Annotated in this window: 38 protein-coding genes (1 of these 38 running past the window's edge); 19 read left to right on the top strand and 19 right to left on the bottom strand. The window is 57.2% G+C overall.

Annotated features, from left to right (window positions below; translation table 11 throughout):
* Positions 1 to 2,021, top strand: the 3' portion of a protein-coding gene (locus tag RSSM_RS03545; protein WP_008674557.1) for a M3 family metallopeptidase. 178 nt of this gene lie to the left of the window's left edge; the window shows 2,021 of its 2,199 coding nt (coding positions 179–2,199); its start codon lies beyond the left edge, outside the window; it ends in the stop codon at positions 2,019 to 2,021.
* A gap of 138 nt (positions 2,022 to 2,159) precedes the next feature.
* Here RSSM_RS03545 and RSSM_RS03540 read toward each other — a convergent pair whose 3' ends face one another.
* The 5 genes from RSSM_RS03540 to RSSM_RS03515 form a co-directional block, all read right to left on the bottom strand.
* Positions 2,160 to 4,016: a phospho-sugar mutase gene (locus RSSM_RS03540; protein WP_008674555.1), complete on the bottom strand. Its 1,857-nt coding sequence runs from the start codon at positions 4,014 to 4,016 to the stop codon at positions 2,160 to 2,162.
* Between the two features lie 267 nt (positions 4,017 to 4,283).
* The gene (locus RSSM_RS03535; RefSeq protein WP_008674553.1) at positions 4,284 to 5,210 is read right to left on the bottom strand and encodes an ABC transporter ATP-binding protein; all 927 of its coding nucleotides are present in this window, start codon (positions 5,208 to 5,210) and stop codon (positions 4,284 to 4,286) included.
* A gap of 173 nt (positions 5,211 to 5,383) precedes the next feature.
* Positions 5,384 to 8,032: a hypothetical protein gene (locus tag RSSM_RS03530; RefSeq protein ID WP_236620912.1), complete on the bottom strand. Its 2,649-nt coding sequence runs from the start codon at positions 8,030 to 8,032 to the stop codon at positions 5,384 to 5,386.
* A 167-nt stretch (positions 8,033 to 8,199) separates the two neighbouring features.
* Positions 8,200 to 8,526: a DUF6793 family protein gene (locus RSSM_RS03525; RefSeq protein WP_008674551.1), complete on the bottom strand. Its 327-nt coding sequence runs from the start codon at positions 8,524 to 8,526 to the stop codon at positions 8,200 to 8,202.
* 417 nt (positions 8,527 to 8,943) lie between these two features.
* On the bottom strand, positions 8,944 to 10,632 hold the full coding sequence (locus tag RSSM_RS03515) for a sigma-70 family RNA polymerase sigma factor (RefSeq protein WP_044300884.1): 1,689 nt from the start codon (positions 10,630 to 10,632) through the stop codon (positions 8,944 to 8,946).
* Positions 10,633 to 11,233: 601 nt separating this feature from the next.
* Here RSSM_RS03515 and RSSM_RS03505 point away from each other — a divergent pair.
* Positions 11,234 to 14,464, top strand: coding sequence for a [protein-PII] uridylyltransferase family protein (locus RSSM_RS03505; protein ID WP_008674544.1), 3,231 nt, complete (start codon positions 11,234 to 11,236; stop codon positions 14,462 to 14,464).
* A gap of 38 nt (positions 14,465 to 14,502) precedes the next feature.
* Positions 14,503 to 15,618, top strand: coding sequence for an ABC transporter ATP-binding protein (locus RSSM_RS03500; protein ID WP_044300907.1), 1,116 nt, complete (start codon positions 14,503 to 14,505; stop codon positions 15,616 to 15,618).
* 336 nt (positions 15,619 to 15,954) lie between these two features.
* Here RSSM_RS03500 and RSSM_RS03495 read toward each other — a convergent pair whose 3' ends face one another.
* The 5 genes from RSSM_RS03495 to RSSM_RS03475 form a co-directional block, all read right to left on the bottom strand.
* Positions 15,955 to 17,244, bottom strand: a complete 1,290-nt coding sequence (locus RSSM_RS03495; RefSeq protein WP_008674540.1) for a beta-ketoacyl-[acyl-carrier-protein] synthase family protein — start codon at positions 17,242 to 17,244, stop codon at positions 15,955 to 15,957.
* A 6-nt stretch (positions 17,245 to 17,250) separates the two neighbouring features.
* Positions 17,251 to 17,757, bottom strand: coding sequence for a 3-hydroxyacyl-ACP dehydratase FabZ family protein (locus RSSM_RS03490; protein ID WP_008674538.1), 507 nt, complete (start codon positions 17,755 to 17,757; stop codon positions 17,251 to 17,253).
* Between the two features lie 4 nt (positions 17,758 to 17,761).
* Positions 17,762 to 18,151, bottom strand: a complete 390-nt coding sequence (locus RSSM_RS03485) for an acyl carrier protein (RefSeq protein ID WP_008674536.1) — start codon at positions 18,149 to 18,151, stop codon at positions 17,762 to 17,764.
* Between the two features lie 34 nt (positions 18,152 to 18,185).
* Positions 18,186 to 18,710, bottom strand: coding sequence for a 3-hydroxyacyl-ACP dehydratase FabZ family protein (locus RSSM_RS03480; RefSeq protein WP_008674533.1), 525 nt, complete (start codon positions 18,708 to 18,710; stop codon positions 18,186 to 18,188).
* Between the two features lie 95 nt (positions 18,711 to 18,805).
* Positions 18,806 to 20,257: an aminotransferase class III-fold pyridoxal phosphate-dependent enzyme gene (locus tag RSSM_RS03475; RefSeq protein WP_008674531.1), complete on the bottom strand. Its 1,452-nt coding sequence runs from the start codon at positions 20,255 to 20,257 to the stop codon at positions 18,806 to 18,808.
* Between the two features lie 381 nt (positions 20,258 to 20,638).
* Between RSSM_RS03475 and RSSM_RS34475 the strand changes: the two genes are divergently transcribed.
* From RSSM_RS34475 to RSSM_RS03455, 3 genes are all read left to right on the top strand, one after another.
* The gene (locus RSSM_RS34475) at positions 20,639 to 21,553 is read left to right on the top strand and encodes a hypothetical protein (RefSeq protein WP_236620911.1); all 915 of its coding nucleotides are present in this window, start codon (positions 20,639 to 20,641) and stop codon (positions 21,551 to 21,553) included.
* Between the two features lie 18 nt (positions 21,554 to 21,571).
* Positions 21,572 to 22,978 (top strand): MBOAT family O-acyltransferase, encoded by a 1,407-nt coding sequence (locus RSSM_RS03460; RefSeq protein ID WP_008674528.1) that lies wholly within the window; start codon positions 21,572 to 21,574, stop codon positions 22,976 to 22,978.
* Positions 22,979 to 23,069: 91 nt separating this feature from the next.
* Positions 23,070 to 24,677, top strand: a complete 1,608-nt coding sequence (locus RSSM_RS03455; RefSeq protein WP_044300897.1) for a sugar porter family MFS transporter — start codon at positions 23,070 to 23,072, stop codon at positions 24,675 to 24,677.
* Between the two features lie 15 nt (positions 24,678 to 24,692).
* Here the strand turns inward: RSSM_RS03455 and RSSM_RS03450 are convergent, their stop codons facing one another.
* The 3 genes from RSSM_RS03450 to RSSM_RS03440 form a co-directional block, all read right to left on the bottom strand.
* Positions 24,693 to 25,919: a DUF1559 family PulG-like putative transporter gene (locus tag RSSM_RS03450; protein WP_008674525.1), complete on the bottom strand. Its 1,227-nt coding sequence runs from the start codon at positions 25,917 to 25,919 to the stop codon at positions 24,693 to 24,695.
* A 180-nt stretch (positions 25,920 to 26,099) separates the two neighbouring features.
* Positions 26,100 to 27,443 carry an MFS transporter gene (locus RSSM_RS03445; RefSeq protein WP_008674524.1) on the bottom strand — a complete coding sequence of 448 codons (1,344 nt, stop codon included), beginning with the start codon at positions 27,441 to 27,443 and terminating at the stop codon, positions 26,100 to 26,102.
* 632 nt (positions 27,444 to 28,075) lie between these two features.
* Positions 28,076 to 30,430: an arylsulfatase gene (locus RSSM_RS03440; RefSeq protein WP_044300883.1), complete on the bottom strand. Its 2,355-nt coding sequence runs from the start codon at positions 30,428 to 30,430 to the stop codon at positions 28,076 to 28,078.
* Between the two features lie 438 nt (positions 30,431 to 30,868).
* Between RSSM_RS03440 and RSSM_RS03430 the strand changes: the two genes are divergently transcribed.
* Complete coding sequence (locus tag RSSM_RS03430) at positions 30,869 to 32,260, top strand: Gfo/Idh/MocA family protein (RefSeq protein WP_008674522.1); 1,392 nt, start codon at positions 30,869 to 30,871, stop codon at positions 32,258 to 32,260.
* Between the two features lie 237 nt (positions 32,261 to 32,497).
* Here RSSM_RS03430 and pgi read toward each other — a convergent pair whose 3' ends face one another.
* From pgi to RSSM_RS03415, 3 genes are all read right to left on the bottom strand, one after another.
* Complete coding sequence (pgi, locus tag RSSM_RS03425) at positions 32,498 to 34,126, bottom strand: glucose-6-phosphate isomerase (RefSeq protein WP_008674518.1); 1,629 nt, start codon at positions 34,124 to 34,126, stop codon at positions 32,498 to 32,500.
* 145 nt (positions 34,127 to 34,271) lie between these two features.
* Positions 34,272 to 35,261, bottom strand: a complete 990-nt coding sequence (locus RSSM_RS03420) for a hypothetical protein (RefSeq protein WP_008674516.1) — start codon at positions 35,259 to 35,261, stop codon at positions 34,272 to 34,274.
* 54 nt (positions 35,262 to 35,315) lie between these two features.
* Positions 35,316 to 36,752, bottom strand: a complete 1,437-nt coding sequence (locus RSSM_RS03415; protein WP_044300895.1) for an ArsB/NhaD family transporter — start codon at positions 36,750 to 36,752, stop codon at positions 35,316 to 35,318.
* Between the two features lie 231 nt (positions 36,753 to 36,983).
* Between RSSM_RS03415 and RSSM_RS03410 the strand changes: the two genes are divergently transcribed.
* The 4 genes from RSSM_RS03410 to RSSM_RS03395 are packed head-to-tail and all read left to right on the top strand — an operon-like array spanning position 36,984 to position 43,762.
* Complete coding sequence (locus RSSM_RS03410; protein ID WP_085979977.1) at positions 36,984 to 37,508, top strand: sigma-70 family RNA polymerase sigma factor; 525 nt, start codon at positions 36,984 to 36,986, stop codon at positions 37,506 to 37,508.
* Positions 37,505 to 39,244 carry a LamG domain-containing protein gene (locus RSSM_RS03405; RefSeq protein WP_008674512.1) on the top strand — a complete coding sequence of 580 codons (1,740 nt, stop codon included), beginning with the start codon at positions 37,505 to 37,507 and terminating at the stop codon, positions 39,242 to 39,244. Before RSSM_RS03410 ends, RSSM_RS03405 begins: the two co-directional genes overlap by 4 nt.
* The gene (locus RSSM_RS03400; RefSeq protein WP_008674510.1) at positions 39,231 to 42,308 is read left to right on the top strand and encodes a DUF1553 domain-containing protein; all 3,078 of its coding nucleotides are present in this window, start codon (positions 39,231 to 39,233) and stop codon (positions 42,306 to 42,308) included. Before RSSM_RS03405 ends, RSSM_RS03400 begins: the two co-directional genes overlap by 14 nt.
* A 5-nt stretch (positions 42,309 to 42,313) precedes the next feature.
* Positions 42,314 to 43,762 carry a DUF1501 domain-containing protein gene (locus RSSM_RS03395; RefSeq protein ID WP_044300879.1) on the top strand — a complete coding sequence of 483 codons (1,449 nt, stop codon included), beginning with the start codon at positions 42,314 to 42,316 and terminating at the stop codon, positions 43,760 to 43,762.
* Positions 43,763 to 43,824: 62 nt separating this feature from the next.
* Here the strand turns inward: RSSM_RS03395 and RSSM_RS03390 are convergent, their stop codons facing one another.
* Positions 43,825 to 46,335, bottom strand: a complete 2,511-nt coding sequence (locus tag RSSM_RS03390) for a PSD1 and planctomycete cytochrome C domain-containing protein (protein WP_008674506.1) — start codon at positions 46,333 to 46,335, stop codon at positions 43,825 to 43,827.
* Positions 46,336 to 46,827: 492 nt separating this feature from the next.
* Here RSSM_RS03390 and ahcY point away from each other — a divergent pair, with 492 nt between their 5' ends.
* Positions 46,828 to 48,168 (top strand): adenosylhomocysteinase, encoded by a 1,341-nt coding sequence (gene ahcY / locus RSSM_RS03385; protein ID WP_008674504.1) that lies wholly within the window; start codon positions 46,828 to 46,830, stop codon positions 48,166 to 48,168.
* 126 nt (positions 48,169 to 48,294) lie between these two features.
* On the opposite strand, the gene cobA is transcribed toward ahcY, so the two are convergent.
* Entirely contained in the window at positions 48,295 to 49,863 is a 1,569-nt protein-coding gene (cobA, locus tag RSSM_RS03380; RefSeq protein WP_008674502.1) for a uroporphyrinogen-III C-methyltransferase, read from the bottom strand.
* 271 nt (positions 49,864 to 50,134) lie between these two features.
* Here cobA and rpsT point away from each other — a divergent pair, with 271 nt between their 5' ends.
* The 5 genes from rpsT to RSSM_RS03355 all read left to right on the top strand — a co-directional run bounded on the left by rpsT (position 50,135) and on the right by RSSM_RS03355 (position 54,569).
* Entirely contained in the window at positions 50,135 to 50,407 is a 273-nt protein-coding gene (gene rpsT, locus RSSM_RS03375; RefSeq protein ID WP_044300889.1) for a 30S ribosomal protein S20, read from the top strand.
* Between the two features lie 221 nt (positions 50,408 to 50,628).
* Positions 50,629 to 51,393 (top strand): 2-C-methyl-D-erythritol 4-phosphate cytidylyltransferase, encoded by a 765-nt coding sequence (gene ispD / locus RSSM_RS03370; RefSeq protein ID WP_008674497.1) that lies wholly within the window; start codon positions 50,629 to 50,631, stop codon positions 51,391 to 51,393.
* 46 nt (positions 51,394 to 51,439) lie between these two features.
* Positions 51,440 to 52,789, top strand: a complete 1,350-nt coding sequence (tyrS, locus tag RSSM_RS03365) for a tyrosine--tRNA ligase (RefSeq protein WP_008674495.1) — start codon at positions 51,440 to 51,442, stop codon at positions 52,787 to 52,789.
* An 81-nt stretch (positions 52,790 to 52,870) separates the two neighbouring features.
* A complete protein-coding gene (locus tag RSSM_RS03360) occupies positions 52,871 to 53,128 on the top strand; it encodes a DUF4404 family protein (RefSeq protein ID WP_044300888.1) in 258 nt (85 codons plus the stop codon).
* Positions 53,129 to 53,288: 160 nt separating this feature from the next.
* Positions 53,289 to 54,569, top strand: a complete 1,281-nt coding sequence (locus tag RSSM_RS03355) for a PQQ-binding-like beta-propeller repeat protein (RefSeq protein WP_081613674.1) — start codon at positions 53,289 to 53,291, stop codon at positions 54,567 to 54,569.
* A 75-nt stretch (positions 54,570 to 54,644) separates the two neighbouring features.
* Here RSSM_RS03355 and RSSM_RS03350 read toward each other — a convergent pair whose 3' ends face one another.
* Positions 54,645 to 55,787, bottom strand: a complete 1,143-nt coding sequence (locus RSSM_RS03350; RefSeq protein WP_063709006.1) for a redoxin domain-containing protein — start codon at positions 55,785 to 55,787, stop codon at positions 54,645 to 54,647.
* 300 nt (positions 55,788 to 56,087) lie between these two features.
* Between RSSM_RS03350 and RSSM_RS03345 the strand changes: the two genes are divergently transcribed.
* The gene (locus RSSM_RS03345) at positions 56,088 to 56,975 is read left to right on the top strand and encodes a cysteine peptidase family C39 domain-containing protein (RefSeq protein ID WP_008674490.1); all 888 of its coding nucleotides are present in this window, start codon (positions 56,088 to 56,090) and stop codon (positions 56,973 to 56,975) included.
* A 175-nt stretch (positions 56,976 to 57,150) separates the two neighbouring features.
* Positions 57,151 to 57,671 (top strand): hypothetical protein (locus tag RSSM_RS03340; protein WP_044300878.1); only part of this gene is annotated, 521 nt, incomplete at its 3' end.

Here is a 57,671-nt window from a genome sequence, read left to right as displayed (position 1 = left end):
ATGAGTTCGCGGCTGCGTTCGACGTCGCGATCGCAAAGGCGCAGCAGGACATCGAGGCGATCGCCAACAATCCCGACCCGCCGACTTTTGCCAACACGCTATTGGCTCTCGAAACGGCCGGTGAGGAACTCGATCGGCTCGAAACCGTTTTCGATGTTCACTCTTCGAATTTGAATGTCGGGCCGATTCCGGATATCGAAAGGGCGGTCAGTCCCAAGTTATCCGCTCACTCGGATTCGATCACGCAGAACCGAAAACTGTTTGCACGCATCGAAGCTGTTTACAGCGACGTGTTTGAAAACAAGACGGTGACGCTCGGCGATGACGCTCGACGTTTGCTCGAAGAAACCCGCAAGGAGTTCGTCCGTAGGGGAGCCCGGCTGTCCGACGCTGACAAAGCCAAACTGTCGCAGATTAACGCGCGGTTGGCTCGGCTGTTTACGGATTTCAATCAGAACGTGCTCGAAGAAGAGAAGGGGCACGTGACATGGATCGACGACAAAGCTGACCTCGCCGGTTTATCCGAGTCGACGATCGAGTCCATGGCTACTGCGGCGAAAGAAAAGGGTGGTAAGGCGGCGTATGCGGTCACCAACACGCGGTCATCGATGGATCCGTTCCTGACGTATGCCGAGAACCGCGACCTGCGCGAGAAGGTGTGGCGGAACTTCTACTATCGCTGCGACAATGGCGGGCCGCACGATAACAAGAATGTGATTCGCGAGATCTTGCACCTGCGAGCCCAGCGGGCGGCATTGCTCGGCTATCCGACGCATGCTCACTGGCGAATGGAGTCGACGATGGCGGCAAAGCCTGAGGCGGCGATGGAATTGATGATGCGGGTATGGCACCCGGCGATCGCTCGCGTGGCGGATGAGGTTGCCGACATGCAACGAATCGCGGACGCCGAGGCGGAAGCCAGCGGCAGTCCAAAAATCAAAATCGAGCCATGGGACTATCGCTTCTATGCGGAGAAAGTCCGCAAGGAAAAGTATGACCTGGACATGAGCGAAGTGCGGCCGTACTTGCAGCTCGATAAGATGCGAGAGGCGATGATGTACTGCGCCGAACGCCTTTTCGATTTGCACTTTGAAGAGGTCAACGGTCTGCCAACGTTCCATCCCGATGTGACGGTCTATGAAGTCACTCGCAATGGCGAACACGTGGGCCTGTTTTACCTCGACCCGTTTGCTCGGGAAGGGAAACGAAGCGGCGCGTGGATGACCGATTATCGCGAGCAGTCCGGCGTCGGGCTATCGGATGAGGACGTCGGGATTCCTGTTAGCACTTCGATCGTTTCGAACAACAGCAACTTCATCGCGTCGTCCGGAGACGGTCCGATTTTGATCTCGTGGGACGATGCGACGACATTGTTTCATGAATTCGGTCATGCCTTGCATGGGTTGTCCAGTCGCGTGCGTTATCCGTCGCAGTCCGGGACCAACGTGGCTCGTGATTTCGTTGAGTTTCCTTCGCAGATTCTCGAGCACTGGCTTTCGACGCCCGATGTGCTCAGCAAATTCGCAACGCATTATGAAACAGGTGAGCCGATGCCTGCTGAATTGCTCGAGAAGATTCAGCGGTCGGCAAAATTCAACAGTGGCTTTGAGACGACCGAGTATCTCGCGTGTGCGATTCTCGATATGAAGTTGCACGAAACCGACGCGAGTGAAATCGACATCAGCCAATTCGAAAGCGAGCAACTCGCTGCGATCGGGATGCCGAGTGAATTGCCGATGCGTCACCGTCTGCCTCACTTCAGCCACCTGTTCAGCAGCGATGCGTATTCAGCAGGCTATTACAGCTATCTGTGGAGTGACGCTCTGACCGCCGATGCCGCGGAGATGTTCGAGCAATCCGAAGGCGGCTATTTCGATGAGGTTGTCGCCGACAAGTTGCGAGATCACGTGCTGAGCGTTGGCGACACGATCGATCCGGCAGAAACGTATCGTGCATTCCGCGGACGCGACGTCGATACCTCCGCCCTGCTGCGAAAACGCGGCTTCGCACCCGCCGAGTAAACGGCGAGAGATATCTGGCTTTACTTCTGCTATCTGAATAAATCACCCGTAGCGAACGTCGCCAAGACGTTCGGGAAGGCTCGTGGATCACCGAAAGTCTTGGCGACTTTCGCTACGGAGGATGACCCTAAAACTTAACTAGGTCACGCTGACGCGGGCGAAGTCACGCACGTCGTTTTCGATCGCCCGCATCCGGTCCGCCAATTTCGTGGACGCGGAGTCGAGGTCTTGGGATTCGGCGGCTTCCAAGCGAGTGAAGACGTAGAACTTAACCTTCGGCTCGGTGCCGCTCGGGCGGACGGCGACGTAGTTTCCTTCGTCTTCCATGTCCATGATGATCAGGTTACCTACGGGCCCTTCGAGCGGTGAGGATTCTGGGGTCTCGCCGATCGTGGTGACCGTTTGATTTTGGTAGTCGCGGACTTGTTTGACCTTCATGCCGCCGAGGCTCGTTGGGGGAGCTTCGCGGAACGTTTTCATCAACGTTTTCATCGCCGCCATTCCTTCGCTGCCTTCCATGAACACGTTGATCAGGTGTTCGCTGTGGTAGCCATGGCGTTGATAGAGTTCGCCGAGGTAGTCATGCATTGACTGCCCTTTGGCTTTCAGTTCCGCAGCCAATTCGCTGGCCAGCATGCAGGCGACCGCACCGTCTTTGTCGCGTGCATACGACCCGACAAGGTATCCGTGCGATTCTTCACAACCGTAGAGGAAGTCCGCCGGTCCTTCGCGGTCCATGGCCTCGGCAATGTATTTGTACCCAACCAAAAGATCGCCGACGCAGCGTGCGTTGTGCGCTGCGGCAATTCGTCGAACCAACTCGGTCGTGACCAACGTTTTGACGATGTATGAACGGTCCGTGATTTTGCCCGCCTCGGCTGCTTTGTCGAGCACGTAGTTGGCGAGCAAGGCGGCGATTTGGTTCCCCGTGAACGTTCCCCACTCACCGGCCGTGTCGGTCGTCTTCGGTGCGGCAATGCCGAGCCGGTCACAGTCCGGGTCGGTTGCCATCACCAAATCAAATCCTTCGGTGCGAGCTTGCTCGATCGGTTTCTCGAAGACGGCCGAGTTCTCGGGGTTGGACACGTGGCCGGGAACGTTCGGGAAGTCGCCGCTCGGTTGCCGGTGTGGTTCGTAGACGGTGACGTTTTTGAAACCGTCGCGTTGCAGCAGAGGCACGACGGCGGCTTCGCCGACACCGTGCAGCGGGGAGTAAAGGATTTTGACGTCGCGCGGGCCTGGCGAGCTGCAACCAGCAGCCGCGTCGAGAAACGCCGCATCGATTTTTTCCGTGACGACTTCGATTTGTCCGTCTTGGAGTGCCTGTTCGAAGTTGCCGCGTTTGATTTCTTGGCAGCTCATCACGTTATCGATGATGGCCTTGTCGTGCGGAGGAAGGACCTGTGCCCCGCTGGACCAGTAAACCTTCACGGCGTTGTCGCTCGGCGGGTTGTGGCTCGCGGTGACCATGATGCCGCAGTCGCATCCGAGGTGTCGAACGGCGAAGGACAGTTGCGGCGTTGCGCGGTAGTCGTCGAGCAAATAAACCTTGATGCCAGCGGCGACCATGATTTCGGCACACAGTTCGGTGAAGTGCCGTGACCGATGGCGGGTGTCGTAAGCGATCGCACAGGACAGCGGTTTCTTTCCGCCGTGATACGAAACGACATAGTCCGCGAGGCCTTGAGCACTTTCGCCGATCGTGCGGTCGTTGATGGCGTTGGAGCCGATTTCGTACATCCGGCCGCGGCGTCCGCCCGTGCCAAAGGGAATGATGGTCCAGAAAACGTCATCGAGTTTTTGCCATTGTTCCTCGTCAATATGTCGCAACACATTGTCCCGGTAGTCGCGATAGCGTTCCTCGGTCAGCCAGCAGCGAATATTTTCGGCCGCGCCGGCGGTGATGCGTTCATCCTTGACGGCCTGTTCGACCTGGGCCAAAGCGGTGAGGACGCGAGGGGAATCGGGGGCAGCGGGCTCGGGCGTCGTGGACATGAGAGATACAGCTCGGTTGAAAGGATGTTAGAAACGTGGACCTGGGTACTCGGCCGGTCGCGGCTCGGTGAGCGTAATTGCTCGCCGGGAATCGACGCGAACCGGGGATCTAATTTCTCACCTGTGCAGGCGTTGTTCCGCGCGTCAGTTTAGGAGGTTCGTCGCGTATCGACCAGTAATCGCAACGGCGCGTCGGCACTCTTCATCGATCCTTGACCGGGGATGCCGTCCTGGACGCGGTCTCGCAGGATCGAGCCGGGGCGGTTGTCAGCTAACCAGGCCCTGGGTCACGGTCATAAAGACGTCTTCGAGTGTCGGATCGCGGTCGTTGAAGGACCGCATTTTGACGCCCTGTTGGATGAGGTATTCGAGCAGTTGAGCCAAGCCGTCGTCATCGGTCTCGAGTTCCGCGATCACGCGGTCGGGGCGAATCTCCAAATCTCGCAGCGCCGGGCTGCTGCGGAGAATTGAAATGCCCGCATCGCTGTTTTCGGTGAAAGAAATCTCCACCATTCGGTTGCGGCGAATTTGCCGGTAGACCGAATCGATCGGCCCATGCATAAGAAGTTGCCCGCGTTCGATGATCCCGATCGACGTGCAGCAGTCCGCGAGTTCGGTCAGGATGTGGCTGCTGATCAGAATCGTCTTGCCCATTTTGCGGAGCTCTTTGAGCAACGCTTTGACCTCCACGCGTGCCCGCGGGTCGAGACCGCTGGCAGGTTCATCGAGAATTAACACAGGAGGGTCGTGAACGAGTGTCTTCGCCAAACAAAGCCGCTGCTTCATTCCTCGGGAGAGCCCGTTCACGAAGTCGTCGCGTTTGTGTCCAAGGTCCAGCAACTCGAGCACGTTGTCGATGATGGGGCCGCGGGCCGTTCGGGCGATCCCGTAGGCGACCGCGAAGAAATCGAGAAACTCCCACACCCGCATGCCGTCGTAGACGCCAAAATTATCGGGCATGTAGCCGATCGAACGCCGCACCCCCATCGGGTCTCCCATGACGTCGAACCCGGCGACTTCTCCGCGTCCTCGGGACGCTTTGAGCAAGGTGGCTAGGAAGCGAATCGTTGTGCTCTTGCCCGCACCGTTGGGGCCGATGAAGCCGAACGTTTCGCCTGCCTCGATTTGCAAATCGATGTTCTCCACGGCGGTGAACTCGCCGTAGTCTTTGCCGAAACCTTCGAGTGTGATCATGCAGGTGTCTTTGAAATCTTCGGTGGGCGATGCGTGGGCAGGTGGCCTTGGGGAAACGGCCTGTGTGTCGGAAGGTCGCGATCAACCTGATGGTAGCAGTTTGTTTCGCGTCCGTGTTCAGCCCACCTCGCGGTCACACGCAACTCGGGCACATGCACTGGGGCGGCGTGACGCTATTGGCGTGGGCGAATCAGGTCGCGGACGAGATTGACATCATGTAGCGCCGGCGGCCGTGGTGGCATGGCGAGGTGTGCGAAAACCAGCGTTTGCGATCGGACTTGTTTGCAATCTGGGGTGATCGAAAGTTCGCCGAGTGGGGTTTCGACCCGAGCGATCAGTCTAGCCGAGTTCGGCGGAATGATACCGGGAGAGAGCAGTCGTTGGATCCATTCGGTGAGCCCCATCGGCAATCCGTCGGGGATGACAAGATTGCTCGCAGGATTCAGACGGATCTGTTGGCGACTGCCCGACGAGAGTGTTCCTAGACTCGCGAGTCGTATCGTGCCTTCGGCGTCGCGTTGAACAACAATGACGTCGAGTAGTTCGAGTGAGGAATCGTTGGTTAGGTATTTCCGGTCAATCGATCCGTCATTTTCGATATCGCTTTGGTTCTCCGGTGCAACGTCTTGTATGCCAATGGGGCCGTCGATGTCGATGATCTGTTCGGTGTGAAGCACCCCGTACGAGTTACTGCCGACGGAGATGTTGTTGAGCGATGGGCCGTTCTCAAAACCGAACTGCATTTCCGGATCGGTTTGCCCAAACAGGTTCGCTTCGTTGTCTTTGTCGGAGCCTCGCAAACGAACGACTTCGATCGCCGCATCCGCGGTCGCAAAGTCGACGCGGTACCGACTCGCCAACGAGTTGTACAAACCGATCACACGTGTGAGGTGTCCGCGGGAGTAGTCCTTGGGCAGTTCGAGCATCGCCAATTCATTTCGGCTGCGAGCGAAACCGACGTCCAACTGCGCCGCCCGGGCCACCCAAAGGGCACCAAGGATGGCCAGCGGGACCACGGCGAGCCAAGCCCACTCCAAACGCCCCAGCAACCGGAATACGACGTAATTGATTGGGATCAAAACAAGCAAATAGATCAGCAGGCTGCGGAATACCAAAGCCGAATCGGGAATCGACAAGCCAATCTCTTGCTGCAACTGTTCGCGTCCCCACGCCACCATTGGGCTGTCGTTCTTCCAGCCGCCGAGTCCCGTGACGGGGTGAGCCCAGACGTCTGCCGAGATCCAAGGAGCCAGCGACGCGATGGCGTTCGTATCAACGGTGGTGTTGGATCCATCGGTGATCTCACCGGGCTGGTCGTCCGGTGCCGCGGGGTGGTCGGCAACGGCGTCCTGGGGTTCCTCGGTGTCTGGATCTGCTTTGTCGGCAGCGGGGGTGTCGGCAGCGATGTTGTCGACGACTCGGCCGGGCATTCGCGAGTCGCGAGAGAAGAAACGTACGGAGGTGTTGATCGAAGGCGAGACCGCTTCGCTTTCGACGCCAACAAAGGTTTGGCGAACCGGAGGCAATGTTGCCAATTCATCGAGCGCGTCTTCTGTTGGGTTGGCAGAACCTTCGGCGTCGTCGGGCTGCGAATCAGTCGTTGACGATATGGAGTTCATGAACGCGGTGGGTTCACTGAGGCTGAATACCCGAGGTGGTCGCGCGAGAACCGCTGAGTTGAAGAAACTGTCGTACGACTGCCACGAGGTTAGCCATTCGCTCATCAAGTCGACACGGCACTGCACCACTCGTCCGCGTCCTGCTCGTTTTTCTGCGAGCAGTCCGCCTTCGCCGACTTCCATGGCGTCGGGACGTTTTTCTCCCGAAACGGCGACCTGCCCTTGGTTCTGTTCCACTGCCGAGGTGGCGTAGGCGACCGAGAGATCGGTGTCGACGTTGTGCGAGCGTAGGAACGTCTTGGCGGCATCGGTGTCGAGTTCTTCGACGCCGTCCGATGCGATCGGCATCAGTTCACGAAAAGCACGGTCAGCGAGAGAGTCGGCACCGGCGGGACCGTTGACGATCAGGGTGCCACCGAAATGCAGCCAGTCCAAAACCGCAGTTCGCTGGCCCATCGTTAACGCATTGACCGGGACGTCATCCCACAGAAGAACAGCCGTCGACGTCCAGTCCAACGCGGTTTCGGCGATTGGGATCACACCTTGTGTTGGTGGAATGACGATTCGATAGTTGTCCCCTTTGATGGCGAACTCCTGTTCGCTTCGAAACGGGGTCGCCCAGTTGGAGGTTTGCAAACGGGTGAAGCGTTCGGGCCGATCGGTGAGAATGACAAAGAAATATGTCTGTGCCTGAAGTGCAGCAAACCGGGACTCCTGCAATCCGTACCGGCCGGCGGTGTCGTTGGAAATCAGTTCGCCTGTGAATTGGACGGATTCGAATGTTCGACTGCCGTTTGTCGGTACGAGCAGTCGCGTGTCGAGTCGACGTCGTTGGCCTTTGGGCAGCACCGCGGGCCGGCGAACGATGATGGATTCGGGTATTTCTGCCTCGGCGAGCCCCGCGGCAATCTCATCGTCCAGGCTGATCCTCGACCGATTGACTTTTGCGCGTGATTGAACGACTCCGCGTCGGTCTTCCCCGTTGCTGCGGATGGTGAACTCCGCACTGATCCAGTGTCCTGGTTTGACCGCTCCGTTGATTTGGTTGTTGTTACCCGCGTCCGGTCGCGACATGGGGTACGCCTGCGGCGGCCGCGAGGTGATATCCGGCAATTTTTGCTTCAGTTGCTCGGCATCCTCCTCGCTTCCCTGATTGAAACGGCAACCGTCGCATCCGACGATCAACGGGAGAAGGACGAGCATCCACCACCATCGGTGTCGGTGATGACAGACGTCCGTGTCGGGATGGACCATGGAGGCTCGCGGGCAAGAGATTGGCTCGGGCTCGCGGCGTCGAGCCGGTGATGTTGGGAGATCGCCTACGGCATGGGTGCACGCTCGCGAGAGCGGGCTACCACGCCATAACCATGCTACCATCCCATGACCATGTTGGATTCGATCGCACGACGAGCCTGGTCGACGTCGCATCCGGTTTCCATCCGGTACAGCCGGATCGCGTTGACTTTATCGCCCGCAGATTTGCTCAGGCAGTCACGGGCGATCATGCAGGGATCGAGTGTGCGATCGGTCAGGCCGAGGGCACCCTTGCTGATGACCCACGAATCGCGAGGCCGCTTGGTCACCCGCAGGACTTCGTCCTCGGGATAGGCGTCGTCGACAACCTCTTGTGCCGAGGACTCGTCGTCGGCCCAGGTGATGATGATGTGAGCGTCGGTTTCGATTTCGAACAAAGGCATGGCGCTGTCTCAGGAAGTGGCGAGCACGAGAGGTGAAATCAGGGCGACAGGTGAGATCCGATCTGCGTGGAAATCAGGATCGAGGAGTCCACGAACGAGCCACCGGTCGGCGATTGGGAACCGAGGCTAATCCGTTCAGGGCAAATCTTGGGGACCGATGGGCACTCAACCAGAGTGTCCTGATTTTTCAGCCCCACCGTTGATTGGGAACCACGGATGTGATTTGGAACCACGGATGATTCCGCCCCACGGCTGAATCCACACTGTCGCCTGATCAGCATAGGCACCCACGTCGGTGTCGGCAAACGGGGACGCCGCGACAATTCGAAATCGCAGTGCGATATCCGTGCGGAATCGAGGTGGACGCACGGTTTTTGATTGTCGCTGAGGAACGTTCTTCCGGTAACAACCGCCGATCTATACGGCTTCGCTACCCTCGAACAGCATCAGTTCGGCTCCATCCAAGAAGCTCACCAGCGATTTCGCCCGATACGGTTGTTGCAGTTTTCGAACCGCTTTGCTCTCGATTTGGCGGACGCGTTCGCGGGTCACTTGGAAGATGCGGCCGACTTCCTCGAGAGTGTAGGTGTATCCGTCGGCGAGGCCGTAACGCAGTCGCAGGATCTCACGCTCGCGGTAGTTGAGCGTTTCCATGGCCAAATCGATTTGCCGTTTGAGAGCCTCTCGGTTGGTTTCGACGAGCGGGTCTTGGTCCCGATGGTCTTGGAGAAACTCGCCGAACGCGCTGTCCTCATGATCGCCGACCGGTTGGTCGAGCGAGAGCGGTTGGCGGCTCATCTTCAAAATCACGCGGGTGTCGTCGAGTGTCAAACCGCTGCGAGCACAGACCTCTTCCGGGGTGGGTTCGCGGCCGTGTTCCTGAACCAGATCGCGGGTGATTTGGCGGATCTTGTTCATCGTGTCGATCATGTGCACGGGCACACGGATCGTGCGGCTTTGGTCCGCAATCGCACGCGTGATCGCTTGGCGAATCCACCACGTGGCGTATGTGCTGAACTTGTAACCGCGGGCGTGTTCGAATTTATCGACCGCACGCATCAGGCCCGTGTTTCCTTCCTGGATCAGGTCCAGGAATGAAAGGCCACGGTTGCGGTATTTCTTGGCGATCGAAACAACCAAACGGAGGTTACCTGCCGACAACACACGCTTGGCGGCATCGTAGTCATCCCGCAGGCTGTCACAGCGGTCGACGCGTCGTTTCAAGGTACGAGGTGTTTCGTAGGTCAGTCGCATCAGGTATCGCAGTTCGCCACGCAGTTCCTCTTCGGTCGGCATGCCAGGCATGGCCAATCGTTCTGGTTCGGCGAGAATGCTGCGGATTTCGGTCATGCGTTCGGCACTGCGACGCAGTTTTTCGAAGATCGGCTGCAGTTTGTTGGTTCGCAGGTTCATTTCCTCGACCAACCGGACGGCTTTGTTTCGTCGAACGACGAGGTTCTTCCATGCGGCACGACGGCGACGCATCGGCTGCGACTTGTTGATCGCGATCAGGAAGTCACCACGATTCTGTGCCAACAGGTGGCCCAGGGTGCGGGTGTTGGGGACGATCCGTTTCATGATCGCCTTCTTCTCCGACGCGTTGGTCACGCTGACTTCGATCGTGCGGTCCAGTCGCAGTTGCTTGTCGCGAACCTGCTGCAGCAACTTCAAGGCGGCCTGCAGCATAAAGTCAGTCGCCATCATGCAATGGCGGTATCGGTCGCGGGTCGCTTCGATTTGGACCGCGGCGGAGATTTCCTGGTCTCGCGTGAGCAACGGGATTTGGCCCATTTGCATCAGGTACATGCGAACCGGGTCTTCGGTCGGATCGTTCGGGATTTCTTCGCGGCGGGCCAGCAGTTCGTCTTCCGACAAAATCGCGAGGTCAGCGTCGTCGGAGATCGCGTCTGCAAATTCCTGCCCCATCGTTCGGGAGCGTCGGGAGACGGAATCTTCGGCGTCGAATGCGTCATCCTGCAAACTGCGGCTGCTGAATTTTTTGCCCATCAAGCTTTCCTCGTTACCCGGTTGTTTCTCAAAGCGGTTCGAGGGAAGGAACCAAGCACGGTCAGTGCCATCAGACGATTGGGGCAAAGCATAAATCATTGCAAGCTGTTGTCACGAAAGAGGTTAGGCAAGAAGTCTCGCCTGTGGGGAGGAGGTGCATGCGGCGAAAAGTGTGGCGTCCATTCATCGTGATGTTGCGTTCGTGCAACACCTGATGGATTCCCCACACTTGGTTCAACGTCCCGTTGTTCAATGCTCTCGACGTTCCCCCCGTCTTCGCATGTAAAAAAAGTAGGTCAGGTTTCGCGGCATAGCTAGGAAAGCCTCGTTTTCAATGCGAAAAACGACACTGCTACAAGAATCTTTCGCGCCCGTCTAAACTCCGATTGTGGGTGGTCGTTACTTTGTTGGTTTGCGAATCATGTTGCGAATCGAAAAAGTGGGCGGAGGAACCTCAGCAAACCACCCTCTCAGCGACGTGCGATATGAATACGAACCCACCCAGAAACGCTCTTTTGGAGGTTTTTGGGGGGATCGACTCATACGCCGGCGCAATTCGTTTGACGCACCCGACGTTGAGAAAGTTCCCAATCCACATGACAGGAAGCACTTGCTTGCACACATACGGAACGATGGATGCAGAAGAATCCTTTACTGAACCCTTTTTCGTGATGCCACTCGGTGCGGGGGAGCGGTTCTCATGAATGCCATGAACCCTTGGGTCGAGTTTCAACCGCTCGACGATTCGATCTTTGGCGACGCCCCATCGGCGCTTCGGTCTCTCCGGGAAATCGCCTCGAGCGGAGCGTCGGAGGATCTGTTGACGCAGTTGTGGAGTTTGCTCCACGAGCACCTCGGGGCGATCGATTCTCCGGATGATGGAGTTCGATGGTTGGCCCGTTTTGTGGAGGTGTCTCGGAGCCCCACGTCGCTGCTCGCACTCTTTGAACGCGATCCGCAGGCCCTGCCCGCTCTTTTGCAGGTGCTCTCGACCAGCAATTCGATCGCGGAACTGTTGATCAGCGATCCCGAGAGCTTCGACCTGCTCCGGGCGAGCGACGGTCGGCCCACGTCGCGAGAGTTGCTCAGTGATGAGCTCGGCAGCGAGCTACGCAACATCGCTTCGATCCCGCGGGCTGCCGTCGCGATCCGGCGATACGCGGGCCGTGAGATGTTGCGAATCGCCTACGGTGAGTTTGTGCGAGGATTGCCACCCGACCGCGCCGCACGTCAAATCAGCCATCTGACCGATGCGGTTCTGTCGTCCGCGTTGGAGTTTACGATCCAACAGACCGCCGAGCGATTGCACTACCCGCAGCGAATCGATGGCACCAAACCGGAATACTCGATCGTCGCGTTGGGCAATTATGGAGGAGAGGAGATCGGGTATGACTCTCCACTCGATCTGTTGTTGCTCTGCGACCAGATCGATCGCAAGAACGAGAGTCACCTCAAATTCAACCGGCAGATTGCGTCCGGATTAATAAGCCTTCTCGGCTCCAACCGCGCACCGGTCGTGTCGATCAATTTGAGGTTCGTTCCGCAGCCCGGCGAAGACATGTCCGGTTCGGACACGCAGCGTTTGAGCGACTACACGCGTGGCAGCGAATCCGCGTCACGGCAGATCGATTTTCACGATGCCGTCACGGCGGCCGCGTACTTCGAGCGTGAGAATCAAACGTCTCATCGTCTTGCGTTCGTCAAAGCTCGTGTGGCCGCAGGAAATCGAGAACTCGGCGATCGGTTTCTCAAGCGGATCGAACCGTGGGTCTATCATCGCTTGCTCAGCCGGAGTGAAATTGCCGACATCCGCGTGCTACGTCGCAAGCTCGAAAAACGGGCCCTGTCGCCCGATACCGAGCAGGGAACACCAATCGCCGACTGTCCGGGTGGGCGACGTGATATTGAGTTGACGATTCAGTTCCTGCAGTTGCTCCATGGCGGCGAATTGCCCGAGGTGCGGGTAACGGGGACTCTCGAAGCCATCGCGGCGCTCAATCGTCATGGTTGTTTGACTCAGCAGGAGGCGTCGATCCTGTCGGAAAATCACGCGCGGTTGTGTCGTTTGGAACACCACCTCGCGGTTCTGTTTGATCATCGCGTGACCCACCTACCCGATGACGCTGACGTTCGTACCCGATTGGCGTGGCGTTTGGGCGTCCGTCTGCCCGAGGGTTCCAAGCCGGAGGTCGGGGCACTCGCCTATGGTGATCGGCCCCGGTTTGAACAGTTGCTTGCCGAAACGTTTGAGGTCAACCGCAAGATCATCAATCACTTGATGGTCCAAGACGTGGCGGCCAAGCCGGTTGTTTCGTCCGACACGAACGCTTCACCCGCCGATGCGGTCAGTGTCGCTGATCGCAGTGACGTCGACGCGGTGGAGATCGAAACCGAATTGATTCTTGACCCCGATCCCGATCTCGACGCCTACGCGGCGGTCTTGAAGGGGCACGGTTTCAAGGAGATTGAACGTGCGATCGACAATCTCTCTGCGCTGAGCCACGAAACCGTCTCGTTCTTGTCGCCGCGACGTTGTCGTCACTTCTTTGCTGGCGTCGCTCCCGCCCTGCTGCGAGAGATTGCGACGACTCCGGCACCGGATAAAACCCTCGCTCGACTCGTCGAGGTGACCGATTCGATTGGTGCCAAGGCAACTCTGTGGGAACTGCTAGGTACCAATCACGCAACCTTGTCGCTGATGATCCGGTTGTGTTCCTTGGCGCCGTATTTGACCGGGATTCTGATCGAGAATCCGGGCATGATCGATGAACTCGTCGATTCGTTGATCATGGACCGTCTGCCCAGTGCCGAGCGTCTCGACATGCAAACGATCCGCTTGTGTCAGGCGGCGGATGATCTGCAACCGATTTTGCAAACGTTCAAAGCCAGTTGCCATCTAATGATCGGTGTTCGTGACTTCCTCGGCAAAGAGACCGTGGAGACGATCGGCGGATCGTTGAGCGATACGGCGGATGCGTGTTTGCGGCGTGTGATCGAGCATGAGCAAGAAAAGCTCGCCGCGAGATTTGGTGATCCGGTTGATTCGGACGGCAATCCGGTGGAGTTGGTCGCAATCGCTCTCGGAAAATTCGGCGGGCGTGATCCCAACTATCACAGCGATCTTGATTTAACGTTTCTGTATACCGCCGAAGGGGAAACAAAACGGCGAGTCGGTGGCCCGCGGACGACTCTTTCGAACCGGCAGTTTTTCAACCAGTTGGCACAGAGTGCCGTTCGAACCATCGATTCAGAAACCGGACGGTTGTATGAGGTCGACATGCCGTTCGCTCGTGGTGCGGACGAAACCGTTTTGACTCATTCGATCCAGCAGTTTGCCAAACCGTTTCGTCACGGCGGTGCACCGCTCTGGCAGCGGGTCGCGTTGTGTCAGGCGAGGCCATGCACGGGATCCCGGGAGGCTCGAGAACTGGCCGACGAAGCGATTCGCAACGCGATCGAGCAGACCCCCTGGCGAGAGAGTCATTTTGCGGAAATGAAAGCCCTGCGACATCGCAGCGAATCAACCGCCACGCCAGGCAACCTGAAGCGTGGAGTCGGAGGGACCGTTGACGTGCAGTGCATTGTGGCGGCAGGCATCCTGAAGTCTTCGCGTGCCGGAATGCCACGGATCGCGACTGGCATCGTTCCGGCCCTCAACGAACTCGTCGATGCGGGGATTTACGATCGTGCCGACGCCGAGAAACTCATCGAAAACTACCGCTTCTTGCGTACGCTCGAGGCTAAGTTGCGATTGATCGGTACCGCGGCGCGACATGAGTTACCGCTATCCGCCGATGGTGGTGTGAACACGCTCGAGATGAAACAGTTGGCTGTGCTGTTGAATTTGGCCAGTCCCGGCGAAGTTGTTCGGCGCTGCGAGGAGACACGGAAATCGAACCGAGAGTTGTTTGATCGGTTGTTGTCCCCGTGATGAGACGCTCGCAAAACCAGAAGGCCGACGATTCGAAAATGACCGACGCGTCGCATCTTGTGCTGCGAGGCATCCGGAAAACGTACGGCGACGAGTGCGTGCTCAACGGCGTGAGTCTCGATGTTCGCGAAGGCGAGTACGTCGTGATTCTAGGGCCGAGCGGGTGTGGTAAGAGTACGTTGTTGCAAATTATCGCGGGGCTCGTTCGTGCCGATTCGGGCAGCGTGGAATTATCGTCTCGGTCGTTGGACCGAACGTCGCCCAACGATCGTGACGTGTCGATCCTTTTCCAAGATGATCGACTTTATCCGCACTGGACGCTTCGTCAGAGTTTGCAGGTTGCGTGCGATCGCTCTCCGGTGAAAGCAAAGGTTGACGGCCTGTTGGATCAAATTGCGGAGCGTTTGGGAATTGGGTTGCAACTCGATCGACGGCCGGATGAAGTCAGTGGCGGTCAATTGCGCCGCGCCGCGTTGGCGAAGGCGTTGTTGCGGCAACCGGCGGTTTGCCTACTCGATGAACCGCTGACCGCGATCGACACCATGCTGCGTGAAGAGTTGGTTTCGTTGCTGGCCGACTATCCACGGTCACGAGGTGACTCGCTGTCTCGAACCTCGATAGTGCATGTCACCCACGACGGCGATGAAGCGATGCGGTTGGCCGACCGCATCGTGGTCATGGGGCAGGGACGAGTGTTGCAATCCGATGCGCCGGAGTTGGTGTATCGGAAACCGAAAACGTTGGGAGTTGCCAAAGCACTCGGCACACCGCCGGCGAATTTCCTGCCGCTCCGATGGGTTCAGGCAACTGTTCCTGGTCAGGCCGAATCGATTGTCAACGCGGTGTCGTGCAAAGGTGACGACTCTGTTCTCGTTGTGCGTCCAGAGAGCGCGCAATGGCTGACCGCCGAGCTGGAAAGAGCAACGCCAGGCGCCGCGTTGGAATTCGAAGCTCAAATCGTGTCGTCTCGTTATGTGGGCGGACGCTACGTCATTCAGGTATCGCCATTGGCCGATGGGGGGACCCGTTTGACTTTGTTTTCGCACGGTGAAATCGCGGCAACCGGGGAGCCTGGGTTGGTGCGGATTCCTTTCTCCGAACTCGCCTGTGTGCCTGCCCAAGAGAACGCGCCGGAGGCATCCGAGTCGCGCTAACACGGTCGTGGATCTTGTTGAAGATCCTCATGCAGCAGGATCTTTCACGAGATCCACGACCCGAGAGCAGAGCTGATCGAAACTACTATTGTCGTGTCACGATCGAGATTTAGGATTCGTGGCCGTAGCGAAAGCTTTCGGTGATTCACGAGCCCTCCCGAAACTCTCGGTGAGTTTCGCTATCCTCAAATTTGGCTTTGATGTACCGCTAGTATTCCACTGCAGCGTGGCTTTCGGGTGGAATCGTAGTGGATGGCACAAGGAATCCCCTTGCGTGACTAGCGCATCAAGGACTCGTCGCCTCGTCCACTACCCGAAAATCGAGTTGACATGTAACTAGTCGTTAAAGCGACTGAGGCACAGGGTGACGTTTTGGCCGCCAAAGCCGAAGCTGTTGTTGAGGACGTTCTTCAGGTCCGCTTCTCGAGCTTCGTTGGGGACATAGTCCAGATCGCAATCCGGATCGGGAGTTTCGTAGTTGATTGTTGGCGGAAGGACACCGTCACGAAGGGCCATCAGGCAGACGATCATTTCGGTAACGCCTGCCGCAGCGATCAGGTGCCCCATCATGCTCTTGGTGCTGCTGACCGGAGTCTGTTGGGCTCGTTCGCCGAAGACTTCGCGGCATGCTTTGGTCTCGACGCGGTCGTTGACCTTGGTGCTCGTACCGTGGGCGTTGACATAGTTAATGTCCGCCGGGGTGAGGCCTGCGTCAGCGATCGCCATCCGCATTGCCGCGATCCCGCCGTGTCCGTCTGGTGGAATGTCGGTGATTCGGTAGGCATCTGCGGTCGTGCCGTAACCAGCGACTTCGCCGTAGATCGTGGCGCCCCGAGCTTTCGCGGATTCGAGTTCTTCGAGGATGACCATGGCGGCACCTTCCCCGAGCACAAAGCCGTTTCGGCCGGCATCAAAAGGTCGGCTCGCTTTGGTCGGCTCGTCGTTGCTCTCGGACAGCGCGGTGAGCAGGTTAAACCCTGTCACGCCGAACGGGTGGATCATGCTATGGGTACCACCGGCGAGCATCGCGTCGGCTTCACCGCGGCGAATGATTTCGGTGGCTTCCCCGACGGCTTGGCTGCTCGCCGCACAGGCGGTGAGGCAGTTGAAGTTCGGGCCTTGGGCGTTGAACCGCGAAGCCAAATGGGCCGCCGGCATGTTGGGTTCTTGTTCGAGTTCCTTGGCCGGATCGAGCAGGTCGATACCTGCGGCGATGAACCGTTTGGGATCGTAGTCTCCCGTGGCCAACGCCGCCGTCATCATTTTGCTGAACGTGCCAAAGTCCTGGTTGCCTTCGCCGCTGCCGAGGTACACGCCAAAGCGGACCGGATCGGTAACCGCGTCGAGCACGCCACTGTCTGTGATCGCTTGGGTGGCCGCTGCGATCGCGAATTGAGTGTGACGTCCACGGCGCACGTGTTGGTCACCGTCGTCGACGGCTTTGGTGATATCCCAATTTTTGATTTCAGCACTGATGCGGGTGGGAAAACCGGTAGCATCAAAGAGTGTTGTTGGGGCAACACCACTTTTGCCTTCTTTCAGACCGGACCAGACCGTCGTGACATCCCAACCCATGGGGTTGATCATTCCGATCCCGGTAACGACGACTCGGCGACGCGACGACATGGACGCTCAAAGATTTTTGTAGTAAGGAATCGGTTCGCCTTCGGCGGTTTTGGCCACATGGAAAAAGTTCATGAGGCGCAACATCGCGCGGAGGTCACCGGGATTGAATAGAGGCCCATCAACGAGATGCCCCTCTTCGAGAAACGCGAACATCAGGTCGACTTCGGCCTGGAGTTCGCCGTTGCAGTGGCTGGTGCCGTTGACGACTGCCCCGAGGCCTTGTGTCCGACCGAGTCGGACATGGTAGTTCAGAGTGTCGCCGGGTTTGGCGGGGGCATGATATTTCACCTTTCCGACCTTCGCCAGGACCACGCGTTTGGTGAACTGGAAATGCTCGTGAACGAGGATTCCCCCCACCTGCGCGAGGCCTTCGATGATCAGGGTCGGCGGCAAGACGGGGTACCCAAGGCTGTAGCCGTCGAGGACTTCCTCGTCGAGCGCGACGTTCTTGATCCCGCTCGCATGCGAGCCGCTGACAAATTCGGTGAAACGATCAACCCAAAACCAACGCATAAGATTAAGCGTTCACCTTGCTATCGACATAGCTGCACAGGTCACCGACGGTGAGCAGGTTGCCGAAATCTTGGACGCGTGGGTTTTCTTCGAACTTCGACAGGTCAGCCCAAGGCATGCGTGTCTTCAGTTCAGCCATCCCGTCGGAGGTGACGACACCGTCTTGGACGTATTGGCTGTTGGTCAAAATGTCTTCGGGGGAGAGTTCTTCGCGAGGAATTTGAATGTCGAATGACTTCTCGAGTTTGAAAACGATATCGAGGAAGTCGATGGACTCGGCACCGAGGTCGCCGACAAGGGTGGCATCGCGGGTGGTTTCGTCTTCATCCACTCCGAGAGCATCGACCAGTGCGGCCTGCACCTTTTCAAAAATTTCGTCTTGAGACAGCGACATCGTGCGTTCCTATTCTTGGTTTAACTAAAAAGTATTAGGGGGTCATGGTTGGCGAGGTGTTTTCCCCAGGCTGCACCAGGGCAGCGACAGGGGGGCAATCGCCGTAAAGTTGGAAAAATTGCTCGCGAGCGAGACGTTGAAGGTCGGTGTCGGTATCAAGATGCTCTGGGTCGCCACTAGAGCAGCTTTCTAAAATTAGCCGAGCCGCGACCGTCGTGCGGTCACCTTTGCGGGCGATGGCTTTTACCGTCGTCATCGCTCCGTCGGTTTTGAAGATTTCTGCCTCGATCGTGAGGGTTTCGCCCGGTGATAGGAAGTCGCCGAATTTGACGTTGCGAACCTCCCGCACCAAAACCAGGGCACTGTCAAAGTCTGGGGACATCCGAATCAGCCAGACCGCAGCCTGATGCAACGCCTCGAGCATCATCACACCGGGCATGACCGGGAAGCGTGGGAAATGGTCTTGGAGGTACTCTTCGTCCGCGGCCAACGTGCGCTCGCCAACCAGCTTTTTGCCGGGTTCGAGATGGGTAATGCGATCGAGTTGACTGTATTTCATGTGGGGAATCTTAGTGGTCCGCCCAAAACCCCTCAACCGGAGATTCCACCCAGAAATGCCCGCTTCGCAAAAATTTCCCCTTCGAAACAGCTTTGCTAACCCAATTTTGCTTTCATTTGACTCAGGCCTTGATCAAGCAAGCTGATCGCCGCATCAATGTGGGCGGTCGTGGTGATAGCCGGTGGGGGAAGGAAACGCATCCTCACCGGTGAGGCTCCACAGAGGAATCCGAGCAGGCCGAGATCGTAAAGGATGCCCATCAACAGTTTGGCCTGATCGAGCGATCCGTCTCCGGGGGTAAAGCCGATCATCATGCCCTCGCCGAACGGGCCGTGGACCAAACCCTCATGTTTGGCGGCGAGTTTGGCGAGCTGGGCGGCAAAATATTGATGGTTGGCCATGTTGGTGCCGTCCTCGCCGAAGCAGCCTTTTGATTCGAGTTGGTCGAGGGTGGCCAGACCGGTGCGGATCGAGGAACTCGACCCGGTGAACGTTTGGCTGAGAATCGGCGCGGTGGGGTGAAACTCTTTGCGATACAGCGTCGCACAAACCTGAGTGATCTTCCCGACGGTCACGATGTCAGCAAACGATTCCAGCCCATAATGTTGGAACGCAAACGGTTGGCTCGTGCGAGAGAAACTTTGGATCTCGTCGAAGATGATCGGGATGCCGGCGTCCCGTAACGGGCCGCAAAGGGCTGCGAAAAAGTCATGGCTGCCGGCATAGTAGCCGCCTTCGCCCGCGATCGGTTCGGCCCAGAAGGCGGCGTGCTTTTTCGGGTAGCGAGCGAGCAGGCGTTTCAACTCGTCGACCGCCCACCGTGTTGATTTCTCGGGAGCGTGCGGATCGAGAAACGGCACATAGTCGACCTGGATCGCCTGCGGAATCCCGTCCCGGTAACTCGGGCGATCGGTGATCGCGGCCAACGCGATCGATCGTCCCGCGAAGGCGTTGTCGAATGCGATGATTCGGTTGGCCGGTTGAGAATGATGGAAGGCCAATTTCAGGGCATTTTCGTTTGCCATTGCGCCGCTGGTCGACAGCAAACCGTGCTCGAGCGGGGCGCCCGTTTGTTTGGCCAAGGCGAGTAAGCGATTGAGCATCTGCACGCTCGGCACGTTCTGTTGCAGGTTCCCCTGCATCACGGTGTCTTCGATCGCGGCATCAATTCCGGCATCGATGATCGCCGGGTGCGAGTGGCCGCATCCGTGAACGCCGATCCCGCCAATGAAGTCCATTTTGACACTGCCGTCGGCCAACTCCACGTACGGTCCGTTGCCGACTCCCGACGCGAAATATGGCCACAACGGAGGGCCTCCGCGTGCGGCGATGTAGTCCGCGGTGATCGATTGGTAGGCGTCGCTGAGTTGTTCGTTGGCCGCCGCGACCTCGTTGATGCCACCGGTGTGTTCTTGAATCGCCTCAGCGATAAGCCGCTTTGCTTCCGCGATCCTGGGATCATTTTGCAGGGCGGCGGCATGCAACGGGGTGGCACCTGGCGAGGCAGCGGGTGCGTCAGCAGACGACGAGGCGGCGGAAGATGTCATGAAGATGGTTTCGTTCGAAGACGTTGTGTTGGCTAGAAGTGAAAAGCTGACGAGAAGTGGGGAGATGGGGATAAGGAGGAGTCAGCGAGACCGGCGGTTCGCTAGCGATGACGATTGGGGGCAGTGATACCGTGAGATTCACGCCAATCGGATCGGCGAGACATCATCCTCGTTTGATCCGAGTTTGACAATCGTTGATCTTTGGCGGTTCGGTATCTTAGGTAGTTTACGTGGCTTTTGTGTTTCCTTCCGGTTGTTTTGGTCTTATCGATCCTGCGTCGTCGATAAGCAGTACGGTAGCGAACAGCGTTCGCGCAATCCGTTTTGAACGCATGAGACCAAAACTCAATGATGGTAATCGCGATGAGACGCAAACCGAGAATGAATTCCAAGAGCCTTCCGCACCTCGCGACAATCGTTGCCGCCTGCATCGTCATTGCGGCTGGGCCAACCCAAACCAACGGCCAAGGATTTTGGGGAGAGCCTGCGTGTGGGGCCGAACCCGTCTGTGGTGCCGAGCCCGCTTGCGGTGCCGAACCGTTTTGCGGAGCCGAACCGGCATGTGGAGTGGAGTCGGCCTGCACCTGCAGTGAACCGGTTTGTGGTTGCGAGCCCGCGTGTGGTTGTGAACCGTCATGCGGCCTGGAGCCTTCCTGTGGTTTGGAACCCGCTTGCGGATGTGAGCCAGCCTGCGGGTGCGAGCCCTCGTGCGGGATGGAGGCATCGGGGTGTGGCGAGATGCTCGGGCCTGAAAAAGGGTTGTTGGCGTCTGCGAAATGGCAGAAAGCCGGTAGGCTCTTCGGTGTGTTCGACTCCGTCGCGGGCGGCATTGAAAAGATGGTCTCGCATCGCTGCAGCCTTCCGCGAGGTAGCAAGAAAGAATGCCAGTGTTCGAGTTGTTCGCACTCGATGATCTACGCAACGGAGAGCTATGGATCGCAAGAGCCGATCTTGATCTCGCCGGCTCAGGAGTCGATTCAACCGGTACCGCACGTCGAATCATCGACGCGGGGTGTTCCGACGCAGGCCGTCCCACGAACGACGATTCGGCGGACGGTTCCGGAGCCGCCAACGCTCCCACTACCGACGCGTTCGAACGATTTGGATCTGGACCGTCCGGGCCGTACGTTTGATGAGCTGAACAATCCCTTCGAAGACGATTCGGCCAGCCACATGGCACGCGGGCAGCGTGGTATTCTGCAGGCCACATTCGCCCAAGGTGAGGCGGACCGATCGCAACAGCGTGAGCAGTCACAGCAAGACGTCGACGAGTACGCGGACTACTTCCGCGAATAGGGATCAGAAAGCAAACCGTTGAATTTTGCTCAAGTTGAATTCTTCATCTTCTTATGCGTCGTCCTCGCGGTGGCTTGGACGGCGGGGGCGAACGATCGTCGAATCCGCAACGGTTTTCTACTGGCGGCGAGCTACTACTTCTATGCCTACTGGGACTACCGTTTTTGTGGCTTGCTGTTGATTTCAACTCTCGTTGATTTCTACGTCGCACGCCGGATGCACTCGTGCTCTTCGTCTCTCCGGCGAAGAGCTTGGTTGCTCGTCAGTTTGATCGTGAACCTTGGCATGTTGGGGTTCTTCAAATACTGCAACTTCTTCCTCGACACCGCACGTCCGCTCGTCGAAGCTCTCGGTGGTCATGCGGGAACGTTGAACGTGATCCTGCCGGTTGGCATTTCGTTCTTCACGTTTCAAACGCTGAGCTACACGATCGACGTCTATCGCGGTCGTCTGCGTCCTTCGCCGAGTCTTCTCGACTTTGCGCTCTACGTGGCGTTCTTTCCTCAGTTGGTTGCCGGGCCGATTGTTCGTGCGGCGAATTTGCTGCCGCAGCTTGTCGAGGTCCCCGGGTTTCGGCGGCGACGAATGTACGGAGGTTTCCAGCAGTTCTTGCGCGGTGCGGTGAAGAAGATTTTGATCGCGGACCGGTTGGCCGAAACGGTCGACGTGGTTTTTGCGGGACCGGATCTTTATAGCAGCCTGACCGTGTGGATCGCTGTGGTCGCGTATGCTGGTCAGATCTACTACGACTTTTCCGGATACAGCGACATGGCGATCGGAATCGCCAAGATGCTCGGCTATCGCTTCCCGGTCAACTTTCGACATCCCTATCTCGCAACGTCGATGTCGGATTTCTGGCGGAGGTGGCACATCACGCTTTCGAAATGGCTGCGTGATTATCTCTACATCCCGCTGGGAGGTTCACGCGTTTCGTCGCTGGCTACACAGCGGAATCTAATGATCACGATGACACTTGGCGGGCTATGGCATGGCGCGGCGGTGACGTATGTGTTGTGGGGAATCTGGCACGGGATGGCTCTCGTGGCCGAGAGACAATGGCGATTCCTTTCGGGCCTGCCAACTCTGCTGCGTTGGTTGTTTGTGATGACAGTGGTGTTGATGGGCTGGGTGTTGTTTCGCAGCCCGGATTGGACGACCGCGGCGCATGTCTATCAAAAGTTATGGATGCCATGGCAAGACGCGGCATCGGGGGAAATGATTCGCATTCTTTGGTTGCCTCCACTGACGTTGTTGATGATCGCGATCATGGCGTTTGATCATGTTGTTTGGACAACGCGTTTTCGCCGTTGCATGCGTTTGCCGCCCGGCGCGTGGTACAGCTCAGTGGCCACTGCAATCTTGATTTGGAGTTTGTTGTTGTACGCGCCCCGTGGTTTCCGCCCGTTCGTGTACTTTCAGTTCTAGAACCCGTCCACGGTGTGTCATTGTCTATCGAATGTCGTTAAGTTGGCGTCTTTAGTACATGGATTTGCCTTGTCGAGATGGATGGTTTGAAATGCCGAGTCGTTTGTTTCTGTGGTCGCTGACCTCTGCGTTAGCGGGATTCTTGTTCGGCTTCGATACGGTTGTAATCTCGGGGGCCGAGAAAACGATTCAGTCGCTGTGGTCACTCGGCCATGCACAGCACGGGCTCGCCATGAGTATGGCGTTGTGGGGAACCGTCCTCGGGTCGCTGGTGGGCGGATGGCCGACGGACCGTTTCGGCCGCAAAGCAACGCTGCTTTGGATCGGCATCTTGTATCTCGTTTCGGCGATCTGGTCCGCGATCGCGACGGACGTCTATTCGTTCATGATCGCGAGGTTTATCGGTGGCGTCGGAGTTGGTATCTCGACGGTCGCCGCACCGCTTTATATCTCCGAAATCTCGCCACCGGCGCGGCGTGGCCGGCTCGCGGGAATGTTTCAACTCAACATCGTCTTTGGAATCCTCGTTGCGTTTGCTTCCAACGCATTGCTCGCAGGCATCGGGGACAACGCGTGGCGTTGGATGCTCGGCGTTGAAGCGATCCCGGCGTTGATTTATTCGTTGATGTGTTTGCGCCTGCCTGAAAGTCCCCGGTGGCTGATTTCACGTGGAGGCGACGAAACGGAGGCGGTGCGTGTGATTCGAACCGCTAACCCGGAACTGGCCGACGAGGAAGTCGATCTCTTGGTCGATCGCATCAAGACTTCGGCAAATCAAAAATCCGCTTCGGAACCATTTTGGACGATGCGTTTGCGGGTGCCGATCTTGCTCGCGTTCTTGGTTGCTTTCTTCAATCAGCTTTCGGGCATCAACGCGATTCTGTACTTCGCACCACGCATCTTTGAGATGACCGGGTTGGGGCAGCAGGCAGCATTGATTCAGTCGATCGGTATCGGTGTGGTGAACTTACTGTTTACTTTTCTCGGGTTGTATCTCATTGACCGACTTGGTCGACGAACGCTGTTGTACATCGGGTCGGTGGGCTACATCGCGTCGTTAGGGTTGTGTGCGTGGGTGTTCTTTACGTTCGCCCCGCAGTTCCAAGTGGCGAACTCTGCCATTGCGGTCAAGGGAGCGATCGCGGCGTATGAGAAAGCCGACACGTTGCCGGTTAAGAATGAAGTCGACATGGCGAAATTTCAATCGAACATTGAAGCCGCCAAGTCGACGCTCGTCTCGGCATCCCAATCACCCGAGTTCGAAGGTGACGCGGTCGAATTCGGCGCGTCGGGGAGTGTCGAAGAGACCATCGCGATTGCCGACAAAGCGATGTCGCAGGCCAGTGAGGAATCTGGCTTCGGAGGTACGTTGGTGATGCTTGGCATCTTTGCCTTCATCGCTGCACACGCGGTCGGCCAGGGGGCGGTGATTTGGGTGTTGATCTCAGAAGTCTTTCCCAACCGACACCGGGCTGCCGGGCAATCACTCGGCAGTTTCACTCACTGGATTTTTGCCGCATTGCTGACCACGGTCTTCCCCTGGTTCATTGCTAACTTTTCACCTTCGTTCGTCTTCAGTTTCTTCTGTTTCATGATGGTCTTGCAACTGATTTGGGTTGCCACCATGGTTCCGGAAACCAAAGGCGTGCCGTTGGAAGAAATGGAGGCCAAGTTGGGAATCCGAGCGGCCGAAGGATGATCTCCGTTGAGACGCTCAGTTGTCAATTTGGTCAGTCATGACAAATTCTGGCCAGGGGACATCGCTCTGTTTTCCTTGCGGAGTCAACATCGCTTGGTAGACGCGATAGTCGATTGAGTCTCGGATGAACCGAACCGCACCACTTGCCATGACCGCATTCACGCCGTCATTGTGAGCCGAAGACGGCCGGGCGAGGTCACGAGCGTCTTGCATGTTCGAGACGACCTTGACGAAGCGATCCTGTGAGGTGCTGTCTGACCCTGTTCCGCCACCGTTGATGCGGTGAAGCGAGTGAACCACGATCGGTGCTTCACCGACGCTGGAATTCCACGTGGGGCTTGCCGCAGCGCTCGCGGCGATGTCTTCGTAGTGCCAAACAACCCCGTGAACGTATCGAGCCGCTTCGACCTTTGCGGTCGTGTTGGCATCGAAGGTAACATCGTACGGTGTGGGAAGCGTGGCCGATTTCAGATCGGCGCCGTGGATCAGTCCGGCGCGGTGCCAGGGAAACGCCTGCACGTTTTCTGTGTAAAGCAACGTATTCCCCGCTCCGTCTTTCATGTCTTCGATTCGAACCTTCGGGCCTTGCGACGTTCTGGTTCCTTTGCCGTTGGATGCGTTGACGCTCGCGATGTTGTACTTGGAATTGCCAATCCCGTTGGCTCGTGCTTGGGACGTGCTGAAGCTCACGCCTGTGATGCTGGATCCATCACGACGAAGGTGACACATACCATTGTTGGAGACGTAGCAGTTTTTACCGCGGTTCCCTGAAACGACCGGATTGCTCGGGCACTGGAAAATCGCCAAGTTCGGAGCCGCGTAGGGATGGAAGCCGTTGCCTTCGAATTCGCCGCTCGTTGCGTCGGAGCTGTCCGAAAGGATGGGATAGCGATCCTCGGTCCAACGCTCATACGTTGGCAAGGCTTCGACGTAAGGCAGCAAGGCCACGGCCCATGTGCCGACCTTGCGATGCGACGCAACAGTGGCGCCGACTTCGCTCGACGGATCAACGCCGCCAGCGAAGAATCCGAAGTCTTGAACGTATCCGGGAAGTTGACCTTTGGAAGTGTCGTGAAGCGTTCCTGCGAGTCCGAGTTGCCGGAGGTTGTTGGCGCATTCCATTCGACGGGCGCGTTCCCGAGCCGCTTGGACTCCTGCGGTTGTGAGAGCCATCAAAACTCCGATGATCGAAATCACCACCAAAAGTTCGACCAAAGTGAATGCGGTTCGTCGACGTTTCATCGGAATGTCCTCACGACAGAGAAGGAGGTAGAGAGAAGAGGAACCGACGCGTCCGACGTCGTTGGTTCCTGCCTCGATTAGATCACCCCGAGGAGACGCCCGCAAATTTTTCAGTTTTTGCGGGCGTCTGGAGGTGAAAGCCGTTGGTGAGGTATGGCCGAGAGAGGGACTGCGGTCTGATCAGACCCGGCAGGCTTCCATTTCGCCAGACTGATTGGGGTCGGCGCTGGCAACGAGAATTTCGCCCGCGTCCGCGGAGGCTTCCGCTGCCGCAGCGAGGCTCAGGTCTACAGCGTTGATCTCGAGTTGTTCAGCCGAGCGCAAACGCCCCGCCAACCATAAACTCAATACCGAGAACGCCGCCGCGATCATGCCCGCAGTCTCAAAGTGCAGCAGACGGCCGTCGCTCGACTGAACGACGATCAACCCGCCGAGGTAAGATGCCGCGCCGCCGGCGATGTGCTGGATCGATGAGTTCGCGCTCAAAAAGGCACCACGATTCTTGGGCAGCACACTGCCGGTCACCATGGCCATCGCGGGGATCATGCGTCCGACGTTGCAAACCATCAACGTTCCGAATGTTGCGATCGTCAACAGGATTGCACCGGCCGGCAATTGCGTGATCACCAAGAGCATGACTACCGATATCGGAGCGATGCAGCGGAAGACCAGCAGTTTGCCATAGCGGTCAGCAAACCGACCGACAATCGGCGATGCCACTAGCGTCAAGGCACCGCCGGCAATGTACACCAATGGGAGTTGCTGCTCGGTCATGCCAACGTTGTCGACAAAGTAAACACTCAAGAATGGGAACACAAAAAAGCCGCTCATCGTTAACGCGATGATCAGGAAGAATGCGTTCAAGTGATTCATGTGAAAGAACGTCGTGCGCAGCGACGTTAGAGTCGAAGGCCGATTCTCGTCCGAGTGCCCATTGAGTGTAGGCAACGCGAACCATGCCATCGCGAGCACGGGAAGACCCAACAACGCGAGGGCGATGAAGCTCATTTGCCATCCGAAGTTCGTTCCGACCAACAGACCCATCGGGACGCCCGCAACGGAAGCAATGGCGAAGCCGGTCATCATTACGCCGGTCGCGCGGCCTCGACGGCTATCGGGAAATACATCGCCGATGATCGCCATCGAAATACCACCAACGATCCCGCCGAATGCCCCCGCGATCACACGCGAGACGACGAGAGCGAAGTAGTTCAACGACAGTCCGCAGAATAACGTGCCAAGCAAGAAACCGCTGTACAGGAACAAAAATGCGGTTCTTCTCGAAAATCGGTCGACCGTCGCTGATGCGATGAGGCCCGCAATGCCAGCGGCAAAGGTGTACGACGAGACGATCAGGCCGAACGCAGGCGGGCCGATCTCGAGCGTTCGCATCAATTGCGGGCCGAGCGGCATCACGATCATGAAGTCAACGATCGTGATGAACTGAACGGCGGCCAAGATGAACAGGATCAAAGGTTCATTGAGGGGAGAGCTTGCCGGTTGATCGCTTCGTTGTTGCGTCATCGTGATCGCTGGGCCTCGGTCTGGCCGCGTTCCTTCGTATGTGGGGGTCGTGCAGTTTTATTTCACCCTCCCTTTTGGAAGGGGCGGACCGCTTCGGGCCGGGGAGAGTTATGCGCTGGATTCGATGCTGAGCCCTCCCCACGCTTCGCTCGATCCTCCCAAGGAAGGGTGATGATAAATGCCTGGCAATACAGCACTCAAAAACTGCATGGCCTTTGTGGGGTAGAGGGATGAACATCCTTTTGACTCATGCCAGACAGTCTAGCTCTCGGGGAAGTTCGGCAACGCAAGAAGAAAGTTCGCGTTGTTGATGACAGAGTGGGCAAGCAAGAGTGTTCGGTAGTGAACACGTCGCGAGATTGCCTACACTGATTCTTTGCAAGACGATCGATGTGACGATAGGCCTGTTGGGCTACGAGTCAATAGCGGACCGTTGTTGCCGTCTAGCGGGCTGTTGGTCGCCGTCTAGCTGGGCATTAATCGCTGTCTAACGGGGCCGGCATCGCATTCGCTGAATGCGGCTGCCTGTGGACGCCCATCCGACGTCGGTCGGATGGGCGTAGGTCGATGCTGGGCAAGCTGAGAATGTGCACCGGTGATCGCGTGAATCGGTGCAGGCGCGAGGGGAAGAGCTACCGGATGTCAATCGTGACTTCTTTGATCTTACCGGTGAATTTGAACGGGGCGGTGTAGGCGTTTGTAATTGGCTGGCCGCTGTCTTCGCCGATGCCGAAGGTGTCGATTCCGAATCGGCCTGCGACGGTAGCGTCCATTTTACCTGTGCCAACCGTTTCGCCGTCGATCTTTAGGGTGATCGTGGCGCCTTTGCCGACTCCACCACCGGCGTAGTCGAAATCGACTTCGATAGTTCGCTCTCCCGAACCGAGTGGGCGATCCGACTTCACGACGGTGTGGCTATCGAAGTAGTTGTAATCAAACACGGGTACGCCTTCGTTGACATACAGCACGATTCCGGCTGCAACCTCCCCCGAACCCATGATGACTCCTTCGGTTTGTTCTCCTTCGCCAGTGATCTCCGCCTGAAGGGTCCAGGAATTGTTTTTCATCGGTGGGGCGGCGGGTTCTGCGATGCGGATCGCACCGACGTGATAAGTGAACCGTTTCGTGTCTGGGGTGGCTCCGGGAACCGCAGGTTTGGGAATGGCAAGTCGCGCTGCTCCACGGTCATCGAGCGGGTGAATGTGGAATTCCGTGGCTGCCTGATCAAACCTCTGCTTCAACTCGGCGAGCTTGCCGGGTTCCGCAGCGGCGAGGTCGTGAGCCTCGGAAAAGTCGTCTTCCAGGTTGTAGAGTTCCCATTCATCGTCGTCCCAGTTGCCCGGGGCGAGGTCTTGTCTCCAGGGAAGTGTGTGCTGCGCGTTTGCTTTCCATCCGTTGGCGTACATCGAACGATTGCTGAGGATTTCAAAATACTGTTCGTCGCGGCCACGGAATGTCGGGTCAACGAAGCTCGACGCGAATGACTTTCCGGCCAATGGTTTTTGTTTGACACCATCGACCACGTCGGGCATTGGGATTTGTGCTACTTCCAAAATTGTTGGGACGACGTCGATCAGATGCAGGAACGCGTCTCGCGGTTGGGCGTCATGTTGAATCTTCGCGGGCCATGAAATGACCATCGGGTTGCGACTGCCACCGAGATGCGAGGCGACTTGTTTGACCCATTGAAACGGCGTGTTGCCCGCCCACGCCCAACCCACCAGATAGTGCGGTTCGGTTTCCGGGCCGCCGAGTTTGTCGAGGTTTTTAAGGATGTCGTCAATCGATTGGTTCAGACCGTTCAGGTTTGCGATCTCGTTGAGAGTTCCATCGGGGCCGCCTTCGGAGGAGGCACCGTTGTCGCCGACGATATACATGACGAGCGTATTGTCGGCGTCAGGCAGTTCCTTGACCGCGTCGAGCAATCGACCGACCTCATGATCGGTGTGCGCGAAGTAGCCGGCAAAGTTCTCAAACAGAGCCGTGTAAACCTGTTTCTGCTCGTCACTGAGACTGTCCCATGCCGGAACCCAATCTGGACGGGGAGTCAGTTTGGTTCCCGGAGGGATGATTCCCATGTCGAGTTGATTCTGAAAAACGATCTCGCGGTACTTTTCCCAACCCATGTCAAACTTGCCCTTGAATTTGTCTCGCCACTCAGCGGTGACGTGATGGGGCGCGTGCATCGCTCCTGGGGCGAAGTACATGAAGAAGGGTTTCTCAGGGGCTACGGATTTCGAGAACTGCATCCGCGCAATCGCACGATCGACCATGTCCGTCGTGAAGTGATAACCTTCCTCGGGAGTTTCCGTCGGCTCGACGGGGACGGTGTTTTCGAACAACACGGGATAGAATTGGTGGGTTTCCCCCGCGTTGAAGCCGTAGAAATATTCAAAGCCCATGCCGGTGGGCCAGCGATCAAACGGACCCGCGACGGTGGTTTCCCAGTCGGGTGTGTTGTGGTTCTTTCCGTACCACCACGTGGCGTATCCGTTGCCCTTGAGGATACGGCCGATGGTTGCCGTGTCGGGCTGAATCATCGTGGAGTAGTTAGGGTATCCGGTTGCCCATTCCATGAGGAAACCGTTTCCGGTGTCGTGGTGATTGCGCCCGGTGAGCAGTGCTGCTCGCGAAGGGCCACAGATCGCGGTCGTGTGAAAGCGGTTGTACCGCAGTCCTTCACTGGCGAGTTTGTCGAGGTTCGGGGTTGGGATCAAACCGCCAAAGGTGGATGTCTGACCGAATCCGACGTCGTCGAGCAGGATCACTATGACGTTCGGAGCACTCTCCGGTGCAGAGACGGGTTCCTGCCAATCGGGCGTTGACTCTTTGTAAGTCTTTCCGATTTCACCCTCGAACGGTGAGAGAGGGATGGGCAACGATGAGCGATCAGGAGACTGGGCGTGTCCGATGCCTCCTTGGATCCAAAGAACTTGAACCAAAAGAAGAAGCGTGGCTTGCCATCGAATGAAAGCGAATCGTCGCATGGTTTGTTCCTGCAGAAAGAGTAACCGGCATCGAATCAAGACGGACGTTTGTCCAACCGAATGACCGCACCAGGGTGAACACCGAAAAGACCGCCAGCGGACACGGCTGTGTCACATCAAACGGGAATGTGTTCAGGACGTCTGGGCTCGGATGCGTGTGCCAAAGCGTTTGCGATTGTACCTGTTTGCGATGGCTGATTCGCTGGTTGGGGGACGCAAATCCAGGGATTTCACACAATCAGAATGTGTTGTTCGCGTGTTGATTTGAAAGGTTTCATTGGCAGATTGCGAGCGATCTGAAACGCGATGGTTCGGTGTGTCTCGTTGAGAGTCGTGCGACAATCCGCCTGTGCGTAGTGGTGTGAATCGCAACCAAAGGTGGTGTATACTGCGCCTTCCCTCCGTCAAATCCCACCTCGAACGATCGCGTGAACACCCATGAGTAAACCGCAATCATCTGCCCATTCCGACACACACTTGCCATCGGCAGAAGGCTCGAATCGAAGGCGATTCATTCAAGCTGGCGGCGTTCTGGCCGCTGGATCTGTACTGCCCGCCACTGCCGCGACGTCGGTGCATGTTGGCGAAGACAATATGATACGACTAGCGTTGGTCGGTTGCGGAAGCCGGGGAACCGGAGCGGTGGTCAATGCATTCGGGACCAGCAACCAAGGGCCGATCTCGCTGCACGCCACCGCGGATTTGGACCCAAGAAATGTTGAACTGCGTCTGCGGTCGCTGAAGAAAAAGTATGCGGACAAAGTTGACGTTCCACCGGAGCGTCAATTCATCGGTTTCGATGCCTATAAGAAGGCGATCGACACGCTCAAACCAGGCGACGTCGCGTTGTGCACAACACGCGCTTATATCCGTCCGGTCCATGTTGAATATGCGGTCAGTCGTGGGATCAACGTGTTTATGGAAAAACCGTTTGCGACCGATCCGATGGGGCTGCATCGGATGCTGCGTGCGGGTGAATTGGCAGAACAAAACGGCGTGAAAATCGCAGCCGGGTTGCAGTGCCGCCACTCACCGGCTCGGGCAGCCTTGATTGAACGCATTCGCGAAGATGCGATCGGAGACATCTCCTACGTTTGTGCGAATCGACTCGGTGGCCGTCGTTGGATGGGCGATCAGCGCGACAAATCGAACGTGCTGAAGGAACAGCTGCGTTTCGGAAAGATTGGACTGCTGTGGGTCGGTTCGGGACACATGGTGGACTTTCTCATTCACCAAATCGACGAGTGCTGTTGGCTCATGGATGACTGGCCGGTTTCCTGTCATGGGATGGGAGGCCGAGAAGTCGGGAGCACGGACCGTGGGCAAAACATGGACACCTATTCGATGGAGTTCACGTTCGCCAACGGCAAGAAAGCATTTTGTGGTTTCCGTCGGGCGCAAGGCGGGTTCAATGAGTTTGCCACGTTCGTCCATGGAACCAAGAAAGCCGCGCAGTTTTCCGGCAAGGTGCACAAGGCAACCGTGCACATGTTTAAAGACCAAGTTGTCAGTGATGCCAACATTGAATGGTCGCCGACGCCGGATGCTCATAGCCCTTGGGATTATGAATGGATTTCGTTCATCAAGAGTATCCGCAATGACCTGCCGCACAACGAAGCCAAGCGAGCGGTGTATTCGGACTACGCATCGTTAATGGGGCGGGCGGCCTGTCACCTGAACCGTGTCGTGACCAGGGATGAAATTGTGAACTCGAAGTTCCAGTTCTGCGATCAACTCGACGAGATGACTTTCGATAGTGCTCCACCGGTCGTGGCTGGTGACGAGGGATATTTCCCGTTGCCGGGGGCGCGAGATTGGAAAGAGACCTAAACGTTGTTCATCGAACTTCGTTGCCAATAAAAAACGCCACTGTTCGTTTGAACGGTGGCGTTTGTCTTTTGAGTGGTTTGTATTCTGAGGTGTCCGAGTGAAAGACGCCGTAGTCGTTTATGTCGGCTTTCTTCTCGGGTAGTGGATCTTGTGGAAGATCCGGCTGCATGAGGATCTTTCACAAGATCCACTACGGGCTACCCGAGAACAGAATACGAGTGATTTTGAATCGCGTTCTTACGATCGCATTTTGCGGTACCGCTCGATCAATGTGTTGGTGGAACTGTCGTGTTTGAGTTCTTCGCTGTGCTCAGGTGAGAGTTCCGGGATGATTGCCTTGGCGAGCACTTTGCCGAGTTCGACGCCCCATTGGTCAAACGCGTCAATGTTCCAAATCACGCTTTGTACATAGACGCTGTGTTCGTACAACGCGACCAGTTTGCCGAGCATCGCGGGCGACATTTCTTCGCCAAAGATCGTGTTGGACGGACGGTTGCCTTCGAAGACGCGGTGAGGAACCAACCAATCCTGCGTGCCCTCGGCTTTGACTTCGTCGGCGGTTTTTCCGAACGCGAGTGCTTCGCTCTGCGCCAGGACGTTGGCGATGAGGATGTCGTGGTGAGGTCCGATCGGGTTGAGTGATTTGCCAAACGCGATGAAGTCGCAAGGAATCAAACGCGTTCCTTGGTGGATGAGTTGATAGAACGAGTGTTGGCCGTTGGTGCCGGGTTCGCCCCAGTAGATCAAACCCGTTTCGTAACCCACTTTTCGGCCGTCGACGGTTGTGGTCTTGCCGTTGCTCTCCATCGTGAGCTGTTGGAGGTACGCGGGGAAGCGTTTGAGGTATTGTTCGTACGGGAGAACGGCGGTCGTTTCGACGCCGAAGAAGTTCGAGTACCAAACCGACAGCATGCCCATCAGCACGGGAAGGTTCTTCTCCAGCGGTGTGGTGCGGAAGTGATCGTCCATCTGCCGGAATCCGCTGAGCATTTCGCGGAAGCCTTGAGGCCCGACCGCGAGCATGGTCGAGAGCCCGATGGCGGAGTCCATTGAATAGCGACCACCAACCCAGTCCCAGAACTCGAACATGTTGGCGGTGTCGATTCCGAACTCGGACACCTTCTCCGCGTTGGTCGACAACGCGACGAAGTGTTTCGCGATCGCCGATTCATCACCACCGATTTTGTGTAGCAACCATTCGCGAGCGGTGTTCGCGTTGGTCATTGTCTCGATCGTGGTGAACGTTTTAGATGCCACGATGAACAGTGTTTCCATCGGATCGAGGTCCACGACCGCTTCGGCAAAATCGGTCGCGTCGACGTTGCTGACAAAGCGGAACGTGAGATCGCGTTGGCTGAAACTTTTCAACGCCTCGTAGGCCATCACGGGGCCGAGATCGGAACCGCCGATGCCAATGTTGACGATGTTCCGGATCCGTTTGCCGGTGTGTCCGAGCCATTTCCCGTCGCGAACGCGGTCGCAGAATGCCGACATTTTGTCGAGCACCGCGTGAACCTCGGGGATCACATTTTCGCCATCGACGAGCACAACCGCGTCAGACGGTGCACGCAGGGCGGTGTGCAGAACGGCGCGGCCTTCGGTCAGGTTGATTTTCTCGCCCGAGAACATCGCTTCGATCCGGCTCGGCAGTTCGCAGGCACGGGCGAGATCGAGCAACAGGTTAATGGTCTCGGAGGTGACTCGGTTTTTCGAGTAGTCGAGGTAGAGTCCCACTCCCTCGGCGGTCAGCGTTTCGCCCCGCGACGAGTCTTCGGCGAACAGATCGCGGAGGTGTTTGTCCTTGATCGAGTCGTAGTGTGAGGAAAGAGCTTGGAATTGCGGGAAGTTTTTGAGGGTGTCGGGCATGGATCGTGTCGGTGTCGGGGTGGCGAAATTTGGAGAGCACGTATGTTTTAGTTCAGCGTGCGGCTTCCTCGAAGGGTGCTGCACCTGCGGTTTTTTGTACGTTTGTGCGGAGCGCTTCTGTACGAGTTTTTCTGATCCGGAGCCGTCAGGAGGCTTCCGTGGCTTTGACGTGGCCGGCAACGACGAGGACCGGGTGCGGGCTGCGGCGAATGCGATCGATCACGAACCCCTGCGTGAACCGGTCGTCGACCTCCAGCGGCAGGACGAGCATTTGTTTGTGCGTGTCCGAGAGTGGATTAGGCGGTGCGGTCTCGCCGGGTTGTGGCATGAGGTGGTAGCGGACGCCAAGGTCTTCGGCGGTTTTGACCATGGCCGCATGCAGGTTTTGGTGCGTTTTGGCGAGCACGTCGGCAAGCATATCGACGTTGAACTGTTTACCGGGATCCACCGATTCGAGAATCGCTCGGACGTTTTCGAAGTGTTCCTTTTCGACGACCAAGTTGAGCGACACCTCTCCGCCGGGGCGTGCGAGTCCGAAGGCCCACGCGGCGGCTCGATTTTCGACATCGCATTCGCTGCCCACCAGAACACTGACGCGTTGCGAGCAATCAGCCAGGGTTTGTTCGGGGTGCCGAATCACGAGGAACGGGACCGCACACCGAGAGAGAAGCACGTCAATGGTTGTCCCGACGCTGTCGGCGCCGACTTTTTCAAACGAACGTCCGAACGGGCTCGGCACGATCACGAGGTTGACGTCATGCGTTTTGAGCGAATCGAGGATCGCTTCGAATGATTCGCCCGGTGGCCGCGAGATGGCTCGGCTGCCGGTGATTTTGCCGGCTGTGTTGGTGGCTAATTCAGTGGCCGGAGAAGGTGTCGATGATTCCGTGTTGTCCTCGGGGGAGTCACCGGCGGGGACCTCACGGGCGTCGAGGACTAGTGTTTCGGTGTTGCAGGTCTCGCGAAGATGCAACGCCGAGGCGATCGACGTCGGGTCTTGGTCCGATCCATCGAGCACCAACAGTACACGGGCGGGACGGGTGGGAGTCAGCGGCATCGCCGAGCCAACGCGGGCGCGTTCGAACAACCTCATCGAGTCGTCAACGTCGCGGTCAAAATCTGATGCATCGTCCATCGCGGGGGCCTGAAAAGTAGAGAAGCGGAGAAGGCGATTAGCTGCAAAATGGCGTCAAGACGCGATCGCGGGGATCCAGCCTTGTGAGTGCATGAACATGACGTAGAGGATTGCGCCGATGACTTGAACGAACATGATCGCGCCACCGAGTTTCAAAAAGGTGCCCCATCCGACGTGCACGCCGACTTCCTTTTTGAGAGCGTAAATGGCGATCACGCAGGAAATGGACCCGATCGGGGTGCCGTTTCCGCCGAGGTTACAGCAAATGATCAGTGTCCACCACAAAGGCTCCGCCGGGACCCCGGTTTCGCCTCCGGAGATGTCTTGGACGATCGGAATCAACGTCGCGGCGACCGGAATGTTGTCGACGATGGAACTCGCGACCGCTGAGAACACACCCATCAAAGGGATCAGCAATGCAATCTTGTTTCCGGAAAATGCGATCACCTGTTCGGCAACCCATTTGAGTGCCCCGGTTTCTTTCACGCACCCGATGATGATGAACAGCCCCATGAAGAAAAGGATCACCGTCCAGTTGACTTTGCCGATCGCGTCTTCGACTCCCTTGCCCGAGAACAACAAGGCTGCGGTCGCTCCCACCATGGCGACAAAGTCCATGCCAACGCCGAGAGGTTGAGCGAGAGCAAAACCGCACACGGTGGCGATCAAGATAATGGCACTCCGCAGCAGCACGCGGCGGTCTTCCACCATCGCCCACGGGTCGAAGCCTTCGATTTGTTGTTTGAGTGCGGCCTTGTCCGATTCGGATTGCTTCCAGGGAAGGTCATTCCGGAAGAAAAATCGCAATCCGATGATCGCGACGATCAGGCTGACCACGGCGTACGGCAGCGAGACTTTGAGGAAGTCGACATAGGGGATTCCCGCGGCGGTTCCGATCATGATGTTCGGCAGACCACTGGCGAAGGTTGCGATCGCACCACTGTTGGCACAAATCGCGACCGACAGCAGCAGCGGCATCGGTTTGTATCCGAGCGATCGACAGATCACCAGCACAAGAGAACTGAGAATCAACATCGCGGGCACGATGGTCAGCACACTGACAAAGAGGAACGTGACCACGCACAGCGTCATGAACAACGAGCTCGCACGGCCTCCGGTGAAACGGACGATCCACATGCTGAGGAAGTGAAATAGGCCGCTCTTGCCAACGACGTCGACGAGGATGCCCGTCCCGATGATCACGCCGAAAATGTTAAGGTCTTCTTTGAGGAACTCATAGACCTTGTGGTATTCAAACAGGTCCAACGCGATGCTGAGGATGACCAGCACCGCGGCTCCGCAGAGCGCCGCGACGGTTTTGTGGAATCGTTCGACCGCGACCCCGACGTACGTCGCCATCATCACCGCGGCGAACAGCAACATCACCCACGCGGGAGACGACGAGGTCGGCATCTGCGTCAGCGAGGCAGCCAACGGGCTCCAGTCCGTCGTCGACAGATTCGCGCCGAGGTTCGCGATGACATCTGCCATCGGTTCGCCGGTCACATGTTCCGTAGGAAGCATCAAGGTGAGTCTCCGTGGTGATTCAAACTTGCGGATCGATGTTGCAAATCGATGCTGCGAATCGGCGTGGAATGCGGCCGCGTGGTGAAAACGACAGGTATTTTGCCCGATTTTGATAATATGGGCTATCCCGCTGTAACCATCGGGGATGTGGTGGAAAAGGCTGGGTGAGATGAGTCGGCTCGATACGGAGTGGATGTGACCGCAGAAAATAAAACCGAACAATTTGTTCAGCACCTGACCGAGCACCAAACGCGTCTGTACGGGTACGTGTATTCGCTTCTGGGGAACCATTCGCGTGCTAGCGACGTGGTTCAAGAGACCAATTTGGTGCTGTGGCGAAAAATCGATGAATTTGACCCCGGCAAACCCTTCACGCCGTGGGCATTTGGAATCGCCCGCTATCAAGTTCTTTCAAATATCCGTGATCATGGGCGGGAGCGACTGTTGGTGGATTCCGAGCTCGCCGAACAACTCAGCGGCGTGCTTGAAATCGAGATGGAACGATTGGACGACTACCGAGTCCCGCTTCGCACCTGCCTTGGGCGTCTCGACGAAGAAAATCGCGCGCTGATTCATCGACGGTATTTTCGCGAGCAATCGATTGCCGACATTGCCGAGTCGGTTGGTCGAACCAACGGTGCGGTGAAGGTCGCGTTGACGCGTGTGCGTCAGAAGTTGTTCAAGTGCGTTTCTCAACAATTAAAGATGTCAGAGCTGTGAGCGACCCGATGCAAGAAATCGAAGAATTGCTCAGCGAGTGGGACGCGGGCACGCTCAGTGATGAGGGTGTTCGGCGACTTCGTGAACTGCTCCGCGGTGACGAAAACGCGCGGATTCATTTCGCACGGCTACAAACGTTCCACGCGGCATTGAGGTCGGAGGCCGGTCGTGGTGAAAGCCTCGTTGTTCCTGCGTCGGGCGATTTGGGGTCAACGCGAAACGAAGGGGGCGATGTATCGAATAGAGGTTTCGGTGCGTCGGTGGATTTGCACGCTGCCGCTCGTGACAATCGGGCGCTCTCCGGTTCGACCGACCGTTCGTCCAGGACACTCGCATTTTTTATCGGAGCGATCGCCGCTGGGCTGATGGTGTTTGTTTTTTTTCGGAGGCCGGTGGAAGACGAGGTCGCCGGCGGCAACGGTTCACGGCATCCCACGATGGCTACCGGATCGGCACAGCGGTCTGACGCGGAGCCTTCTTCGCCGGGCGTCGCCATGGTGACTCAGGTGGCCGGTGTCGACGCGATGGTCGATGGGCGTGAGTTGTCGGCCGGCCAGGCTCTCGTGCCGGGCAATTTCGAAATCGACGAAGGCGTCGTCCAGATTGAGTTTTTCTGCGGGGCGACGGTCGTGCTCGAAGGGCCCGCGAAGTTGGAGTTGGTCACGACCGACTTGGCGAGGTTAGAACGAGGGAAACTGCGGGCACAAGTACCACCCGCTGCGCTGGGGTTTACCGTCGAAGCAAACGATACCCGAGTGGTTGATTTGGGGACCGAGTTTGGAGTCGTGGTCTCCGACGACGGGATGGGGGTGGAGGTCTTCGAAGGAGAGGTTGAGGTGCATCATCCCGGTGACGTGGCTCGCCTGTTGGAAGAGGGTGAAGCGGTGACGCACGGCCGAGACGGAGTGACTGCCCATTCCGATGCTCGACCGGAGGAGTTTGTCGACGTTCAATCGTTCCACGAAAAGGTCTCCGCCCGGCAGTTGGATCGATATCATCGCTGGCAAGCGTGGTCGGAATCGTTCCGTCACGATCCGCGTCTGATCGCCTACTATGACTTCAACAACTTCGGGCGTTGGAACCGGCGACTGCGATGTCGGATCGAGCCGGTCGATCAGGAACTCGATGGTGCGATCGTCGGTGCGGTTCCCGCGGAAGGACGTTGGGCTGGGAAGACGTCGTTGGAGTTCAAACACCCTGGGGACCGGGTCCGAGTTTCGATTCCCGGTGAGTACCGTTCGCTCTCTTTTTCGGCGTGGGTACGCATCGATAGTTTGGACCGTTGGTACAACTCACTGTTCCTGACCGACGATTACAATGAGGGCGAACCTCATTGGCAGATTCTCGATACCGGACAACTCTACTTTTCGGTTCGCGCGTTTCCCAAAGGGAAGAAAAAACCGGTCAACAAACGGAAAGTGCTCTCGCCCGTATTTTGGGATCCGTCACTGAGCGGCAAGTGGTTGCATTTAGCAACCACCTACGACGTGGATCGCTGTGTTGTGCGACACTATCTCGATGGCGAATTGCTTCACGAGCAGGCGATTCCGAAGGAGCAAGTCGCGACGAACACTCGTTTTGGCCCGTCGACGATCGGGAACTGGACACGGCCGTATCGGCCCGATCGAGACTTTGCGATTCGCAATTTGAACGGCAGCATCGACGAGTTTGCGATTTTTTCCGACGTGCTTTCCGCCGCCGAAATTCAGGAGATCTATCTACATGGAAAACCCTAGCGATGACGACTCCGGAAAGAAGTCGCGTCGATCGGTCTCGCTATCGAACCGGTCGCGTTGGCGGGGGCGAGTGTCCAATGAGGGGGCTCTCACGATGACGATTATTGGTCGAGTGCTGTTGATTGCGGTTGCGTTTGTTATAGGAGTCGCTGAAGAATCTCGCGCCGAAGCACCGGCGGCAGAGTTGCAAAACACCGGATCGCAGGTAATTGATGTTGCCCACGAAGGTCACTGGCTTTTCACCCTCGAAGTGTTGCCCGTGTTTGCCGAGAAGTGTTTCGGCTGCCATGGCGCGGACGCGGAAAAACGTCGCGGAGAGTTCGATATGCGGACCCTCGACGGTTTGTTGCGGGGAGGCGAAACGGAGGAACCGGCGATTGTTCCGGGCGATCCGGATAACAGCGTCTTGGTGCATTCGATCGAGTGGCAGTACAACGAAATGCCACCGAAGGAAAGCGACCGTTTGTCGGCGTCGCAGGTCGATGCGATCCGCAAATGGATCCGCCTCGGTGCGGTGTGGCCAGATGACGAAACGCAAGCCGCGATCCTGCGAGACGAGGCCAGTCGCGAGGTCACTGAAGACGGCGTGTTGGTTCGTACCAGTGGCGGCACATCGCAGCAGTGGACGATGCGTCGCTACGACGTGACGGATTTGTGGGCGATCGAACCGATACGTTCCGCAACCGAGGTTCACGGATTTGCCGCGATCGATCGTTTTATTAGTCGGCGTTTGGACGATGCCGGGATCGCACCGGCGCCGCGTGCGACACCGCTCGAGCTGATTCGGCGGGCGACGTTTGATCTGACCGGATTACCGCCGACTCCCGATGAGATTGAAGATTTTTTGTTGGCGAGGGAAACCGACCCCGAGACGGCTTGGGAAACCCTCATTGATCGATTGTTATCGAGTCCGCGTTATGGCGAGCGGGCGGCTCAGCATTGGTTCGACGTGACACGTTATGCCGATACCGGCGGCATGGCAAACGACTACGAACGGTCCAACATGTGGCGGTATCGTGACTACGTCGTTCGCGCGTTCAATGATGACAAACCATACGACCGATTTGTCTTGGAACAGATCGCCGGTGACGAGTTGGCGGATGAATCGGTGCGGCGACGGCTGCGCAGAGAGTTCGGAGATGAATTGTCCGCTGATGAAATCGAACAACGCGTGCACCGCATTCGATTGGAGGGTGCGTACACACCGGAGGAAGCCGAGGCTATTGTCGCGACCGGTTATCTCCGCATGGGGCATTGGGACAACGCGATGATCGAAAAAGACGAGGCCCGTCAAATCTTCCTTGATGACATCGTCAACAACGTCGGCCAAACATTTCTATCAACGACTCTGCGTTGTGTGAAATGCCACGATCATAAGTTTGATCCGATTCCCACTCGCGACTACTACCGCATGTACGCGGCGTTCTCGGCCACGCAGATGGCGGAACGTCCGGTGCCGTTTCTTCCCGAGGAAAACCGAAGCGGATTCGATGAGAGCAAACGTCACGTCGAGCGGATGCTGGGGTTCGCAAAGAGCAAAATGGATGCGTTGCTTGCCAAGCAAGAGGCCGCAGCGAAAGAGTGGTTCGAAGAACGCGGCCTACCGTACCAAGACGAAGATGCTCGAAGGAATCTACCCGACGAAGATAAGCCGCCTCGTCACGTGGGGCTCAACCACGTCGAGCAGGGGCGACTGAAGGTTCGCAAGCAAGACGAATGGATCTGGCGGCGACGTCTCGAGCGATACGAGCCGATGGCTCAGAGCGTTTTCAATGCCTCGGACAAAGAGGCGGCGATCGGAGCTCGGAAACTGCGCATGCCAAAAACGTTGGATCTGTCGAAGCGAACCAAGTCGTATATCTTGACCGGTGGTGCGTTGACGGCGCCTGCCGATGCCGTTGGTCCGGGGGTGTTGAGCATGACCGGGGTGGGTGCCGGTGCAATGGATCCGGAAGGGGACGAGTACCGTTTAACAGATCAAATCAATGGGCGCCGATTGGGGCTCGCAAAATGGATTGCGAACGCAGAGAATCCGCTCGCGGTACGGTCGATCGTCAATCGGATTTGGCAATCGCATTTTGGCACTGGCATCGCCGCCAATGCGAACAACTTCGGAGGCAAGGGGGCCAAGCCGACGCATCCCGAATTGCTCGACTTCCTCGCGGACGAGTTTCTTCGCGGCGGATGGAAGGTCAAGCGTTTGCATCGAATGATAATGATGTCGGAGGCGTATCAACGCAGCAGCTATCATCCTAACCACGCTGCGGTGGTGGATCAGGATCCGAGCAATCGGTTGTTGGCTTCGTTTCCGATTCGTCGTTTGACGTCGGAAGAAATGAGAGACGCCATGCTCGCGATGACGGGCGAATTGAATCCGCAAATCGGAGGTCTGCCCGCCTTTCCCGAGATCAACATGGAGGTGGCATTGCAGCCTCGGATGATTCAGTTTTCGTTGGCGCCGGCGTATCAACCTTCACGCCGACCCGAACAACGCAACCGACGCACGCTGTACGCGTACCGGGTTCGTGGTCAGGCGGATCCGATGCTCGAACTATTCAATCAACCTAACCCGAACGAGTCCTGTGAACGCCGAGACGATGCCGCCGTGTCGCCGCAAGCGTTAACACTGCTCAACAGCGACATGATGACCGATCGGTCGATCGCGATGGCGATTCGTCTGCAGGAAATGTCCACGCTGAAGTCGGGCGATTCGGGCGAGATGGCGAGTGATGCGTCGACGGCGAATCACGTCGTCGACGCGTTCCGAACGATTCTTGGGAGGACGCCGACTCCGGATGAGTTGTCGCGTCTGAGAGAATACGTCGCTGACATGCGAGAGTATCACGAGGAAATCCATCCGGAGGCGACGGTTTATCCAACCGAAATCACGCGGTCTCTCGTCGAAGAGTTCACGGGAAAACCGTTTGAATACACGGAAATCTTACCGGTCTTCGAAGACTACGTGGCAGATGCGAAGCCGTCGGATGTCGGTCCGGAAACACGGGCCTTGGCGGATCTCTGCCTGCTTTTGTTCAACACCAACGAGTTCCTCTACATTCGGTAGACGTTATGTCCCATCGTATCTGTTCTCGACCGGCTTCGACGTCTGCATCACGGCGTGGATTCTTGTATGGGCTTGGAGCCACGCTCGGATCGGTTGCCCTGACGGACATGCTCGCTGCTGAGTCGGCGACCGAGGCGCAGGCGATCCATGATGCCGCCGGTGGTCCGTTAAGTCCAAAGTCACCGATGCATCCGGCACGAGCCAAAGCCGTGATTATGTTGTTCATGGAAGGTGGCCCGGGACAGATGGACACGTTCGATCCCAAGCCAGAATTGACGCGGATTCACAAGACCGAATCGAAGCGGACGGGCGGGCAAGAGAAAGGTTTTAAGTTTTTCGTCGGCAGTCCGTTTGGATCCCGCAAAGTCGGCGAGGCGGGGCTGGATATGTGTAACCAATGGGTGCACCTGGCCGATCCGTGTGTCGCGGACGAGCTATGCAATTATCGGGGATTGCAGGCCGAATCTCTCAACCATCCCGAGGCCTTGTATCACATGAATACGGGGAGTCGTCTCGGAGGTGATCCTGCGCTGGGATCGTGGACGACGTATGGGCTAGGTACCGTGAATCAGAATCTGCCCGGCTATGTCGTGATGACGGAGTTGGCTCTTCCCCAAGGCGGATCGGGTAATTGGAGCAACGGATTCTTGCCGGCCTACTACCAGGGAACTCGTCTGCGTCCCGAGGGAACGCCTTTGTTGGATTTAGCGCCGCAGAGTTTCAAGAGTCGCGAGCATCAACGGCGAGCACTCGACGAGTTGGCTCGGCTCAATCAATCGCATCTCGAAACGATCGGGCGTGGTCGTGGGGATTTGGCGGCGCGGATGGAGAGTTACGAGTTGGCGTACCGGATGCAAAGTGAAGTCCCGGATGTCATTGATCTGCGGCGGGAGTCGCAGGGAACGTTGTCGATGTATGGGATGGACGATCCTGACACGGAGGTCTTCGGCCGGCAGTGTTTGATGGCGAGACGTTTGGTCGAGCAAGGAGTTCGGTTCGTCCAAATCTTCAGTGGTGGATGGGATAGTCACGATTATCTCGAGCGAGGGCATGCATCGCGGATCAAGAGCGTCGACAAACCGATGGCGGGCTTGATTCGAGACTTGAAGCAACGAGGGATGCTCGACGAGACGCTCGTAATTTGGACCGGTGAGTTTGGGCGTACTCCGGATAACAACAAACGTGGCGGCGTTTATTCGCTCGGGCGGGGGCATAACAACAACGCGATGACCATGTTGATGGCCGGCGGTGGCGTCAAACGTGGGGCGATCGTGGGAGCCACCGATGAGATCGGCGCCGCCGCGGTCGAGTGCGTGCATCCGATTCGTGACCTACACGTCACGCTGTTGCATTTGCTCGGGCTCGACGACAATAAATTGACCTACTTTCACGGTGGTCGCTACAAACAGTTGAGCCAATTCGGCGGCGAGGTGATCATCGAACTGTTGGCGTAACGACCTTTCGTATCGATTCGCGTGGGCTACGTGCGAAGTCAGGTCGTGCGTCAGTAGGCCGGTCAGAAGACGAAGACGAACTCGTTCCAGTTCAGAACACTGAGGGCGTAAAGAGTTTGAGCCCGCGTTGGCGAAACACCGTGTTGCGTGACAAGTTCGCCGATGAGGTTCGTGCCGTCATCGACTTCGGCGGCGGTAGCATCCCTGCCGAAGACCCTGTGAATGACCGCTCGCACGTAGGCCGCATTGGATTCCAATTGCGGTGTTGAGTTCGCCGGGTTGTGGTCTGTGTCACGATGTGAGTCGAAGTCCTGACGTGCCGCATCGGCGAGTTGGCTCGCACGTTTGTGGATGAAATCGCTGTTGAGCAGCGACATCGCTTGTCCTGGTTGTAAGGTCGCAAAACGGGCTTCGCAGGTCGTGTCCGGTTCAGGGAAGTCGAACGCCGAGAGCAGCGGAGTGAGCAGCGAGCGTTTGACGTGAATGTAGACGCTCCGGCGGTTCAGGTCCGATTCGCTGGCTTTTCCCCATCCTTTTCCGGGACGTGATTGGCCGGCGAGGACTTCGGGAGAAAGTTCTTCGTAGAAGCTCGGCCCGTATACTGTCGTGTTCAGTTTTCCAGTCACGGCCAGGATGGAATCACGGACCTCTTCGGCGGACAGACGTCGCGGATCAAAACGCCAAAACAAATCGTTGCCTGGATCGATCGAAGCGACGTCGCCGATTCGGCTGGTTTGTTCCGGGGGCAAGGTTGAGGCAGTGCGATACGTTTCGCTGGTCATGATGAAGCGATGCATCGCTTTGAGTTTCCAACCGTTTTGCATGAAAACCTGAGCCAGGTAGTCGAGCAACCGTGGATGAGTCGGCGGGGTGCCGAGTTGTCCAAAGTTATTGGCCGACCGAACGATGCCTCGGCCAAAGTGGTGTTGCCAAATTCGATTGACGATCACGCGGGAGGTCAATCGGTTGGATGGTTCGGTGATCCACTTCGCCAGTTCGAGGCGTCGATGTTGGTCATCGACCTTTGGCGGTGGCGCGTCGAAGATCGATGGGAAGTTCGGCTCGACGGCATCTGTCGGTGAATGCGGGTTGCCGCGATACATCACGAAGGTTTGTTCGACAGCGCGTTTGCGTGCCAATCCGAGCGTTTGTTCGCGAGGCGGTAGCTCCTCGCGACGCTTGGCGATTTGTTTGAGTTGCCGCCCGAGGTCTTCGTAGCGACCGCGTTGTTCGTCGGTAAGATGCTGGTTGAGTTTCTTCCGAAGGACTTGTTCGCGTTCTTTCGGTGGGCCTTCGGCTGCGCGTTGGTCGGTGGCCGACATTTGGACGATTGCGGCTTGTTCGATCTCGGTTCGCTCCGCAACGATCTTGGCTTCGTCCTCGTCGCACTGTTGGTAGCGTCTGATCAGTTCCGGCGGGCTGACATCGACTTGGTTGTTTGCTGTCATGTCGTGTCGTTTGGCATACGGCGTGACGTCCGCAAAGAACGCGAGCATGCTGTAGTAGTCCGTCGTCGGGATCGGGTCGATTTTATGATCGTGGCAACGGGCGCAGTTAATCGTCAGGGCCAAGAAGGCTTGGCTGGTTGTCGTGATCAGGTCATCGAGTTCATCGTATCGTGCTTGCAACGGATCGGCTGGCTCGTCGTCCCAGATTCCGAGTCGGTAGTATCCTGTCGCCGTGATCGTTTCGGTTGTCGTCTTGCTGAGAACATCACCGGCGAGTTGTTCCTGTACGAATTGGTCGTAGGGTTTGTCGTTGTTGAACGAACGGATGACATAGTCGCGGTATTTCCACGCGTTCGGTTTGGCGGCGTCGCGTTCGAACGAGTTCGTCTCGGCATAGCGAACGAGGTCGAGCCAGTGGCGTCCCCAACGTTCGCCGTAGTGATGCGAGTTGAGGAGACGGTCAACTAGTTTTTCGTAAGCGTTGGGATCGGTGCTGGCGACGAAGTCCGCGACCTGTTGCGGTGAAGGAGGCAGGCCGGTCAGGTCGTAGGTGACACGTCGAATCAAGGTTCGTTTGTCTGCCCTGGGGGCTTGTTTCAATCCGGACTTTTCGAGTCGTTGCCAAACGAAAGCATCGATGGGATGCACTGTCTCGTCGTCGGTCGCGTCTGGTGAGGTCTTTTGAAGGCTGTTTGGCGTTGAGCGGAGTTTGGTCGCGGATGTTCCGTTGGTACGAAGCGTGAGTTTGGGGGGACGCGGATGAGTCAGGGGCTCGAATGCCCAGTGCCGACTAAACGGTGCTCCTTCGCCGATCCACTCTTTCAGCGTGGCGATCTCCTCCGGTGAGAGAGGTTCGCCTTCGGGGGGCATCCGCTCGTATTCGTCGTCCGACTCGATTCGGGCGATCACGCCGCTCGCTTCGACGTCGCCCGGGACAATCGCGAAATCGCCTGAGTCGGCTTCAGCGAGTGCGAGGTCGGATTCGTGAAAGGCGACTCCGGATTCGGCTTGATCGGGGCCGTGGCATGAGAAGCATTTGCGGGCCAGGATCGGTTGGACATCGCGTGCGTAATCCACCTCGGCACGAACCGTCGATGGCGTCACCGACAGCACGCCGAGCAGCAACGCCGCCAGCCCCTTGGGAGCCCGGCACAGGGCGGACGGTCGGCCTCGTCGTCGAACATTTGAGGGCCTCGCAATTGAGAGCCTCGCAATTGATGGCCACGGTTTGGTAGGAAGACGGCGCGCGGAGGAGGGGCGAGGCAGCGACATGATTGAGACGGGAGGCGGGATGGGATGGGGCGGGGCACGTTTCAGGATAGACAGAGCGACCGATGCCGTTTTGCCGACTGAATTCCGTGAGTGTGCGGGATTTTGCGAATTCACGGGGGCAATCCGCAGTCGGGCCGCAAACCTGATGCAAAGTTCGTTGAAAATGCCGTGCAATAGGGATGGCAAATTCTCAGCTTTGGGTACAATATTTCGCTTGCGAATCGGGCCAGCGGGAGTCCCTGTGATCGGTCTGGTGAGCGCCCCTCGCGTGCGAAAATCCGCACAAGAGATACGTTCACGTCACCTGTTTTATCACATTGCTTCCCCAAAAACTGAGAGAAAAGCATGTCCCAAGTCGCTACAGAACGACTTCCCTACAAAGTCCGAGACATCTCGTTGGCCGAGTACGGCCGCAAAGAGATCCAGATCGCCGAAAACGAAATGCCGGGCCTGATGGCACTTCGCGAGAAGTACGGCGAATCCAAGCCGCTCAAGGGGGCCCGCATCGCCGGTTGCCTTCACATGACCATCCAAACGGCGGTCTTGATCGAGACCCTCGTCGAACTCGGTGCCGAGGTGACCTGGAGCAGCTGTAACATTTTCAGCACCCAAGATCACGCTGCCGCCGCAATCGCCAAAGCGGGCATTCCCGTTTTCGCGTGGAAAGGCATGAGCGACGAAGAGTTCGATTGGTGTATCGAGCAAACGCTGCAATTCCCATCGGGCGAACCGTTGAACATGATCCTGGATGATGGCGGTGACTTGACCGCGATGGTTCATGACAAGTTCCCTGAATTGCTCGGCGAAATCCGCGGCATCAGCGAAGAAACCACCGCTGGTATCCACCGCCTCGAAGTCCTCAACCGCACTGGCAACCTGAAGGTTCCTGCGATCAACGTGAACGACTCGGCCACGAAGAGCAAATTCGACAACCTGTATGGTTGCCGTGAATCGCTCGCCGATGGTGTCAAACGCGCCACCGACGTGATGCTGGCAGGGAAAGTTGCCGTTGTCTGCGGTTACGGTGACGTCGGCAAAGGGTGTGCTCACAGCCTGCAACGTTACGGTTGCCGCGTGATCGTTACCGAAATCGATCCGATCAACGCTCTGCAAGCTGCGATGGAAGGTTTCGAAGTGGTCACGATGGAAGAGGCGTGCAAAGAAGGTCGCCTGTTCGTCACAACGACCGGTAACAAAGACATCATCCTCGGTCGTCACATGGTCGAAATGGCCAACGATGCGATCCTGTGCAACATCGGTCACTTCGACACCGAAATCGATATCGCATGGTTGGAAGCACAAGTCGCCGACGGAAAAGTAACCAAGGACGAGATCAAGCCAGCCGACATCGGTGCTGTCGATCGTTACACGTTCAAGGACACCGGCCGCAGCATCATCATTCTCGCCAAGGGACGTTTGGTGAACCTGGGATGTGCAACCGGACACCCAAGCTTCGTGATGAGCACCTCGTTCACCAACCAAGTCCTTGCTCAACTCGAACTGTGGCAGAAGTCCAGCGAGTACGAGAACAAGGTTTACATGTTGCCGAAACGACTCGACGAAGAAGTCGCCCGTCTGCACCTTGGTAAGCTCGGTGTCAAACTCACCACGCTGACTCAAGAGCAGGCCGATTACCTCGGTGTTCCTGTCGAAGGTCCGTACAAACCTGAGCACTACCGCTACTAGGATGAAAGTCCTAGACGGTCAATGAATCGAGAAACCGGAGTCGTTTGACTCCGGTTTTTTTGTGTCGTGTGAGAACGGCCCTTCTCGCTGAGGCGTCGCTGCTGAAGCGGTCGCTAACCGCCGTGGTCACTCCTGGGGGGCATCGGCGATCGCTTCGGCAATTGCCGTCATCGATGCCGATTGAGCGATCGCGTCAACGCGATATCCGTGCGAACGTAGTGCATCGGCGGTGATCGAGCTGATGGCTGCGAATCGGCATTGGTTCAGCGAGTCGCCAAAGAGTCGGTGAAGGTTGTCGGCGGTCGCGCTGCTGGTCACGGTCACCCAATTGATTTCGCCTCGGCCGATCATTTCGGAGATCGCGGGGTCGGCGGTTTCGACGTCCACGTTTTGATAGGCGGCGATTTCGTGGACGTGAGCCCCGGCAGTTTGAAGGCCATCGGGCAGGACGCGACTGCCGCGGTTGGCTCGAACGATGAGGACGTGTTGGCCGGCGACACTGCCGCTGAGTTCTTCTACCAATCCATCGGCGTTCGCCTGTTGCGGCACGATGTCGGCTCGCAAGTGATACTCGGCCAGTTTGCTAGCGGTGGCGTTGCCGACCGCGGCGATGCGTGCACCCGCTAAGACGCGTAGGTCGAAGCCGCGCTCAAAGATGCGGTTGAGGAAAAACTCAGCCGCGTTGGTGCTTGAGAAAATGACTGTGGAGAAGGTGGACAATGCGTCGATTGCCGCATCGACTTCGCTCCAGTCGTTCGGTGGCTGGATATGGATGACACTGTGTCGGAAGACCGTCGCACCCATGTCTTCGAGCGGTCGGGCGAGTTCATCGGCTTGGCCTTCCGGGCGTGTGACGAGTACTCGTTGGCCATGCAGCGGTCGTCGACTGAACCATGCCATCGTTTCCGACAACCGGGTGACCTCGCCGACGATGGTGATCACCGGCGGACGAAACTTGCTTGCCGGGGTGAGGTGCCCGGCGACTTCGTCGAGGCGGCAGGAAATTTGTTGTTGGTCGGGCAGGCTGCAGCGACGAATGATTGCGCAAGGGGTGTCGGGGGACTTACCGTTGTCCAACAACGCCCGCGTCCAGGCTTCCGCGGTGGTCACTCCCATGTAGATCACCAACGTCCCGGGAAACGCTGCGAGTGCTTTCCAGTTCAACGCGGATTCGGGTTTGCCTGGTTCCTCGTGACCGGTGACGAGAGCGACTGCCGATGCGATCCCGCGATGGGTGATGGGGATTCCGGCGTAAGATCCTGCGGCGAGGGCGGCGGTGATTCCGGGGACGATTTCGAACGGAATTTTCGCGTCAACGAGTGCATCAACCTCCTCGCTGGTGCGGGCGAACACCGCTGGGTCGCCGCCTTTGAGACGCACAACGGTCCTGCCCGCCTGAGCATGGCGGAGCGTTTCGGCGATGATCTCGGGTTGTTTCCAGATCCGAGATTGGCCGTGTTTGCCGACGCAAATATGTTCAGCCTGGGGCGCGTGCGCGAGCATTTCCGCATTGGATAGGCCGTCATAGAGGACGACGTCACACCGGCTGAGCCACGAATGTCCACGAAGGGTGAGCAATTCCGGGTTGCCAGGACCAGCCCCCACGAGGGCGACGATCCCCGTTTTTCGGCTCGAGTCGTTGTTTTCCGGATGCGGTCCGGACGGAGGTGTTGGGGATTCTGAAGGTTGGTTCACGGAGGAACGGTTCACACGGAGGAAGGAAAGTATGGCGGTTGAGTGCTGATTGAGGGGGAAACCGACGATTTTTATACAGGTTTTCCGGTGCCAGGAACGATTGGTGGACCGCTGCCGTCGCAAAACGATTATGGAACTTTATCATGAGTCTGGACAGTAACCGACCCGATTGTCATACTACGCCGCTTCCCATTTAGCTCGTGAGCGGACGATCGCTCCGAAATTCCAAATTTTAGTCCCCATCGGGGTGGCACCCGCCGCCGCCAATCCAATGCCAAATACCCAGAGCGCCAAAAAACGACTCCGCCAAAACGAAGTTCGCCGTCTTCGAAACCGTGGCGTCCGCAGCAACATGCGGTCGGCCGTTCGCCGTGTCCGCGAAGCGGTTGCCGCAGGTGATCAGGATGCCGCACAAAGTGCGTTCCGTTTGGCGTGCAAAAAATTGGATCAGGCTGCTGCACGTGGAGTGATCCACCGCAACGCCGCCAGTCGCACCAAGAGCCGTCTCAACGCGGCGATGAAAAAGGCTAGCCAAGCCGCCTAGGACCTTTCCGAGAATGCATCAGCCGGTCGGATTTCGTCGCAGTTGGTGCGGGAAAGCCCGGGCAATCGCCTGCCGACTGATTCAATCGCAAGGTTTTCGGATCGGTTCTTAGTTGGGATCGCCTTGCTGACCTGAGAATTTTCCTGGTGGCTGCGGGCGATGTGTGAATCATCGCTCCAAAATGCTGCCCCCGGGTCTTCTTTCAATTCTCCGCTCCTCCCATGACATCACTTCCCCCCGGTAGCGTTGCAGTCATCCTGCCTGCTGCGGGCAGTGGGAGTCGATTCGGCGAAGAGGAAAATAAACTCTTCGCCTCCCTGGGAAACCGATCGCTGTGGATGCACGCGGTCGAGATTTTTCTGCGACGTACCGAAGTGGGGATGATCGTCCTCGCCGTCTCGGATCGCGATCGAGAACGTTTTGAGCGAGAGATCCGCGAGCTTTCCGGTTCGGATCGTATCCGCGTGGTTTTGGGTGGCGACGAACGCAGCGATACGGTTGCCGCAGCTCTGGATGAAATTGATCGTGAATCCGCGAATACGATCGAGTGGGTCGCAGTTCATGATGCGGCCAGGCCGCTCGTGCGAGACACCGACCTCGACGATGTCTTTGATGCCGCTCGGCAGACAAACGCGGCTATCTTAGCGACCCCGGTTACGGGCACACTCAAACGCGAACCGGCGGGCAACCGCGAGGACGGGGCTCGTACCGGCGATGCCGGGTTAGGCCACGGAACAACGTTTGACCGACGGGGGATGTGGGTCGCGCAGACCCCGCAGGTCTTTCAGTTGAGTCTGATCCGAGGAGCCTACGATCGGCATCGTGGACGGCGGGCAACCGACGACGCCGAGTTGGTTGAACGTATGGGGCACCCTGTCGCCTTGGTTCCCGGCGCGGCCGATAATTTGAAAATCACCTACCCGGCAGATTTACTCCTGGCGGAGGCTCTCTTGAGCGAGCGGATGAAGAATCCGAACTGTTGCTGAATCCAAACGATGATCCTTTTTGACAACCGAGCATAAAGTCACACACATGTCCCAGTCGCCATCCACCAACGCCACACCTCCCGCCATCGTCGACCTACTCGGGGAACTCCGGTGGCGTGGATTGTTGAACCAAACCACTGACGAAGAAGGTCTCGAGAAACTGCTCTCGTCAGGCATGCAGACGATCTACATCGGCTTCGATCCCACGGCGACGAGCTTGCATGTTGGTGGAATGATGCAGTTGATGATGTTGCGTCGTTTCCAACGTGCCGGTCACCGTCCGATCGCATTGGTCGGCGGAGCGACCGGAATGATTGGCGACCCCAGCGGCAAGAGCGAAGAACGCAATCTCTTGTCGGCCGAGCAATTGCAGAAGAACGTGGACGGCGTCGCCGCCCAGATGCGACGGTTCCTCAGTTTCGACGGCGAAGACGGATTCGAAGGTGAGAATGGTGCGCTGCTGCTAAATAACTTCGACTGGATGAAAGGCTATTCCTACTTGGAATTCCTCCGCGATGTCGGCAAGAACTTTCCCGTCGGAACCATGATGGGCAAAGAGTCGGTGCGAAGTCGTTTGAACAGCGAGGCCGGGCTCAGTTACACCGAGTTCAGCTACATGTTGCTGCAGGCGTACGACTTTGTGCATCTGTCGCGCGAGCACGGGTGTCGGATTCAAGGCGGAGGTAGCGATCAGTGGGGGAACATTACCGCGGGTATCGATCTCGGTCGGCGGATGACTGGCGAACAACTATTCGGGTTGACGGCACCGTTGCTGACGACGAGCGATGGGCGAAAGATGGGCAAAACGGAAAACGGCGCCGTTTGGCTCGACCCCGAGCGGACCAGCCCCTACGCGTTCTACCAATACTGGGTCAATGTTGCGGATGATGACGTGATGCGTTGCATCGCACAGTTGACAGAGATCGAAAAAGATGAGTACGACGAACTCGCCGAACGTACTGAAAAATCTCCTGGCGAACGTGCCGCGCAAAAACGTCTAGCACAGTGGATTACTACGTTGGTGCATGGCGAGGAGGGTGTCGAGTCGGCTCAGCGTGCGACCCAAATTCTCTTCGGAGGAGAACTCGGCAACACCACCGATTCGCAACTGCGTGAGATATTCGCCGATGTGCCGAGTTGCAACATCACCCAGGATCAGATTGACGGAGACGGCCTCTGGATCGTCGAGGCACTGCAACTGGTCAAATTGTGTTCGAGCGGCGGAGAGGCCCGGCGTAGCGTCAAGGAAAATAGCATCTACCTGAACAACAACCGGGTCACCGACGAGCAGAAGCGTATCACGGCTTCGGATTTCGATGGCCGATCGGTCGTTGTCCTGCGGCGTGGGAAGCGCAAATATGCCCTGCTAAAACTCGTCGCAGGCACTGCCAACTGAGTCTTCACCCGAGACCTCTCGTGGTAAGATGGTGGGACGTTTCAATTCGAAACGGCAGCCCACTATGTCTTGGTGAAATTGATGCGAACGCAACTTGAAGAAACGCTCGACCAACTCCGAAAGCAACTCGCCGAGGTCGATAGCCTCGATTCGGAACAGAAAGAAAAATTGCAGGAGGCGGTCACCGAAATTCAGCAAAGTTTGGATCAGTCCGAAGTGAGTTCTCACTCACTGGCTGAACGTCTGTCCGAGGCGACTGCTCAATTTCAGGAGTCGCATCCATCGCTGACCAACAGTGTCGGGCGAATCGCTGACATGTTGTCGCAGATGGGGATTTAGCTCCGTCCATCGTTCTCGCCGGTTTGCATCTCGTGTTCGTGAGTCGCCGTGATGCAACCTGCGGCGAGTGCCTGCGCGACATCGTCGTTGGCGTGTCTCGCACCCTCTTCAATTCCTGCCCTAGGTTCCCACCTCACCTCTCTCCAATGAGATCCTTCCCATGAAAAATGTATGTGCGCCTTTTCTTTCGCTGTTCGGGTTCTTGATAGGCTTCTACGCAGCGTCTGTGTCGGCAGAGGATTGGCGACAGTGGCGAGGTGACGGTCGTGCCAACCGGTCCTCCGAAACGGGACTGTTCGATACGTGGGGCGAGGATGGTCCTCCGCTCGTTTGGACGGCCGAGGGTCTTGGGTCTGGGTATGCCAGTGTGAGTGTCGCCGACGGAGTGATCTACACGACCGGCGATTTTGAAGACAATCAAGCCGCAGTTGCGATCAGTGAGGAAAGCGGCGAAGTCCTGTGGACGCAGCCGATCACGGATCAGCAACCCAAGCACGGTTACGAAGGCAGTCGCACCACTCCGACCGTCGATGGCGATCGTCTCTACATGGTCAGTAGTGACGGCAAAATCGTCTGCCTCAATCGGGACGATGGTGGGACGGTATGGGCTCGCGATTTCAAAGATTGGGGCGGGAAAATGATGAGCGGGTGGGGGTTCAGTGAGTCGCCGCTCGTCGATGGAGACCGTGTTGTCTGCACTCCCGGAGGTCCGGACGCCATGGTCGTCGCGCTGAACAAGGAAACCGGAGAACAGACCTGGGCGGCCAAGTTCCCGGCCGCCGATGATGAGGCGTTGAAGAAAGGGGCCGGTTATTCCTCACCCATCATCAGCAACGGTGGCGGGGTCAAGCAATACATTCAATTGGTCGGCCAAGGGTTGTTCGGAATTCGTGCCAGTGATGGAACGGTGCTGTGGAAGTATGAACGCGTTGCCAACCGAACCGCGAATATCCCCACGGCGATTGTGGATGGAGATTTCGTTTTTGCTAGCTCCGGCTACAACACGGGTTCGGCGTTATTGAAGCTGTCGCCTGACTCGAAAGGTGGTGTCCACGCGGAAGAGATTTACTGGCTCGGTGCACGCGAACTGCAAAACAAACACGGCGGCATCACGCTGGTCGATGGCTATCTGTATTGCGGGCACGGCAACGGAAACGGTCTACCGATCTGCGTCGAGGCCAAAACGGGAGAGGTCGCGTGGGGGCCGGAGCGGGCAAAAGGAAGAGGCGAAACGAGTCTAGTCTATGCGGACGGGCATCTCGTGATGCGTCGTGAAGACGGGACCGTGATGTTAGTGGTCGCGACACCCGAAGATTTAGAAATCTTGCACACCTTCAAGCCGGATTATCAGAAAGGCAAGTCATGGGCGCACCCCGTGATCGCCAACGGCAACTTGTACTTGCGTGAACAAGACAAGTTGATGTGCTACCGGCTACGGTAACCGGCGGACTCACGCGAGAGACTCGATCGTTGATGTGTGTCGCGCGTCGATGCAATGCTTTCTGACGGACGGCTGTTACTCGGCGAGCAGCGTTGCGATCGATTCTCGCATTTGCTGTTCGCCTGGGGTTCCCTGCCAGTTCATTTCACCTTGCCACCACCGGCGGACGTAGCCTTTCTTGTCGATCAGATAAGTGGTTGGCCACATCGTGTTCGCCCATGCATTCCAATTATTCGAGTCACCATCGAACAGTACTGGGAACTCGAAACCGTCCTCCACCATTGCCGAACGGACTTTGTTGATATCGTGTTCTGCCGACGTTTCGGGGCGTTGAATACCAACGACGACTAAACCATCGTCTGCCATGTCAGTGTGCCAGGCTTTGTAATGCGGAAAGTTGCGTTGGCAGTTAATGCACTGAAACGCGTAGAAGAAGACCGCGACGACTTTGCCCCGGAGTTCGGGCATTTCTACTTTCTCGTCGCTGATCCAATCACTGCCTTCGGTGATAAAATCGGGCGCTCTCGGGTAGGTGCGTTTGACCTGTGAAAAGTCAAAGGTGGCACCAACAAGCGGGCCGATCTTGGACTGTTGATCTTCAGTCAGGATTTCGATTAACCCTTGTCGTTCGTTGCGCTGCTCGGTTGCCATTTCACGTGCCGCCTGTTGAGCGTCAATCTTTTTGTCTTTCAGATCTTTCTGGATCGAAGCGATTTCCGCGTCGGTTTCCTCGAATAAAACTTTGAGGCGAGTCAGTTGATCGGGCGTGATCGCGAGTTCCGATGAAACGTCGGCACGCAAGACCATTCGTGTCCCGTGAGCTTGGCGTTCGAGTTCCGTGAGTCGTCGAAACTGATCTTGGTCGAGGAGGCTCTCGAGACGACTGCGGAGTTGTTTGCTGAGCGATCGAATTTCTGATTGTTGCTGTTGTGGTGGTTTGATTCGGCTCGTCCACCACCGAGGGTCTACCTCCGCGATCGCCTGTTCGACTCGCTCGACGTCTGATTTATCGAGATGTAGCTCTTGATGAACCGCATCGTCACGGATCATCTGCAGAAGGAACGGTTGGCTATCTTGAGCCGCGGTATCGGCTGCGGTTTCCGCCCCCATCGAAACGGACGGGCTGTATGTTCCGATCGTCAGGTAGACCAGTCCGGCGGCGAACACGCTGGCAAATCGAAAGGGATAAGATACGGACGTCCGATATCGATCACGCATGGGATGCAGCTCCCGAAGAAGAGGCAAGGGAAGAAGATTGAAAAGACGAGACAACTAGAAATGTCGTTTGAAATAAAAAGACCGCACAAAAACTACGGCATTCGGTTTGCTGTTATGCTCACAGCCTGATTGTTGTGAGAGCTTGTAGATCACCTAGCCAAGTACACATCAGTCGTTCGGTGTTCTCCGCGGGGGATAGCGAACAGACGGGGCGAATGTCCGCCGGCAGTTTCATCGATTGATGCTTCCGGACAGGTTTTATGAAGCAGATTAAATCAAAAGCTACGGATAGAGATACTGATGACTGACCTTTGGATTGCCATCGCCGTGATGTCCGTGATTTCAATCGCGTGTGGGATCTTTGCAGGCGGGTTCGCGTATGCAAACAAAGGACAGTTGACGACATTGTATCTGAGCGCCGCGGTGGTCGGGATGATTTACTTCCTGATCTATGCGTCGGGCCAGCTTTTCTGGGCTCGATGGATCCCTTCATCTGCGGCCATTATCTATTCAAATTTCGCAGCGATCTTCGCCGCGCTGGCGGCAGGCTGGGCTCTGCGTTTGCCCAAAATCCCGTTATGGCGACGCTCTGTCCTGTCCGTTTTTCTCGGGCTCTGCTCGTTTGCTGCGATCTTGTGGCCACTGTTGTCGATCGCTGTTCGTCCTCCACCCTCGGGGGCGTTGGTGGTAGAGGGAACTGTTGTTGAACAGACGTCGTGGGCGACATGCAGTCCTGCTGCCGCAGCAACACTGTTGCGAGCCGTCGGTGTTGAAACGACCGAAGCAGAGATGATACCGCTTTGTTTGACTGATAAGAGCGGCACGCCTACTCTCGGGCTCTACCGCGGGGTGAAGCTGAAAGCTGAGGAAAACGGATTTCGCGTGAACGTTATCGATGACACGCTCGACGAGTTGATGGCATCAAACGATTGGCCGGTGTTGCTCGCGGTTGGTTTGCCGTATGGAGTCGAGGATCGTCGGTATGCCGAGCAGTGGGGGTGGATTCCCGGGATGGGGCACAGTGTTGTTGCGATCGAGAGGCTACCCGATGGCGGTGGGATTCTTATCGCAGATCCTTCCATCGGATTGGAGCGATGGAGTCGTTCTGACATGGAAGTCCTGTGGAGGGGAGTTGGTATGCGGTTGGAAGGGGGCGATAAAAACGCCTTTGAAGAGATGGGTGAATAATAAGTGGTGGAATCAATGAAATCTTGTGCTGTAACAACACAAAGGACTAGATTTCACCAATCGCAGTCGTGATATTGCGAAGTCATATTGATATGACATCAACCTATCTCGGAACTGAATGATGCAGTGTGAGCACGGGACCCCGGTCTATTTTCCTAGCGTCGATGAGCTACGGATGCCCGTGATTACCGAGACGCATATCGAGAAGGTCGCGTTGGTTCTATCGGCGATCAATCCGAGTGTTCTGAGCGAGCCGACGACGGGGCCTCGAACGCTGTATCAAGTCAACCAAAGCCCGTCGGTGGTTCGAGTTGACTCGGGGGATGAGCTCCGATGTGACCACCAATATCTATTGGCGCCCCTTTTTGACGGAACCGATGCGTCGTTCGATCGTCTTTGGGCAAAAGCAAAACGTGTCGAGGGAGCGAGTGGTACGAGTGTGCTGCTCGATTTGGTGAAACGGTTGCGGGACTGGGAGATCGATGAGGAAGGAGAATGCCTGAAACGGTCCAAGCAGAAACAGGTCGCTGCCGAGATGTTTCCGTACGCTTCTCGTCTCCAGTACTATTTCTTTCACTCGGCTGTCCAACGCATCGATCGAGAACTCAAAGTTCGCAGATTGGCGGAAGAGGAGCGGCCGTTTCTCGGCGGACTACTCAAGCGATTTTTCGAGACTCCTGCCGTTGAGCATGGGAT

It is taken from the genome of Aporhodopirellula sallentina SM41 (assembly GCF_000346505.1).
In the GTDB taxonomy this organism is placed as follows: domain Bacteria; phylum Planctomycetota; class Planctomycetia; order Pirellulales; family Pirellulaceae; genus Rhodopirellula; species Rhodopirellula sallentina.
Note: the sequence above shows the minus strand (reverse complement) of the source record. Positions and strands in the feature narration are given on the sequence as shown.

What these genes read in the sequence shown, in the direction of transcription:
- RSSM_RS03540 (WP_008674555.1), bottom strand. Translation starts at nt 4,016, where the DNA reads ATGTCCACGACGCCCGAGCCCGCTGCCCCCGATTCCCCTCGCGTCCTC.
- RSSM_RS03535 (WP_008674553.1), bottom strand. Translation starts at nt 5,210, where the DNA reads ATGATCACACTCGAAGGTTTCGGCAAAGACTACGGCGAGTTCACCGCC.
- RSSM_RS03530 (WP_236620912.1), bottom strand. Translation starts at nt 8,032, where the DNA reads ATGCTCGTCCTTCTCCCGTTGATCGTCGGATGCGACGGTTGCCGTTTC.
- RSSM_RS03525 (WP_008674551.1), bottom strand. Translation starts at nt 8,526, where the DNA reads ATGCCTTTGTTCGAAATCGAAACCGACGCTCACATCATCATCACCTGG.
- RSSM_RS03515 (WP_044300884.1), bottom strand. Translation starts at nt 10,632, where the DNA reads ATGATTTATGCTTTGCCCCAATCGTCTGATGGCACTGACCGTGCTTGG.
- RSSM_RS03505 (WP_008674544.1), top strand. Translation starts at nt 11,234, where the DNA reads ATGAATGCCATGAACCCTTGGGTCGAGTTTCAACCGCTCGACGATTCG.
- RSSM_RS03500 (WP_044300907.1), top strand. Translation starts at nt 14,503, where the DNA reads ATGACCGACGCGTCGCATCTTGTGCTGCGAGGCATCCGGAAAACGTAC.
- RSSM_RS03495 (WP_008674540.1), bottom strand. Translation starts at nt 17,244, where the DNA reads ATGTCGTCGCGTCGCCGAGTCGTCGTTACCGGGATCGGAATGATCAAC.
- RSSM_RS03490 (WP_008674538.1), bottom strand. Translation starts at nt 17,757, where the DNA reads ATGCGTTGGTTTTGGGTTGATCGTTTCACCGAATTTGTCAGCGGCTCG.
- RSSM_RS03485 (WP_008674536.1), bottom strand. Translation starts at nt 18,151, where the DNA reads ATGTCGCTGTCTCAAGACGAAATTTTTGAAAAGGTGCAGGCCGCACTG.
- RSSM_RS03480 (WP_008674533.1), bottom strand. Translation starts at nt 18,710, where the DNA reads ATGAAATACAGTCAACTCGATCGCATTACCCATCTCGAACCCGGCAAA.
- RSSM_RS03475 (WP_008674531.1), bottom strand. Translation starts at nt 20,257, where the DNA reads ATGACATCTTCCGCCGCCTCGTCGTCTGCTGACGCACCCGCTGCCTCG.
- RSSM_RS34475 (WP_236620911.1), top strand. Translation starts at nt 20,639, where the DNA reads ATGAATTCCAAGAGCCTTCCGCACCTCGCGACAATCGTTGCCGCCTGC.
- RSSM_RS03455 (WP_044300897.1), top strand. Translation starts at nt 23,070, where the DNA reads ATGCCGAGTCGTTTGTTTCTGTGGTCGCTGACCTCTGCGTTAGCGGGA.
- RSSM_RS03450 (WP_008674525.1), bottom strand. Translation starts at nt 25,919, where the DNA reads ATGAAACGTCGACGAACCGCATTCACTTTGGTCGAACTTTTGGTGGTG.
- RSSM_RS03445 (WP_008674524.1), bottom strand. Translation starts at nt 27,443, where the DNA reads ATGACGCAACAACGAAGCGATCAACCGGCAAGCTCTCCCCTCAATGAA.
- RSSM_RS03440 (WP_044300883.1), bottom strand. Translation starts at nt 30,430, where the DNA reads ATGCGACGATTCGCTTTCATTCGATGGCAAGCCACGCTTCTTCTTTTG.
- RSSM_RS03430 (WP_008674522.1), top strand. Translation starts at nt 30,869, where the DNA reads ATGAGTAAACCGCAATCATCTGCCCATTCCGACACACACTTGCCATCG.
- pgi (WP_008674518.1), bottom strand. Translation starts at nt 34,126, where the DNA reads ATGCCCGACACCCTCAAAAACTTCCCGCAATTCCAAGCTCTTTCCTCA.
- RSSM_RS03420 (WP_008674516.1), bottom strand. Translation starts at nt 35,261, where the DNA reads ATGGACGATGCATCAGATTTTGACCGCGACGTTGACGACTCGATGAGG.
- RSSM_RS03415 (WP_044300895.1), bottom strand. Translation starts at nt 36,752, where the DNA reads ATGGCAGATGTCATCGCGAACCTCGGCGCGAATCTGTCGACGACGGAC.
- RSSM_RS03400 (WP_008674510.1), top strand. Translation starts at nt 39,231, where the DNA reads ATGGAAAACCCTAGCGATGACGACTCCGGAAAGAAGTCGCGTCGATCG.
- RSSM_RS03395 (WP_044300879.1), top strand. Translation starts at nt 42,314, where the DNA reads ATGTCCCATCGTATCTGTTCTCGACCGGCTTCGACGTCTGCATCACGG.
- ahcY (WP_008674504.1), top strand. Translation starts at nt 46,828, where the DNA reads ATGTCCCAAGTCGCTACAGAACGACTTCCCTACAAAGTCCGAGACATC.
- rpsT (WP_044300889.1), top strand. Translation starts at nt 50,135, where the DNA reads ATGCCAAATACCCAGAGCGCCAAAAAACGACTCCGCCAAAACGAAGTT.
- ispD (WP_008674497.1), top strand. Translation starts at nt 50,629, where the DNA reads ATGACATCACTTCCCCCCGGTAGCGTTGCAGTCATCCTGCCTGCTGCG.
- tyrS (WP_008674495.1), top strand. Translation starts at nt 51,440, where the DNA reads ATGTCCCAGTCGCCATCCACCAACGCCACACCTCCCGCCATCGTCGAC.
- RSSM_RS03360 (WP_044300888.1), top strand. Translation starts at nt 52,871, where the DNA reads ATGCGAACGCAACTTGAAGAAACGCTCGACCAACTCCGAAAGCAACTC.
- RSSM_RS03355 (WP_081613674.1), top strand. Translation starts at nt 53,289, where the DNA reads ATGAAAAATGTATGTGCGCCTTTTCTTTCGCTGTTCGGGTTCTTGATA.
- RSSM_RS03350 (WP_063709006.1), bottom strand. Translation starts at nt 55,787, where the DNA reads ATGCGTGATCGATATCGGACGTCCGTATCTTATCCCTTTCGATTTGCC.
- RSSM_RS03345 (WP_008674490.1), top strand. Translation starts at nt 56,088, where the DNA reads ATGACTGACCTTTGGATTGCCATCGCCGTGATGTCCGTGATTTCAATC.